Origin of the sequence: Planococcus sp. 107-1 (genome assembly GCF_021513255.1) — a bacterium.
Classification (GTDB): Bacteria; Bacillota; Bacilli; order Bacillales_A; family Planococcaceae; genus Planococcus.
Window position 1 is genome coordinate 3277108 of sequence record NZ_CP090977.1, and the last position, 56338, is coordinate 3333445.

Sequence of the window (56338 nt, forward strand, 5' to 3'; positions counted from 1 at the left end):
AATAGTTTTGTCACCAGCCTTGTCATGCTCTTTATCGGTTTCTTTTTCATCCGCTTATTGGGCCAAGGATCGATGGCGCTGATTTCAAGCTCCTTGATCCCTCAATGGTTTGTGAAAAAAAGAGGCCGAGCCATCAGCATCGCAGCAATCGGCGGTTTGGTCAGTTCGGCCGCATTTCCGCTGCTGAACGTGTGGCTGATCGGTTCTTTTGGTTGGCGCGCTTCTTGGCTGATCCTCGGCGCTATCATCATTATCTGCTTTACCCCGCTGGCCTTTTTCCTGATTCAGAACAAACCGGAAGACATGGGCTTGCTGCCTGATAATGGAGACGCCAAAAAACAAGGGAAGATACAGAACGCCGCGGAAGAAATCAGCTGGACGGTGAAAGAAGCCTCCAAAACAAAAGCGTTTTGGCTTTTGCTGTTTTGTGCAGCCATTCCGGGCATCGTTAATACCGGCCTTACTTTTCATTTAGTTTCGATTTTTCAAGAAAAAGAGTTGTCTCTTGAAACAGCTGCCAGTGTTTTGAGTATCACTGCCTTGATTGGTTTACCCGTGACTTTCTTGACGGGTATGCTGCTTGAAAAAGTGAAAGTGCAATATATGCTGGCCTTGCTGTTTTTCGGAGAAATTGTTTCTCTGCTGTTGCTTCAAAACACCAGCACTTTAGGAATGGCCATTGTGTTCGGGCTTGTCTGGGGAGTCAGCATGGGTGTTGAACGGATCGTCATGGCTGTCGTCTGGCCGAATTATTTCGGACGCAAACATATCGGCAGCATCAGCGGCATCTCAATGGCGATGATCGTGGCCGGCTCAGCACTCGGCCCATTGCCGCTCGGCATCGCGTATGACCTGTTCGGCGGCTATACGGAAATTCTTTGGGGAATCTTGCTGTTCCCGCTTCTCGGCATGTTTGCCGCCTTCCTTGCGAGCCCTCCTCGTAAACAAGGTGAACAAAACGTCGAATCGTTCAAAGAAGAACTTCTTCAAAAACAGACAGAGCCTTTACTCTATGAGTAAGGGCTCTTTGCGTATAGACATTAAATTTCTCCTTACTTCCTAGCAATCACCAGAAATCGCTTTGAATTCGTCTGGATTCCTTTGTCAGTTTGATATTGCTCGATGAATTCCTGAAGGCGAGCGAAATCTCCTTCTTGTTCCCCGAAGCCTGGAATAATGGGTGTATGCATGAGAAGAAAAAGCAAATCTTCCGGGCGCTCCAAGTATTCCGCTGCATCGTATTCACGAATTTCTATGTTCGAAAACCCGGCATCTGCCAGTTCGCTTTCGCAAGCATCCCGTAATGTGCCGTCCTGCTCTCCAAACGACTGGCCGCGTCCAAATGCGGCCTTCAGATTCGCTTTATCCGCCTCACTGACTTGTTGGGTATAGAAAGTCCCGCCTTTTTTCAATACTCGCCATACTTCTTTGGCATCAAACGGGGCATGTCGGCTCGAAAGGTGATCAAAAGAACTATCCGGTAACGGCAGTGTTTCAGAAGATGCTTCCAGAAAACGCACATGTGCATAACCGGTTTTAGCCAAATTGGCCTTAGCCGTTTCAATCATGGCTTTTGACCGGTCAATCGCTGTCACGGAGGAAAAGGAAGAGGCGATTTCCAGCATTTTTTCACCGCCGCCTGTTCCAAGATCCAGTAGCGCGGCTGACCTTTCTGCATTTTCCGCCACAATCTTATAGAAGTCCCAGAGCTCTCCTTCCGTCCGACTCCGCAGACGGCTGAAATCCCAGCCATTCACTTTCCCGACCGCTTCATAAAATTGTTCTTCGTTCATTTCTCCTCCTCACTTCTGGAAGGCTGTGAAGTAAATTCATGCATCAATTCTGCCGTTGTCACGACATGCGCGAACTCTCCGTGCAAAGTTGCGAGCGAAACCGAATGGATGGTCTCCGGATCTATCCGGTTTCCGTCCGGATCTTTTAGTTCATAGGCAGCCGTCGCATCCGAGACGACATAAGTCGAGAAGCCCAAGTTTCCGCTCATCCTCGCAGTAGTAGAAATACAGTGAGGTGTAGTCAATCCTACAATCACTACTGTCGTGATTCCGTTCATGCGCAAGATTTCTTCCAGATTGGTGCCGATGAACGCACTGTTCACTTTCTTCGTGATGACCGTTTCCTTGCCTGTCGGCTGAAGGTCCTCTTTAATTTCATGGCTTTCCTTGTGGGGATAGAACAGCGATTCCGGATTGTCAGACCGGTGCTGAACGTGGAGGACGAATCCATTGTTGTTCCTCCATGCTGCCAGGATCTCAGCCATTCTCGCTTCCGCTTCCGGGTTATTTCGCTCTCCCCACGATTCATCATCAAAAGCTTGCTGCACATCGACTATCAATAATGCCGTTTTTCCTTTATCCATCCGAATCTTCCTTTCCTGAATACCATCGTCTGTAGTTATTTCTGTTTTCGAAGCGCAAACTCCTTTGAAAATAAAAAAAGCCCGGCAAGCTGCAGCAGCTCGCCAGGCAAGAATGGTTGGTTATTTCCCCAAAACTTTTTTGATGTCTTTTTCGAACGCTTCCGGCTTTTCCTGCGGCGAATAACGCGCAATCAAATTCCCTTCAGGATCCACTAGAAACTTGGTGAAATTCCATTTGATGCTTTTCGACAAGAAGCCTTTGCTGTTGGACGTCAAGTAGTTAAAAAGCGGATGCGCTTCTTTGCCATTGACTTTAACAATCCCATGCATCGGAAAAGTGACCCCGTAGCTCATGCGGCACGCTTCCTCCGCTTCTTCTGCGCTTCCAAGCTCCTGCTTGAACTGGTCCGAAGGAAAACCGAGCACCACCAAGCCGTCGTCTTTGTAAGTTGAATACAGGTTTTCCAAGCTGTCGAATTGATCGCTCAATCCGCATTTTGTCGCCGTATTGACGATGAGCATGGCCTTGCCTTTGTATTCGCTGAGAGAATAGGCATCCCCATCTGCTTTTGGAACCGTCATATCATAAATACTCATCCCACATCACTCCCGTTCTTCGCTTCGTTTCGCTTTTATAAATCCATTCCACTGAAGAAGGCATTCAATTCTTTTAAATTCTTCATCAGCGTAATGGCATTCACATCCATGAAATTGCAGCTGATCAGCTTTTCTGCAACTGCCTGTTCAATCGGTTCATGTTCTGCTTTCGCTTTTTCGGTCAGTGAAATAATGTAGGCACGCTTATCTTCTTTTGACTGCTCCTTGTTCAGCCGGCCTTGTGCAATCATCCGGCTGATGATTGGATTCAACGTTCCGGTTCCAAGGCCGAGCCGCTCACCGATATCTTTTGTGAGCAGCCGGTCTTCTTCCCAGAGGACAAGCAAAACCAAGTACTGCGTGAATGTCAGATTGAACGGTTCGAGGACCCTCGCATACATTTTCGTAAAATTGCTTGAAGCTTTATAGACTTCAAAGCATAATTGCTGATCCAGTTGAGTCATTCTTTCCATTTTCATCACACCCATTTTATATTTCACCGGCACCTAAGAGCGGTTTACAGGACAACGATTTCCACGTCAATGGAATCTTTGATCGCTTTTGAATACGGGCAGTAGTCATGCGCTTTTGCCACATATTCTTCTTTTTTCTCTTGGTCGATGCCGGCAATGTCGACTTCTAACTTCGCAGCTAACTTCACGCCGCCTTTTTCTTTATCGCCAATCAGGTAAATTGTAGCTTTGACTTCGCTTTTCTCAACTTCCACTTTATCTTTTTCTAGTACTAATTCTAAGGCACTGTTAAAGCAAGCGCTATAGCCTGCAGCAAATAATTGTTCGGGATTCGTAGCAGTTGTCGCTTCTCCTCCAAGTGCTTTCGGTTTCGCTACATCCATGAAGAAGATATTGTCTTCCGAATATACTTCCCCTTGTCTTCCGCCAGTGTTGATGATTGTTGTTTCATAAAGTGCTTTCATCATTCATCCCTCCAACATTTTATATCTTACACGATCTATATTAAACTGCATCGCGCACGATGTAAACGAATCTGCTCATGCCGCTTTTATTTTCCACAAAAAAACTGCCTTTAAAGGGCAGCTTCATCATTCTTGTATTTAGCCGTCGATCCATTCAGGCGGCTCGTTGTTAGCCGATTGATCAGATTTTGATCCATCAGATTTTTTGTTGGCTTTGCTCGTATACGGCTTAAAGCTTTTCGCTTTGTTGGCGCCGGTTTTCCAGCGGTTCCAGCCTTTTTTTCCGGTCCCTTGGCCTACGCCGCTTTTGGCTTTCGCTTTTTTAGTCATGTTATCACTCCGTTACTTTCTGGGAATCCTCTTATCATAACAGGTTTTTGCCATTTTCACATCTTTCTTAAAAATATGGACGAGCTTCCTGTTACAATAAGGTCTTTTCCCAACCCTCCTGCATCTTCTTCAATTCTTTCAGAAGAACCGGTTTACTGAAATAGAAGCCTTGCAGGTAAGAGCCATTTTTTGCGGAAACAAAATCGCGCTGCTCTTCCGTTTCGATTCCTTCCGTCACCAATTGAATATTCAAGTCATACAAGGTGCTGTAAATTCCTTTCAGCAAAGCCGTGTCTTTTTCGCTGGCAGGCACTTGCCGAAGGAAACTGCGGTCGATTTTCACGATATCGACATCCAGTTCCAGGAGATGGTACAGCGAGGAAGTCCCGACGCCGAAATCATCCAAGGCCACTTGGATATTTCGCAGCTTCAACTCATTGATGAAAGCCACGATTTCTTCATGTTCTGCTACCGTATCACTTTCCGTGATTTCGATTTGCAGCTGATGCGCCGGAAAATCGTTTTCTTCCAGGACGTCGTCAATCAGTTCAATCAATTCGCCTTTAAATCTCAGCTGAGCTTTTGAAACGTTGATCGCCAGTGAAAGCGCCTGTCCATTTTCTTCGTTCCATTTTTGGATATCCTTTACCGCATTGCGAATGACCCAATCGCCGATGTCTTTCATCATTCCCGTTTCTTCTGCCAGCGGAATGAAACGCAAAGGCGCAATCAGTCCTTCTTTCGGGTGATTCCAGCGGATGAGCGCTTCTACAGCTTGGATGCGCTCACCTTTATTGTCCATAATCGGCTGGTACTCCAAGAAAAACTCATTATTTTCAACGGCATCCACTAAGTCGTTTTTAAGATTCAGCAAATATTTGTAGAGATGCTTGTCTGTGATGTCTTCGTAGAAAACGTAATTGTTTTTGCCATTCTTTTTTGCTGCGTACATTGCGACATCCGCGTATTGCAGCAAGTCGTCTAGAGTTCTGGCGTTCGCCGGATAAAAGCTGATTCCGATGCTTGCCGAAATGCTGGTGGTCACTTTGCCCAGATTGAACACTTTTTGGATTGCTGCCATCACTTCTGTAATTTCACCGGTCAATTTTGTCTTTTCGGCAGTATCTGAAATTAAAATGAATTCATCGCCGCCGATGCGGTACAAGCGGCTTCCTTTCCGCAAAGACTTGGCATTCAGCCGCCGGCCAATCTGTTTCAATACTTCATCGCCGCTATTATGGCCATATAAATCGTTGATCCGCTTGAAACCATCCAAGTCAAAAAACAGAACGGAAAAAGATGCCTGTTCTTTTTCGATGCGCTTTAAGAAATCTTTATACAAGCTGAATCGGTTTGGAAGGCCGGTCAATTGGTCAAAAAAGGCCAGCTTTGATACATCCGCATGGGCTTTTTCCAAACTGCTCAGCATGTTTTGAATCGAATTTTCCAGATCAGTTATTTCATCTTCGACATTTCTGGAATTTTCGACTTCCAAAGATTGTGCTTTATCGAAATCCACATCTTTTAGTTGCACGGAAAGATGCGAAATCCGTGATAAGACCAGCATGTCCATTAAATAGTAGACAAGGATGACCAAAATAATGGTAGCGATAGCCAACGCCAGGAAAAGGCCATTCATGCTGCTCAACTTCTGCTGGTAATACTTCCGCTCTTTCTTCAATTCAAGCGTCAAACCGTCACTAACCGCAAGCAAGCTGCTCAATGTCTTTTCATCCAGTTCCTGAATTTTCAGATCTCCTGCTTCTTTATTGACTACTTGCACATCCAGCGCCAATGTATTGCGCATCGTATAAAAAAAGATTCGTTCAGGAAAATACCTGAAGCCAGATGGCCTGCCGACGGGCCTTGGCCTTCGCTTTTCAGAATTTCATCCACTGCAACCATCACCGATCCAAAACTGGAATCTTCTATGATCACTAGCCCGTTTCCATTTTCAGCTTCTTCGATGATTTCCGGAACCTGCTGCAAGCTGCGAGCCAAATCCAACTCCGTGCCATCTGCTAAGTCGTAGCCATTCGCATAGATGACCTCGTCTTTTGTATTGATGAAAACCATTAAATTAATGGCACTGTTTTCAAATGTTTCTGGAATTAGATTGGAACCAATATACGCTTCGCTGCGATTTTGCATAAAGGCGTAGGAATCGTCCCATACCGCCCAATCGCGGTTAAAACGCTGCAAATCCATCTTTTCCGACTCGATGTAGCTTTCCACACGTTTCCGGTCGGTTTCCAAGGATTCCTCATCCATCAACTTGGCGTCGTTCAATATGACGGGCCGCATGAAAAGGAAGAGTAAAATGATAAATGCTGCCATTGTAATGCCGATAAGTCCCGCAGTCTTCATCTTTAGTGTCATATCGTCTCTCCCAAATCTTCATGATGTTTTGAAGCCGTTTTTACGAAAACGGCTTTTCTTTTACTATCGGCAGTTTTTTGATTTTCTTAATGGAAATTAACGGTACTTGATGAAATTCAAGAAATCCTCACGGTAAAAAGCATTTAATACACAAGGCTGTTTTTCCTTTTTTTCAAGAGCCGCCAGTTCTTCCGGGAAATCCGCTTCTACGTTAAGGCGGATAAATGGCAACTTTTGCTGAGCTTTTTGCGACCGGATGTTCACTTTCCGCGCGCCGGCAAACACATGCTCCAAGCCCAACTCTTCGAATGCGATTTTCAGGATGGCGATTTTGGAAGCCTCATTATACCCTTGCCCCCAGAACGGATGGGCAATCCAGGTGCCCATATGGCAGGACTTTTTGCTTCTGTCGATGAACATCAGATCGGTCAGCCCAATCAGGTTTCCGCTCTCGTCTAAAATAACGCGCGGCAAGCTTCTTCCTTCCTGCTCTTCTTTCTGCACTCTTCCAATAAAAGCTTTTGTGTCCTCAACCGTGCCATCGGGCAATCCTAATGCGTCTTTCACTGGAGGCGCTGATGAATAGGTATATATTTCCCCCGCATATTTCAAGTCGTGTTTCACTAATTGGATTTTTTTCATTGCCTTGACTCTCTCCATTCCTCTTCTAAGATGCTATAGACGAAGGAATCCCGCCAACCGTCCCGCAATCGAATATTTTCCCGGAGCCTTCCTTCCTTTGACATGCCCAATTTTTCAAGGACTCTATAGGAAGCCGCATTTCTAGGGTCGCAGGTCGCAAACACCCTATGAAGTTTCTGGTCGTTAAATGCGAATTGCAGAACTTGGGCAGCTGCTTCTCCCGCAATGCCCCGCCCCCAGAAATCCGGATGCAAAATATAGCCGATTTCGCCAGTCCGATTCACTTCGTCCCGGATATTCAATTCAACTGCTCCTATCATCTTTTTCGTTTCTCCGACTGTAATTGCAAAAATGAATTGCCTTCTCGGAATGGCTTTCGCTTCCATTAAAACTTCGTGCACATAGGCCTTGCTGTCTTCTTTTGAATTTGGCCCCCAGGCTTGATGGCGAGACACCATTTCCAAAGAAGCGTACGCATGGACACTTGCCCAATCTTCTTCCACAATTTCCCGCAACTGAATTCTTTTCTCTATCGGCTCAGGCATCGGCGATCTTCTCCACTTTCAATTTCCGTTTAATCAGCCGGATTTGGCCGCGGTGGCTGATTTCATCTTCCATCACATGGAACCATAAATAATATTGATTGAACGAAACACCATTCGGCCAAACGCCTTCTTCGTAAAGCCAGAGGTCTTCCTTTTCTTTAAAGAGGCGCAAGGTTTCTTTTCGTGTGTCATCAAGTAAGTGAAGATAGAAATCCAGCGGTTTTCCGTGAATCTCTTTTTGCCCTCTCTCCCCCAACTCGAGAGCCGCCGACCAATCTGCCAACTCCTTTTCTGTCAAATCGCGCTTCTCAAACGCAATCACTTGATGGACCTTTTCAATGGCAGCCATATGATACAAAAGCGCACCGATCGAATTGCTGGCGGCCTCTTCCATATAATCCAATTCAATCTCCCCGAGCCCAGCAACTTCCGCTTTGGTGAGAGAACGTGTATGGTCAAGTTGGAACAGCAATTCCCCGATTTTCCCGCTGAATCCTTGGAGCGGTTTGATGGTGTAGTTCATTCTCTGGCAGCCCCTTCTTTTTTGAAATAGCCGAGCGTCGTTTTCCCATTCAATTTTTCGGTTTTTCCTGTTTGTTCATACCCCAATTTTTCGTACAAATGGCAGTTGCCGCGCTCTTCCAGAATGGTTGCCAATTCCCACGTAGCCGCTTGTGCAAAAATTTCTTCCACTCGCTTCATCACTTCCTGGGCAATGCCGAATCCTTGATACGACGGATCGACGAATAACGGCCCGATCCAGTATTGGCGGTTGTCTCTCCAATGGACCCGGATGCCTCCAGCCAACTCTCCGTCTGCTATGATTTTATAAAAGCGTCCTGAAGGATGTTCGATTCGCAGCAACAGCCGTTCTATAGACTCATTGGCTGGGCTGGTTTCGAAATCCTGATACTTATCCAACAAAGGCTGAAAAGCCGCTTTCTGCATTATATGAAGCACCGGTGCATCTTCTGCTGTTGCCAGTTCTAAAAAGATTTTCATCCTGCCACTTCCTGTTCCCCGACTTAAGTAGTTTTTATTGTAGTATCTATTATAGGCATGAAGCCTCATTGCTGAATAGTCTGTTTTTTATGAGAAAGAAAAAAACTGCCTTTCCATAGTGCGGAAAGGCAGTTTTCTTTCTATTCTTCGTCAGATATACTGGTTTCGATCAGCATGGCGGTAAAAACGATGAAGATAATCATTAATGATAATGCGGTGATCAACATTGCGCTCAACTCCTACCAAGTTTTGAATCCTTCCGATCCAGGCGGTGCATGGTGAATCATATGGCTTAGCGGAATCGCATAGGCAGCAACAATTAGGAAGACGGCGATTCCAATCCAAATCCACCAATTTTCCAGCCATTTCGGTGTGTTTTCTTTATCGCTGTCCGCCATCGGAAATTCAACTACATCTTCAGGCTTCACAGCTTTTGGCGACAAGAACATCGTCATGACGACGATATAGATGAGAATCATGGCGGAAAGGAAGAGGATGCTTCCTCCAACAGCCATCGTTACGTGATTGGTTAAAATCCCATCAAACCATTCAAGAGCGGCGGGATGATCGTTATAGCCTGAATAGGCAGTCCGTCTCGGAGCACCGAGAAGCCCCAAGATGTGCTGGGCTGTCGACATCAGCAGCATTCCGATGGACCACGTGATGATTTGGACGAATCCGAGGATTTGCATCGATTTTGTAAATTTGCGTCCGGTCAAATACGGAATGAGCCAGAACGTCATCCCCATGAAAGTCATTGCTACCGGCGTTCCGACTGTGATATGGAAATGCCCGACGATCCATAAAGTATTGTGGACGACTTCGTTCAATTGGAAACTTGCATTGATGATTCCGCCGCGCCGCCAGGAATAAAGAATGCCATCGCAATAAAGATTGACGTGAAGCGGACATCTTTCCATGGAAGTTTTGTGAACCAGCCGAATAGCCCGGTTCCTCCTTTTTTGCGTCCTGAAATTTCAAAGTTGGCAAACATGGAGAATGCCGTCATCAAAGACGGAATAATAACCATGAATGTCAAAACTACCTGAAGGAATTTCCAGAAATTCGAAATCCCCGGTTCCGTCAACTGATGGTGGAACCCAACCGGAATAGAGAATAAGATAAATAAAACAAACGATAAGCGTGCCAAGGAATCACTGAAAACTTTGACGCCGAGTATTTTTGGTACGATCACATACCAGGCCATATAAGCAGGCAGCAGCCAGAAGTAGACAAGCGGATGTCCGAAATACCAGAACAGGGAACGGCTCAATTCAACATTGATGGTATCTGTCCAGCCGAATGCCCACGGGATGTATTGGAATAAGACCGTTGCCACAACCCCTAAACAGGCAATAATCCAAAGGATGATCGTCGTAATCGTCATAAAAGCGAATAAAGGGCTGAGTTCCCCTTTATGGTTTCTGCGCCACACCACATAATGGCCGACTAAAGCGAAACTGCTAATCCATGTTCCGACAATGACCAATGCCAAGCCGACGTAAAACCAGCCGCTGCCTTTAAGCGGTGCGTAAAATGTATAAAGGACTGAAGCTTCACCGGAAACGATCATGACTGTCGCCATCACCGTGCCAAGCAAAGTTACCCAGAAGCCGATCCATGAAAACAGACGGACTTTCGGGCCGAACGTCCCCAAACTTTTACTCATGCCGGTAATGAAAAATCCAAAGATGAAAAAGGTCGTAAATATAAGTGCGAGCAGCACACCGTGTGCCGTTAAAATTTGATAATAATCCAGCCAAGCCGGCAATTGAAGTGCATCATTCCGGATAAAAACTTGAAGCAGCCCGCATAAGGTCCCGATTAAAAAGGCCGTATACGCAACGCCGATATTCCATAAAGCTATTTTTCGATCTTGTGCAGCAATCATGTTTAATACACCTCTATTTCATTGAACATCATATGATGCCCTGTTCCGCAATATTCATTGCAGAGAATCAAGTATTTTCCGGGTTTATCGAATGTATAGGATTTTGTCGTGATGCGCCCCGGCACGACCATCATATTCACTTTTGTATCATCAATCGTAAAACTGTGGACCACATCGGTGCTGGTCACTTTGAAGATGATTTCTTTTCCGGCTGGCACCCGCAGATCCGGCGCATTATAGCCGAAAGCCATAGCGACGATTGCCACTTGGTATGTGTCGTCATCCAATTGCGTCACTCCCGGTTTATCGAAAGGCGCTGTCTCGTTCACTTTTTTCGGATCGATCGTGTCCATCCCGCCTGCTGGGGTATGGTCCTGTGAAAATGCGCTCACGCCGACGACGCCTAGAAACACTGCTAACGCAACAATTCCAAACGTCAGCCAAATTTTTTCGAATTTATGAAGATGCATATTCCTCTACTCCTTTTTCTTTGTTCATTTTTCACCTTGCTACATACATGGAATAGACGATGACCCACATGGCCACAATCACAACACCCACAAAAAATACACTGATCAAGGTGCCGCGGAGGTCTATATTCGCATGATCATTTTTTTTGCTCATTTCCCTTCACCTCTTCTGTCAATCTCTTACTCCTAAAGTAATCTTTTCTGCCTTCGAACATTGTGATATTTCTCACACATGCCCCTCTTTTTATGGCGTCTGTCGAATTTTAGACAAAAAAAGAAGCGATCTCGGATAAAAATCCAAGATCGCTTCTTTTGATTGAATTTGGTTTAACTTTCCTAGTCGATTTTGCAAAATGAAATCGGGCAATTTTCGCAATTGATCTGGGTTTTCAAATAGGAAAGATCGTGGATCAACATTTTTCCACCCACCATCGAAATCATCTTTTCCTTTTTCAAGTCGCTGAGCATCCGGTTCACCACTTCACGGGTCATTCCGCAGAAGTTGGCAAGTTCCTGATTGGTCAAGATCATATCGATCAAAATGCCTTCAGGCTGCTGGATTCCGTAGCTATTGCTCAAACGAATTAACGTAGAGTAGAGCGCTCCTTTTTTGCCGTGAAGGAGAAGATCGCGGAATTTTGTCTGTGTCTTTTGCTGATCGATGCCCATCCATTTCATGAAAGCCGCCGATAATCGAGGATTCTTCAGAAGCCCTTCTTCCAAATCTTCTATCGCGATTTTCGTACAGACAACATCTTCTATCGCTTTTGCATCCAGCATGTATTTCGCAGCTTCGGAAAACACCGTGACTTCCCCGACAATCTGTTCCGGCCCGCAAATTTTCAAGGTAAGTTCGCGGCCGTCCGGCGTCACTTTTCCGATCTGGACTTTTCCGGACTCGATGATATAGATTCCTTCCACGTCATCGCCTTCCCGAAAAAGATAACTATTCTTTTGATAAGACTTCTCTATTTTCTTAATGCCTGCATGCAGGCCCATTTCTATGGTAAATTTTTGAGTTGCTGCCGTCCGTTCCAAGTTGAACCCTCATTCCTCAGAATATTGTTCCCTGTATGTAAAGATTATCATATTTCGGAAGCAAAAAATGTAATTTCCCAATAAAAAAACTGCCAACTATGGCAGCTGTGGCATTAATAAATGAAGGGAACCAGTCTTGCTCTTTTTTTCATCCATCGAACATATTCCGGACCGAATTTTTCGATCAAAAGCTCTTCTTCGTAGCTGATGCGCTTTAGCAAAGTCCAAATGACGACGGCTCCGCCCAAAATTGCCGCAATCAGGCTTGTACAAAATAAAGCCATGCCAATACCAATCAGCAGCAAGGCCGTATACAGCGGATGCCGCAGCATCCGGTAAGGGCCGGAACTGACGATTTCATCGCCTTCTCGGACTGTGACATGCCGGGTAAATTGGCTTTTCAAATGAAGGATTCCCCAGAACCTCAAGAATACACCCATAGCAAATAGCACGAGGCCAGTCCAGCGCATAAATTGGCCAATTTCTGTGTCTGTTCCGATCTCCTGCAGCAATAATGCCGCAGCAATCGTAGCTCCGAGCGCGGCTAAAATATAATAGAAAGATTTTTTTTCGTAAGGATCGCCTTCTCCGACGCCCCGATTTCGAAAGAAAATGAATTCTCCGATCCAAACCACGCTAATTCCAATAAAAATCCATTCCGCCATCGCCATCATCTTCACCCAAATCTTCAGTTTCTCTTATAGTCAATATATAGAACATTGCTTCTCAAAACAAATCTCTTCCCTTCCCGGGTTAAACTCAACAGCTCTTCACCTTATCGACATACTTTAATGTAAGAATAATGAAATAAAAAAGGAATTTACAGCACGGATGTGGAAAGAGAACAATATAGACAGGAGGAATTCAAATGCCCTTACAATATCAAAATATCTTAGTTGCGGTGGATGGTTCGAATGAAGCAGACCTTGCCTTTAAAAAATCGATTGGGATTGCATCCCGCAATAAATCCGCCTTGTATCTTGTCCATATTATCGACAATCAATCTTTTGGTTCAGTGGAGGCTTACAGCCAAGCAATCGCAAAAGAAGCGATGGCATCTTCTGAAAAATTGATGGCGGGCTATAAGCAAACAGCCGCTTCCGCTGGAGCAGAAAATGTCCACGTCGTGATCGAGTACGGTTCGCCTAAAAAGTTGATTCCCGTCGATTTGGTCAAGAAATACAATATCGATTTGATTATTTGCGGAGCTACCGGCTTGAATGCAGCAGAACGCATCTTCCTCGGAAGCGTATCCGAACGGATCATCCGCTCTGCCCATTGTGATGTACTTGTCGTCCGAACCGAGGATCCTGAAAGCATTGAAGCGTAATCTCTAAGTAAACTTTCCTTTAGGATACACTGGCCCCTTCCTTTACATGACCTGTAAAGGAAGGGGTTTTCCTCTTTTATGAGCATTAGGTCTCTTCATACAAAATATACCGGTATAATTCTGATACAAAACTGTAATAAAAAACAGTTTTCAATCATGTTACAATAGGTTCGTTGCTGTTTTTCAGTGCAAAGCAAGGAATGAATTTATTATCCAAGTAAAATATATTATAGAGAGAACCAGTTATGCAGGAGGGAAATGAACACATGAAGCAATTATCGAAATGGACTGCGACGGCCATTGCCGCAGTGTTATCTTTGACGCTTATCATGCCATCAGCGAATGCGGATGCGTTAAGCGACCTGGAGAAAAAGCAACAGCAAGCCGAACAAAAGAAAAACGAATTGAATTCCGGAATCCAGCAAAAAGCGAGCGAGATTTCAGAAAATCAGACAAAACTTGAAAAGATCATCAGCCAAATCGAGAAATTGGATCAGCAAATCCAGGAAACCGAAGCGAAAATCGACGGGGTCCAAGCGCAAATCGATCAAACAAAAGTTGAAATCGACGAACTGAAAAAATCCATCGAAGAATTGGAACGGAAAATTGCCGAACGCGAAGAATTATTGAAAGACCGCGCACGCGCTATCCAATTGAGCGGCGGCTCTGTGGATTACATCGATGTATTGCTTGGAGCAAACAGCTTCATCGATTTTATCGACCGTTTTTCAGCAGTGAATACCTTAATCGAAGCTGACCGCCAAATCATGAAAGAACAAGCCCACGATAAAAAACTTTTGGCTGAGCAAAAAGCGGAAGTTGAAAATAAATTAGCCGAACAGGAAAAGCAAAAAGCCGAATTGGTCGGATTGAAAAACTCGCTTGATGCCAAGAAAAAAGAACAGGCAGGGCTTGAGAAAGATTTAAAAGCTGAACAAAACCGTTTGGCTAAAGAAAAATCCACTTTGGAGAAACAGCGCGATGAAGCCCTTAACTTAAGCGCAAGCTTGGAAAAGAAAATCGCGAAAGAGCAAGCACGTCTAGCTGAAATTGCACGCAAAGCTGAAGCAGAGCGCAAGAAAAAAGAAGCAGCTGCCCGTAAAGCGGCAGCAGCTAAAAGCGCAAGCTCCGGTTCTTCTTATGTCGCACCGGCAGCAGGCAGCGCCAACTTTATCCAACCGGCTCCAGGAAGATTCACATCCGGCTTCGGCGGACGCGACATCGGGGCAGGTGCGGAATCGCATCTTGGAATGGATATCGCCAATGTAACAGGCACACCGATTGTCGCTGCAGCAAGCGGCTATGTCACTTATGCCGGCTATATGAACGGCTACGGCAATGTTGTCATCATGACCCACTCCATTAACGGACGGTCTTACGCAACAGTTTACGGACACATGAGCTCGATTGGCGCTTCTGTCGGCCAATCTGTTTCCCAAGGGCAAAAAGTGGGAGAAGTCGGCAGTACAGGACGTTCAACCGGTCCTCACCTTCACTTTGAAATCCATATCGGATCTTGGAACGGTGCACGTTCAAATGCAGTAAACCCTGCTCCATACATCAGATAAACCAAACAAAAGCCCTGCTTGAACCTTCAAGCAGGGCTTTTTACTATTTTCCGGCTCCATATAATTGCTGGAGTTCTTCCTCTTTCATCGTGAAACGGTGTTCTTCAGCAGGGAATGCCCCGGATTTCACTTCTTCTACATAAGCCGTCAAGCCGTTTTTCATGATTTCTCCGCTTTCTGCATAGGAACGGACGAATTTCGGCAAATGGTGCGAGCCGTATTTCAATGTGTCGTGATAAACCAGCACTTGGCCGTCTGTTTCGGCGCCGGCGCCAATCCCGATAACTGGAATCGATACAGCCGCCGTGACTTCACGCGCCAATTGGTACGGGATGCATTCAAGTACGACCATGCAAGCACCTGCCGCTTCACAGGCTTTGGCATCTTCGATCAATTTCTGAGCTGCATCTGCCGTTTTGCCTTGTACTTTATAACCGCCGAGAACGCCGGCTGTCTGCGGCAGCAGGCCTAGATGCCCTACTACCGGAATACCGGTGCGCGTCAGTAAACGGATGACGTCGATCACTTCATCGGCCCCCTCGAGTTTCAAAGCCTCTGCCCCTGTCTCCTGAAAGATTCGGATAGCATTTTCAAGAGTGCGGTCCAAGCTGCCATGGAATGAACCGAACGGCATGTCGACGACAAGGAAAGTATCCGGTGCGCCCCGGCGTGCAGCTTTGCCGTGATGGATCATGTCTTCGACTGTCACTTTCACCGTGGAATCATAGCCAAGCACGACCATGCCGAGCGAATCTCCCACTAAAATGACATCGATGCCAGCTTCTTCCGCCAATTTCGCCGATGGGTAATCATACGCTGTCAGCATGGCGATCTTCTCATTTTGTGCTTTCATTTTGCTGAATGATGCGGTGTTCTTCATTTTTTTCTCTCCTTCCGGGAGGAAAACCGACAAAAAAGCCCGTCTAATCCAAAAATGGACAGACGGACAGAAATTTACGTTAATTGGTTTTCTCCGTCCCTGTCATATCAAGATCAAGGCAGAACTATTCATTTGTTGAAAATGGGATTGCCAGGTGCAGTTCAACAATGATACCGCCCTTACTCGTACTATAGCAGAAATGGCAATAGTCTGACAAACGGCTATTTCTGGTGAAATTTTTTATTTTTCCCCATGAACTTTTTGGCTGATGTACAGTCTAATAGTAAACTTACTTGCCTTAAAGCGCGAAATACTGTCCGTTTTCGCTGTTTTACTGTCCGCACCCAAGAAACCCATAGAAAAAGTCTGATTCATCTAAGAATCAGCCTTTTTCTCTTGTCGATCTTTCGACGATTTCAATTAACTTGGGATAAACATCCACAAAATACGCTTCCATCTTGTTCTCCAATTGCTTTCCAAGGGCTTGGTAAGCTCGATCTGCCTGCTCAACCGCTTTTAGAAAAGCGTCTTCTTTTTGTTCGTCTTGTTCCAGCTCCTTGTAGAGCTGCCAGATTCCCTTCAAGTAGCGCTGCTCGATTGCTGCGTATTCGCCCGCTCCAATTTTCTCCAAGATCGATGTGAGTTTCTCGAGATAAGCATCAATGCCCTGCTCTTCAATGGATTCACTGCCCCAATTCAGCAAAATTTCATGCCCGCCGCTTTCATTCTCGGAATAGTACTGAAAAAGGATGGAAAGTTCATCGGCGGCCGGATCTCCGGAAGGAAAGTCCACATTGCTGATGGCTAAGATTACGGCATTCCAGATGTCCTCTTTGCTTTTCAGGTCGCTTCTCTTCATTACCGGCTTCATCGTGTTCCCTCCATTGAAAACTTGATCGATTTGCAAGCGGTCGTAATCCAATATCCAGCCGTTGAAGGTTTCATACATCGGCCGGATGGCTTCGGCAGACGCGGCGATCAAGTCGCAACCTCGGTCGTCGTACACATGGAAAACGGTTTTCCGGGTTTTATTAACAATATAGACCTCTTGATAGACCGTCTTTTTAAATCCCATGTCTTCGTTGCAGCATTCCTTCAATAAACCCGGGTAATCCATCTCGCTTCGCCGGCACGGCAATACGAAACGATGGGTTTTCCAGTTTCCGCTCTTATTGTCTTCCGGAATCTCGTACGGCCATTCTTGATGCATCAAGCGGTAACGCAACGATTTCTCTTTGACATAGCGCATCATCATCAGCTTCTTGCGGTTTCGCTTTAACTGGCCAAAATCCGAGACATGCGTGACGATGTACAATTCATCCTGTTCGCCGTGCCCCGCTTCAAATAAACGAATGGCCCGGCTATAGACTTTTTCAAGGTAAGGGCTGCCTTCATAGCCTAAACCTTTGTTCCAGTGAGTGCCCAGTTCAAAACGAATGCCGATTGGCCACGAATAAAACAAGGCAGGCAACAAGGTCAAATCCGGAAAATGGCTATCCATGAAGGACGTGAATCTGTCCATTCGCACTTTATTCATAAGCATCCCTCTTCTCTTTCTCAAGAAGCCACGGCACTTCCAGTTCAAATTCCCATTGCAGGACCGGTTCCGGAAATCCTTCCGGCACTAAATCAGTTTGGTCTGAAAAATAAAATCTCAATCCATCTTCTTCGGCCACTGCCTGTTTTGGCCCTTCGATCAGTTCGCCGACCACGTGGTAAAACCCCATATAAAGAAGCATATCCTTCCCGTCATCTTCTCCTACAAAAACTTCGCCTTCTTTTTGCGGATCGATGCCGAGCCGTTCAAAATGAGTTTGCACTTGTTCCGGGAATGAGTCCACAGCCAAACTGTAATTCTCGCAGTGACGGCAGCTGCAATCTTCGATGATGCGATGGTGTTTTTTATAAAAATCGCGTGTTTTTTCCGTATCGAGTTTCACTGTCCACGGTCCGATTTTCACCGTTTCCATCTAGTCGCCTCTGGATCCAGTACAATGACACCGCCGCAATGGGAAAGCGGATAAAACTCACAATGGAAAAGATTTTCCAGACTGTTTTTTATTTCCTCGTAGACGAAATAATGCTCCGATTCATCCCAGTAGCCTTCACTGTCTTTTCGGCATTTCTCCAAGTCTGCACGGGTTTGGAACGCAATATCCCCAATATAGATTTTGCCTTCTGCCTTAAGCAGTGGCCGAAGATTCTTCAGGAAGTCCACTTTTTGTTCATCCGAAAGATGATGCAAAGCGTAAGTGCTGACAATCGCGTCGTATTTTCTGCCTGCCAGCTCGTGTGGCAAGCCTTCCGTGATGTCCCATTCCAATAAATTCGCTTCCGGCATTTTCGCTTTCGCAATGGCAATCATTTCCGATGAAAAATCGATGCCGTCGATTTGGTGGCCGTTTTCATATAACCGGCTCGCCAGTATCCCTGTTCCGAAACCGATATCCAGCACCTCTGAATTTTCCCGTTCTCTAATTTCGTTATAAATTGTATTTAAGATTTCCTTGTAACCGGCAAACGGGTACTGGTTATTTTCTTCGCTCAGTTGAACCGTCTTGTCATACTGCCCTGCCCATAAATCAAAACCTTGCTTGTTTAACATTGAATACTCCTCCTGTTAGCTGAACCAAACCGAGAGTATTCTCCACTCTTCAGTTGGTGCGCTGTTGTCCTCGTTTTGTTTGTCTTTTACTTAATTTTGCCTGTTTCATTTTAATCTCCACCTTTCATTGTTAATTAAATATTAGCATAATTTTACAGAAAAATATTCTCAAACTTTCAACGCATAAACCCATACTTCTTTTTCATTCATGACAATTTTTTTCTCGAACGCCATGCCGATCGATTCGGCTACTTTTTGCGAAGCGATATTCCCGGGCTGGATGAGGGAAATGAAGCGTTTTTTGGCAAGGTAATGGGTGCCGTAATAGCGGAGGCCGTTTGCTGCTTCTTTTGCATACCCTTGCCCCCAAAATTCCTTGGCGATCCAATAGCCGATTTCAAGTTCCGGCTGCCCTTCGACTGTTTGTCTGACAAGGCCCGCATGTCCGATGGGCTGTCCGTCGCTTTTCCGGACAAGCACGCGCAAACCGAAGTCCGGATCTTCCCGATAAGAGCGGTAAATCCAGTACAAAAATTCCATTGCGCCTTCACGAGTCCGCGTCTGGCCATTGCCGATATAGCGAACGACATCCGGGTCCGACAGCATGGAATAAAGGAATTCGAAATCCTCGTCGCGATAGAAGCGGAAATCCAATCGTTCTGTCTGTATTTTCATGGTGAAAGGTCCTTTCGCTAACTGTTTTTGTCCATCTGGTCAATCGTTAATTTCGGCCATTTTACAAGCCAGTCCTTTGTCTTCAAGCGTTTTTCGTAAATCGCTTTCAGTTCTTTATTTTCACTAAAATGCGGTGTCGGTTTCACGATGAAGTTCAATACATCGTTTAATCCGCAAGGAGCTGCTAAAACCAATTGCCCTCGCTCGTCCAATTTAACGGCAAGCGCCGTTGCCGTTTCCGGGAATTTCGAAATGGCATCGATAGAAGATGCGTATGGCGGAAGGTTATTGATGTGATGCATCCTGGCTTCATTCTTCACCGACCAAGGCAAATCCGGCATCAGCTGACGGAGCTTTTCTTCATAGCGCTTCTCTTCCGCTTCATCCACCGCTTCCGGATTAAAGTAAACCACATCAATATCTCCAAGCGGTGTCCGTTCGTTAAAGCCATGCAATTCATCCCAGATTTTGGTCCGGACAAAGCCTGCACAGATCCACCAATCCGGCAGATTCAGTCGCTCCGCTGTCTCGAGTACAGCCATCATCCAACCGTCCGCTTGGATCGCGCGTAAAATATCTTCTTCGTTTTTCATCTTTTTCTCCTCAGTCATTCCGGTTGCCCAAGTAAACGACTGGCAATTCCATTTCCTGCAAAGCCCCATCAAAAGAAACTTGGTACGCTTTTGCAGCCAGCCTTGAACTGACGATTTGGTGGAGTTCCGTTCCGATATAATGCAAAGCGGCTCCATCATCTGCAGCAATTCCGCCTTTTATCGCTCCCGATGCAATTGAATGCTGATATACCGGCCGTCGATTTTCTTCGCCGTCGTAATGCGGGCAATTGCTGCCTTCTAAAAAACCGAGGCAGTGAATCGGCTCCAACTGTTCCCCGTAAGAATCCGTGATGCCATCTTCGAACCAGCAGAGAGACCCTGCACTGATTCCCGCAAGCACCGTCCCTTGTTTCCAAGCTTTTCGGATGATGCCGTCCAATCCCCAGTCTTTCCATAAAACCAAAAGGTTTTTGTGTTGCCGCCTCCGACGTAGAGAATGTCCTGATCCATGACAAATTCCTCAAGGTCTCCGGCAGGCGGCTTGAATAAAGAAAGGTGCGAAGGCGAACATGCCTGCTTCTCAAAAAAATCATAGAAACGCTGCGTATAAGATTCCGAATCGCCACTTGCTGTCGGGATAAAACAAATCTTAGGATTTGCTTTTCCAGATTGCTGAAGAATGTATTGATCCAATAACGGGTTATCCGGCTCCATGGAAAAGCCGCCTCCACCAAGCGCGATAATTTGCTTCATGTTCTTTCCTCCCATTCCGGCTTCAACAATGAAAAAATCAATGCATCATGCGATTCGCCTTTTTGATAGAGGTAGCCGCGCAAACGTCCTTCCTCGCTGAAACCTAGTTTCTTCAAGAGCCCGCTAGATGGTTCATTTTCCGGGAAAGTCACGGCTCCGATACGGTACAACTCGTGTTCTTCAAAGCAATACCGCAAGATCTCACTGACCGCCTCTTTCGTAATCCCTTTCCCCCAAAAGTCCGGATGCAGTTCGTAGCCGACCTCCGCTTTCTTTGCACGGACATTCAAATTATTCAATCCGACCGTCCCCAGAAATTGTCCACTCTCTTTCCAGATGATTCCCCAGCGCATGCCTCGTCCGCTTTCATATCCAAACTGAAAGGCATCAATGAGACGGGCTGCTTCTTCCGGATCGGTTAAACTTTCGCTCCCGTAGTATTTTGTCACTTCATCCCGTGACATGATATCAAAAAACTCGTCTTTGTAGCGCTGTGTAATATGTACTAAATTCAATCGTTCCGTTTCAAATATAGGAAATGCCATTAGGTTGCCTCCTCAAGTTAACGAATCCATCTACCTGTTTTCGCCACGGCCGGCTGTTTCCCCTGCCTCGCTCGGAAGTTCGCAGTTTTTTCCGTCCGTAAATGGCGGCTCCTTCTTTTACTCCCAACTTTAACTGGAATACTCTCAACTTTAGTTGAAATACGCCCAACTTTAACTGAAATACTCCCAACTTCTCTATAAATACGCCCAACTCCGCCGATTGGCCGCGATTCAATAAAAAAACCTGAACTGCCGGCCGGCAGTTCAGGTTTTGTTTTAGATGAATTTTGCTACTTCTTCTAACGGCAGACGCGTTGTTCCGAAAGCTGGAGCCGCCGCTTTTCCGACAGCAATCAAGACGATCGGGAAAAGGTGTTCCGGCAGTTCGAATCTCTCAGCAAATTTCGCTTTGTCGAAACCGCCCATTGGGATTGTATCGTATCCGCGCTCTTTTGCAATCAGCATCAATTGCATGGAGACAAGCCCAGCATCGTATGCTGCGATATTCATTCGCGCTTCAACAGGTGCGTTCGGGTACATTGCATACGTATTAGCGACAGTCCGTTCTTTAATGGACTCATCCATATGTCCGGCTTCTACATTTTGCGTGTAGATTTTTTCAACGTTTTTGTATGCGTCGATATTGCCGAGTACCGCAATAACAGCTGATGATTGCTCGACTTGCGCTTGGTTATTCGCAATAGCGCGCAATTCTTTTTTAACGTCTTGATCTTGGATCACGATGAAGTTCCAAGCTTGAAGATTGCTAGAAGACGGAGCACTTGTTGCAATTGTCAGCATTTCTTCCAGTTCTTCTTTTTCGATTTTGAAGCTCGGATCGTAAATACGCACCGATTTTCTTTCTTTCATTACTTTATATAAGGGTGATTCTACGTTTACTGACATGGAAATGCCTCCTCTGTTTACACTTACTTTTAGTAAGTTGACAAGGAGTAATTTATCACGCAGCCTTTAGCCTGTCAAAGAAGTTGACCTGCACGCCTTCCGTTAATCGTTCGGATTGATGATGGCAAGCATTTGGTGGTCTTCCCAGACGCCATTGATCTGAACGTTTTTCTGGCTGATCCCTTCTTTATGGAAGCCTGCTTTCTCCAGAACCCGGATGGACGCGATATGATCCGGCTTGACCCCTGCTTCGATGCGGTGCAGCAATAATTCTTCAAATGCATAGTTGACGAGCAGCTTCACGGCTTCTGTGGCATAGCCTTTGCCGTTATGGTCCTGGTCTACGGTGTAGCCCATGATGGCACTTTGAACAGGGCCGCGAACCACTTGAACCAAGTTGATGCTGCCGATCAAAGTCCCGTCTTTTAAGATGATCCCGAAATTATACTCTTTATCTTTTTGGCGGTTTTCTTCTTGCCTTTGCAGCCTCGCTGCCTGTCCTTCTAAGGTGTAGTAATCCGCACTCCGCGTTACTGAAAATTGTTCAAATAAGTCTTTGTTCTTGATTTCCACTGCTAAAATATCCGGCAAGTCCGCTTCTGTCAATTTTCGCAAAACAATTTTTTCACTTTCCATACTTCTCCCCATTTCTGCTAGAATCATCTTGTCATTCAACTTTATCACAATTCCCTAACTTCCATGTTCCACATGAAACTTTCATTTTGATTAAATAAAAAGCCGGTCCTTTGATGGACCGGCTTGAATGGTTATTTTTACTGAAGTTCGATCGAAAATTCTTCTTTGGGTTTATTCCATTGCTTGATTTGATGGATTTCAACGGGCTTAGCGTAATAATAGCCCTGGACTTCCTGGCAGATGAGCTGACGGAGAAACGTGCTTTCCTCTTCCCGCTCAATGCCTTCGGCAAGGCAGGTCAACTCGAAACGCTCTGCCATCGAGGTGATGGTCTCTACGATGCGCTGACTGTTTTGGTTGCTGTCGACCCGGTCGATGAATTCGCGCGGCACTTTGATTTTATCGACTTTGACCTTAGCTAAGATGCCGAAAGAAGAATAGCCGGTTCCGAAATCGTCGATGGCAATGCGGATGCCATGGGACCTCAGTTCTTCGATTTTTTGAAGATCTTCCATCCGGTTTTCAAACAGCGACCGCTCCGTCAATTCAATTTCCAGATTTTCCGGCGGGAATCCCGTTTTTTTCAGGATGGCTAGCGTTTCTTCCACAAAATGCTCTTGCTGAATCTGGATAAAGGAGACATTGACCGCCAATTTCAGCGGCTCTTCGGAAACCCCCGTAAGCTCCTGTACTTGCCGGCATGCCCGCTCTAAAATCCAATTGCCCAATGGGACAATGAAGCCGTTCTTCTCCGCAATCTCGATAAAGACTCCTGGAGAGATGGTGCCGATTTCCGGATGCTGCCAGCGCACGAGCGCTTCGACTCCCACCATGCGGTTTGTCTCCAATTGAACTTGAGGCTGATAGACAACACAGAATTCCTTTTCCAAATCCGCTTGGTATAAAGCTTCAGAAATTCTTACTTGGTTCATGCTATCGCGTTTGATTTCTTCAGAACAATACACCCAGCGGTTGATGCCCGAATCTTTCGCTTTATCCAGCGCAAATTGTGCATGGCGCATCAATTCATCGCTGGTCTGGCCATCTGTTTTGGAGCAGCTCGTCCCAATGCTGAATGTCAGCATGTAATTGTGATTTTTCAATTCATAAGGTGCTGACAAGACCTGGAGAATATCTTGAAAATAGGAAACGACTTCTTCTTTTGCAAAATTATTTTCTACAGCAATCAAAAATGTGCTGCCTTCCGCTTTTGCCAAATAGGAATGGCCGGTCAGCTTATCTTCCAAGCGAACTTTGACTAAGTTCAGCAATTCATCGCTTTTTTGATGCCCCAGCACATCATAAACCGATTGAAAATGATTGATTTCAATTTTGCCGACAATGAAATGCTTTTCTTTTAGCATGTAATCTATGTATAAGTTAAAATCCATCCGGTTCGGGATTTTCAGGAAGGGATCCTGATAAGCCATCTCTTCCGCTTGATCCATATAGTGAAAAAGCATCTTTTCCCGTTTGTTCATCGATTTCAGCCCCCAATAGGCGAGCCCTGCAGCCAAAATCATTAAAGCCAAGCGGAAAAGATGATGATCTGTACCAATCACGACCATTAGCTCCTCCGGCACGAGGACGATCAAGCTCACTAATACAGCGAGTGAAACCGCCAGCACGTAGGAAACCAGCAAAAAACTTTGAAGGATCAAAGCCACCATCAAATATAAAAAGACGACGGCCCAAATCGAAACCGCCACTTCATCGATAAAATAAAACAAAATAAGCGGAATCGATACGTAATTTATGGCGTATAAATGCTCTTTAACCGTACCTTGAATCGTAGTCTTCCCAAGCCATAGCGAAAATCCGCCTAAAATAAGCATGGCGAGAGGCACCGGGTATTCGCTAAAAGTCGCGCCCTGCTCACTGGCGATTACAAACCATCCAAAAGCCAATCCGCCGATAATATTTCCCCAACCGATGACATACCCGATTAAACTGTAGAAACGGGCCTTCAACCGATCAGCCTCACTTATATAACTTCCATTCACGCGATGAATGTTCATCTATTCAAACTCCATTCAAAAAAACTTGTGCTGCTCAATTATAGCGCTTTTTTTCGATTCGCATTCCGGACTTTCATCCGCCAGAGTTCTTCTGCAGCGCCTGAACCAAAAAGCACCCCAAACATAATGACGACAAATCCTGCCAAATGTACGGCTGTAATCGTTTCCCCAAGAAAAACCGCAGAACCGAGCAAAGCGAATAATGTATTTAAATTAATGAAAACTGCCGCTTTTGGCGGCCCGACTTGGCCCAGTGAATAATTATAAAGCATATGGCCAAGTGCCGTCGCAATCACACCGGAGGCAATCACCAATAGCCAAAATGCTGCATTCATTTCAGCGAACATCCGCCATTCCCCGGGCTCTTGGATCAAACTGATTATAAACAGGCCAGCCGATCCCACAAGAAACATATAGCCTGTTTGCAGCCTTGGATCCAAGGTTTCAGAAGCTTTGCTGATGACCAAAAAGCTCAACACCTGGCCAAGAATGGCGAGTAATATGTATACATCCCCTATAGATACTCGGCTCGTTTCGCTATTTCCGGACAATACGGTCGCGGATACGCCGATAAACCCGAGCATTAGGCCAATCCACTGCAGTTTCGACGGCCGCATGCGAAGCAGTGCCAAACTGAAGATAGCCGTCAGGATAGGGCTGGTCCCGAGAATCAATCCGGCGTTTGTTCCGGAAGTTAAAGAAAGCCCAACCGAAATAAAGTAATGGTGGATGACGACATTGAGCAGCGATCCGACCGCTACGTACCGCCACTCTTTAGCTGTGAGTTTTCGGACCATGCCAAATGAAAACAGGACGCCAAAGACCATTAACGCCGCTAAAAAAATACGGAGTGAAGTCATGGTGACAGGTCCCATTTGTGCAGTTAAATATTTTACCGCTGGAAGATTAACGCCCCATATAAACATAATAGCAACCAGCAACAGATAAACTTTAAATTGGCTCATGCTCATCCCTCTTTTTATCGGCTATAATTCCCTTTTTCTTAACGTTAAGCTTTCAAAAGGGGCTGTTCGTCATGTAATGTCTTAGATTTCCCTTTTTCCGGATCTTTGTAAACACATTTTTTACTACTTCAATAGAAAAGTACAAAAAGGAGTTGTCCCAAATTAATTTTGGGACAACTCCTTTTTGTGGCGAAGCTAGCGCAAAGACAGAGATAGGAGCAATCGTATTCCCCTATGCTTCATTAGAATCAACGGGGCTTTCCAATTCCTCTAGTGTTTTCCGAAATCCATAGAAGGGACGGAATTTCTGTTTTTCATAGAATGTTTGTGAAGTCGTGCTCGCGAGCAGCTCCATCCGTGTTTTCGGATAAAGTTTATGCACATATGCCAACAACGCTTGGCCTATGCCTTTGCCGCGTTCTTTTTCATCGACTAGCAGTTCACATATATACAAACTAATCGATTCGTCAGTCAACCCTCTTACGCAGGCGATGACTTCTCCATCTCGCTCCGCTACAAAAGCGATTTGGGAATGGTTCCAGGCTGATTTCGTTTCGTCTTGTTTAGCTGCCAGATTGGTCCAGCCTTCTTTTTGATTTAATTGGTGAATGGCTGGAAAATCGGATTCTTTATATGGACGTATTGAAAAATCGCTTTGTTTTATGGTCATGCTCCTCTTCCTTTACTATTTTATTCACTCTCCATTCTTTCCTAGGCGCTTAGCAACTCTCCAAAAACCTCAGGAAACGCCGCATAAGCCAAAGTGAAAATTACGATGATCGACAATGGAAATTGAATCAAAGTGAAAAGGTAATCATTCGGATTTTCAGCATACTTTTTCTCCATGACGGCCCGGACCGTTTCCTGGATGGCACCAAAGATGACAAAGATGAATATCATGTAAATCTGAATGGAATAGAACGCAAAAATGGCAGTGATGACAACCGCAAATACTGCCACCATCCGAATGGTCCAATCGATTCTTTGATGCTTTTCATTTACATAATTATTAGAGAATCTTTTTCTTTTCTCGACGCCTAACATTTTTCTTAATAGCATATTCAAAAGGAAAATCACCACTGCACTCCCAATCAAGAAAAATGCCATGCTCCACCAGAATTCCGAAGTGAACTGAGAAGTGTATTCAGGCGGCAAGCCGCTCGGATAAGTACTCAAATCAATCTTCCCCTTTCTAGCGTTATTTTTGTTTGTTTGCTATTGCACGGCCTGCCACTCTTCCTGAAAACAGGCAGCCGCCGAGAAACGTTCCTTCAAGCGAACGATAGCCATGGACACCGCCGCCGCCAAAACCACAGACTTCCCCTGCAGCATAAAGCCCGGGAATCGGTTGGCCGGCCTCATCAAGGACACGGGCTGACAAATCGGTCTGCAAACCGCCAAGCGTTTTGCGGCTGACGATATTCAAACGGACCGCAATGAGCGGACCTTTTTTCGGATCGAGCATCTTATGCGGCGCCGCTACCCGGATCAGCCGGTCGCCCCGGTAATTTCTAGCTCCGCGCAACGCAGTAATTTGAAGGTCTTTCGTAAACGCATTGTCCATTTGCCGGTCCCGTGCAACAATTTGGCGTTCGATTTCTTTAACATCCACCAGATTTTCGCCGGTCAACCGGTTCATTCCGGCTACCAGCTCTTCTAACGAATCGGCAACAATAAAATCTTCCCCTTTGTCCATGAACGCCTGAACCGGTGCAGTCGCCCCTTTTCGCACGCGCGAAAGCACTTGCGGGATGCTTTTGCCGGTTAAATCGGGATTCTGTTCCGAACCGGACAAAGCAAATTCCTTTTCGATCATCGCCTGCGTCAAAATGAACCACGAATAATCGAAGCCGCTCTTTTGAATCGTTTCCAATGTTCCTAAAGTATCGAATCCCGGAAAGTTCGGCGCCGGAAAACGCTTGCCTGTAGCATCGAACCACATCGATGACGGCCCCGGCAAAATCCGGATGCCGTGCTTGTGCCAGACCGGATTCCAATTTTTAATGCCTTCCGTGTAATGCCACATCCGGTCCCGGTTCACAAGCCGCCCGCCTGCTTTTTCAGTGATGGCGAGCATGCGCCCGTCCACATGGGCAGGGACACCCGACAGCATATTTTCAGGAGCTGCCCCTAGCCGCTCCGGCCAATTCTTCCGAATCAATTCATGGTTCCCGCCAATTCCGCCGCTTGTCACTACGACCGCTTCTGCGTGATACAGAAAATCCCCGACCACTTTTTTGGAACTCGCTTCTCCTCTTGCTGCCTCGCTTGGTTCAAGCACCGAACCAAACACTCCTGTAACATCATGGCCTTCTTTTACCAGTCCATCCACTTGATGGCGCGGCTTATAGTCGACCAATCCTGCTTTCATGTGCGCGCGTACACGGCGTTCAAAAGGTGCCACAATCCCCGGGCCAGTACCCCACACGATATGGAAACGCGGTACGGAATTGCCGTGGCCTTCCGCTAAATAGCCGCCGCGTTCTGCCCAGCCGACGACAGGAAAAAACTTTACGCCCATACTCGCTAGCCACGCCCGCTTTTCACCCGCAGCAAAATCCACATAGGCTTCCGCCCATTTTCTTCCCCAGTAATCTTCGTCTTGTTCGCGGTCAAAACCGGCTGCCCCAAGCCAGTCCTGCCATGCAAGCTCTTTCGAATCTTTGATCCCCATGCGTTTCTGTTCAGGTGAATCCACTAAAAACAATCCGCCAAATGACCACCACGCTTGGCCGCCAAAAGATGCTTCAGGTTCTTGATCCAATAGTAAAACCCTTTTTCCTGCATCCGCAATTTCCGCTGCTGCCACCAATCCGGCTAAACCTGCCCCCACTATAATCGCATCATATCCCACGCCGACATCCCCTTTGCAGTCCCCTATTCTTTCTTCTTTTATCGTAGCAGAAACGATTGGTAAATTATAGATATTTTCTGATAATTAATCGGATCGTGTATTGAGGCGGGAATGACGATGAATTTATTTTGTTTTGGATTTGGTTTATATTAGAATATTATTTTATTGTTTTAAAAATTTTTGAGAAAAGTGGTCGAATCTACGACGAACGCGCGTAAATGATTTTGAACGCGCGCATTTCTGTCTGAACGCACGCAAACTTCAGTGAGCGCGCGCATTTTCATTTGAACGCGCGCAAATTCATAGCCATGGAGAAAATGCAGCTTTCAAATAAAATAATAGAAAATATTTCCACCCACCACTCCATATCAACAATAAAAGCCGAAACCTTTATCCGGTTTCGGCTTTTTTCCTATCCTTCTAAATGCTTTCGCTGGAATTCAGAAATGCTTTCATATTCTTCCGTCAGCAAACGCGACAAGCGAATGTAGATCGGCAATAATTCACGGTAGATTTCACTCGTTGCAGCTTCGGGATAGTGGGTATGGGTTTCTCCGATCATTTCCGAAACGATGGAGAAATCTTTTATTTCGCCGAGGGCGTACATGCCAAGCACGACAGCCCCAAGACAAGAACTTTCGAAGCTTTCCGGCACGATTACCGGTTTATCAAACACATCCGCCATCAGCTGGCGCCACATTTCAGAACGGGCAAAGCCGCCGGATGCCTGGATGCGCAATGGTTCACCCGTCAATTCTTCAACCGCAAGCAGGACCGTGTACAGATTGTAGACGATGCCTTCCAAAACCGAACGGATCATATGCTGTTTTTGGTGGTGAATGCTGAGGCCGAAAAACGATCCCCGTGCATTGGCATCCCATAACGGCGCCCGTTCACCGGTCATATACGGGTGGAACAGAAGGCCGTCCGATCCCGGATTGACAGTCGATGCAATTTTGGTCAGCACGTCGTAAGGGTCGATTCCTAAGCGTTTGGCCGTTTCGACTTCAGAGGATGCGAACTCGTCCCGCAGCCACCTCAGCACGATGCCGCCGTTATTGACGGGACCGCCGATAATCCAGTGGTCTTCCGTCAAAGCATAGCAGAACGTCCGCCCTTTTGGATCTGTTTTCGGAACAGGTGAAACGGTGCGGATGGCCCCGCTTGTGCCGATCGTGACAGCGATGACGCCCGGTTCGATGGCGTTCACGCCGAGATTCGCTAAGACGCCGTCGCTCGCACCTACCACAAACGGCAGCTGCTCAGGAATCCCCATGAACGCGGCATACTCCGGCAAGACTCCCTTCATCTGGTGGGTTGTCGGCACAGGACGCGACAACTCGTTTGGTGAAATACCTGCCAGTTCGAGTGCTCCCCGGTCCCAGTCCAACTTTTCCAGGTTAAATAAGCCGGTAGCAGAAGCGATGGAATGATCGACGACATATTCGCCGAAAAGCTTAAAGAAGACGTATTCTTTGATGCCGATAAATTTAGCCGCCCGTTCACAAACTTCCGGCTTTTCATCTTTCAGCCAAACCAATTTCGCAAGCGGCGACATTGCGTGGATCGGCGTTCCGGTGCGCAAGTAAATTTCGTGTCCATCTTGCTGTTCCTTGATTTTTTTCGCATGCCTTGAACTTCTCGTATCCGCCCACGTGATGCTTTTCGTCAGCAATTCCCCTTCACTGTCGATTGCGATCAAGCTGTGCATCGCCGAACTGAACGATACCAACTTCAACTGATCCGGACCGATGCCGCTTTTTCGAATCGTTTCTCTTATCGTCCCCAGGACAGCGCGGAAAATTTCTTCCGGATCCTGCTCTGCGATAATCGGGCTTGGTGTATCCAGCGGATAAAGAATCGTGTCGCTTGCGATAACATTTCCTTTTTTATTGAATAAAACCGATTTTGTCGACGTCGTGCCGATATCGACTCCTAAGTAATATGCTTGTTCAGGCATGGTAGCCCTCCTTTAGATACAAGAAAAAGAAAAAGGAATCTCCCCTTTTTCTTTTTCGAAGTTGTTTAAATGAAGAAACTGATGATTAAAACGACCACGAATCCGGTTAACCCGATAATAGTTTCCATAATGGTCCATGATTTAAGTGTATCCTTCACGTCAAGCCCGAAATACCGGTTTACTAGCCAGAACCCCGAGTCGTTGACATGCGACAGAACCGTCGCACCTGAAGCGATGGCAATAACGACTAAACCGAGTGCCGGCCCCGTCATATTGACCATTTCCAAAAGCGGCGTAATTAATCCGGCTGCAGTTACCATAGCGACTGTTGCCGATCCTTGCGCTACCCGGACAGCTGTGGCAATTAGGAAAGCGAGAACGATTGGCGGCAGCGGTGAACCCGCCATCATATCCCCAAGCACTTCCCCAACGCCTGAATCGATCAGAACTTGCTTGAAAACACCGCCGGCTCCAGTAACAAGGATGATGATTCCTGCTGGCTCAAGCGATTTCGTCGCGATATCCTGAACTTCCTGGCGTGTGTAGCCGCGTTTCGTTCCAAGAATATAGAAAGTCAATAATGTAGCAATTGTCAAAGCCACAAATGGATGGCCCAGGAATGTCAAAATATCCCGTACTGTATTTCCTTCTTCTAAAACAACCCCTGAAACCGTATTCATCAAAATCAAGATAAGCGGAATCAAAATAAGGAAAGTGATCAAACCAAAACTCGGCAGTTCCTTATCGTACTCTTTCTGTTCCAATTCCATGTAATCCGGAATGGCGACGTGAATTTTCTTTCCTATGTAACGGCCAAAGAGCGGCCCGGCTAAAATCATTGCGGGCACCCCTGCAATTGCGCCGAATAAAATAACCCAGCCCATATCCGCATTGACTAATTGCGCAACGGCAATCGGCCCGGGAGTCGGGGGGATAAAGCTATGCGTCACGGCAAGACCCGCGAGCAGCGGAATTCCGTAATGAAGAAGCGACTTTCCGGTTTTGCGGGCCAGACCATAGACGATCGGCACCAAAATGATAAAACCGACATCAAAGAAAACGGGAATGGCAACGATGAATCCGGTAAGCCCAAGAGCCCAAGGCGCTTTTTCCTCTCCGAATTTACTGATCAACGTACCTGCCAAGCGCTCAGCGCCACCCGATACTTCGAGCATTTTACCGAACATTGCACCAAGTCCGACGACGACTGCGACGAATCCGAGCGTACCGCCCATACCATTTTGAACCGATTCAATTACTTGGCCAAGCGGCATGCCAGCCGCAATGCCGACTAATAAACTGACAAGCAATAATGCCACAAACGCATGCAATTTCGTGCGCATAACCAAAAACAATAAAAGAAAAATACCGGCTACCGCCACCAAAATCAATGTTGAACCTGACATCTTCGTCCCTCCTCGTTGTGTAAAGCCTTATTATCTTACTTTTTTTCTACTGCATGCCCGCCGAATTCATTGCGCAGCGCAGCCACGACTTTTCCTGTGAAGGTGTCATCTTCCAACGAACGGTAGCGCATCATCAGCGATAATGTGATAACCGGAGCCGGAACATTCAAGTCCAAAGCTGTCTCAACTGTCCATTTGCCTTCACCTGATGAGTTCATGACGCCGCGGATGCCATCCAATTTTTCGTCTTTTGAAAATGCATTTTGCGTCAAGCCCATCAAGTACGAACGGATGATAGATCCGTTGTTCCAAACGCCCGCCACTTTCTCGTAGTCGAAATCGAAATTGCTTTTATTCAGAATTTCAAATCCTTCGGCAATCGATTGCATCATGCCGTACTCAATTCCGTTATGCACCATTTTCAAGAAATGCCCGCTTCCCGGTTCTCCCGTATACAAATAGCCGTCTTCTACCGAAATGTCTTTGAACAAAGGTTCGATTTCCTTGAACTTCTCAGCGTCTCCGCCGATCATCGAACAAATTCCTTTGCGCGCCCCTTCTGTTCCACCGCTTGTTCCGCAGTCAAAAAAGTAAAGGCCCTGTTCCTTTAATTGCTCAGCACGGCGCACCGTGTCTTTGTAATTGGAATTTCCGCCGTCAATAATCGAATCGCCTTTTTCCAATAGCGGCGTGAGTTCCGTAATCACCGACTCCGTAATTTCTCCTGCCGGCACCATTAGCCATACTGTGCGAGGTGTTTCCAATTTCTCCACAAGCTCTGAAATCGAAGAAGTTTTCTTGAAACCGCTTTCTTCAATTGCCGCATGGCTATCGTAGCCAATCACTTTATGTCCGTGGTCCACCAAGTTAAGGGCCAAGTTCAATCCCATTTTGCCTAAACCGATTACACCGATTTGCATAATAAAACCTCCTATGAATAAAAGAATATTTTTCCGTATTAAAAATATTATATCAAATATTTTTCCATACACAACATGTTATTCTATAATTAAAGGAAACCCACCAAAGAAATGAGGCGCGAATTTATGAAAGAACAGGCATTTGCGCTGGCTGCCATCCGGGGCAGTTACCGCCACTTCAGCGAAAAAGAAAAAAGATCGCCGACTATGTCTTGAACGATCCTAAAAATATTATCCATTTGACCATCAACCAAATTTCCGATGAACTCGGCTTAGCTGAGTCCACCATCTTCCGTTTCTGCCAGCGGATCGGCTTTAAAGGTTTTCAGGCATTCAAAATTTCATTAGCCGCTGAAGTAGTAGCGCCGCTGAAAGACATCCATGAAAAAATCGAAGAAGGCGACAGCGTCGAGCGCGTCACGGAAAAAGTTTTCCGCTCCAATATCAAGACGATAGAAGATACGCTGCAGATCGTGGACGCTTCTGCGATGGAGCAAGCGGTCGATGCAGTCATAACGGCACGAAGAATCGAGTTTTTTGGGAACGGCGGCTCGGCGGCTATTGCCATGGACGGCTACCATAAGTTCATCCGGCTCGGCCTCCAAGTGTCCATCAACCTTGATGCCCATATGCAGCTGATGGCTGCTTCCCAGCTTCAGCAAGGAGACGCGGCCATTGTCATTTCCCATTCCGGATCAACCAATGACGTCCTTGATGTTCTGCGCATCTTAAAAGAAAAAGGTGTGACCATTATTTGCATCACCAATTTCGGCAAGTCCCCGCTGTCTAAAGACGCGGATATCGCCTTATACACCTCGTCTGAAGAAACGGATTTCCGTTCTGAGGCACTTTCTTCCCGCATTGCTCAGCTCACCTTGATCGATGCCCTTTATACGAACTTGATGATTGCACGCGGAGAAGAAGGCAAAAAAGCTCTTCAAAGCATGCGCGAAGCGATGTCCCAAAAGCGGCTGTGACTTAAAAAATACTCGGTAATCCAGTCGACTGGCTACCGAGTATTTTTTTCTCTATGAAATTTATGTAGCTGTTTGATAATTGCTTGTATAAATATGAATGTCACTTTTAAATAAAAATTGTATCAATTCAGGATTTAATCTGCATAAAATTTGAAAGACCAATAACCTTAAATAAAGAGGTCACTAGCTTTTCAAGTTCTTTACTTCGTATATAAACTTCCGATAAGCCCTCATATGTTAACTAAAAATAAATATCGTGAAAATTTCATTCTCCCCTTGAACCTTACGTAGGGTAATGTTTTATAGTAAAGCTAGCTTACTTTTGCAAAAGGGGGAATCGTTGTGCAAAATGCCATTGTTAAGGCATTAATTAAAGAAGAACAGATTCGTCTATATTTTATTGATAATTCCCAGTTGCTTCGCGATATCTATGCCTTAAACCAGGAACTTCCTAAACCGCTTAAACTACTGTTAGGCAAAACGATATCAGCAATGAGCATACTCTCTGGTACGCTCAAAGGGAACCAGCGAATGAGCCTCCAGGTAACGTTGAGCAACACTCGCCATAAGATTTTTGCGGAAGCCGAAGCCAATGGAAATGTCAGAGGATACCTGAACGAGGAACTTTTGAGATCTTCTAATATAGAAGAAAAGTCGATGCAAGATTTGATTGGACCTTCTGGGATGATCCGTGTCATAAAGGGTTCTGAGATGAATCAATTCACCAGCATTACCGATATGCCAAATCAACATATCACGGATGATATCGCCAACTATTTTGTGCAGAGTGATCAGACGCCGACCTATCTTTATTCCGACATTCAGTTGGATAAGGGAGGTTCCCTTCTTTCCAGCCATGCACTATATGCACAACTGCTTCCCGGTGCACCACCACAACTGCTTTCAGAAGTGAAAATGATTGTGAAAGCCAATCCGGATATTTTCAGTAAACTAAACGCTGAAGAAGCGAGTGACAGCGAAGAAGCGTTAACCCAGTTGTTTGGGGATGCAAAAATTATTGGCCATAGCTCCAGTCAATTTTTCTGCGGATGCAGTAAAGAAATGTTCTATGGCATGCTTTATTCATTGAGTGAAGAGGAAATCAAACGGAGCATTGAACGAAAGGAAGACATTGAAGCTTTTTGCCATATTTGCGGGAAAACCTACACGTTTGAGCAAAAGGAGATGCAGCAACTCTTCTAACTTCGAATTTCTCGGTTTTAGTTGGTGAATAGAAATGTTGTTAAATGGAGGCTAAGCGAATGAAGGAACATTGGAAAGTCGGAGAAGTTGCCGAATTGGCGGGTTTAACGATTCGAACTTTACGCTATTACGATCAAATCTGTTTATTTTCACCTTCTCAGTATACGGAGTCAGGGCATCGGCTTTACACGAAAGCAGATTTGGTCCGTCTTCAGCCCATTTTGTCCTTAAAGCAGATGGGCATGTCGTTAGAAGAAATACAACTTCTGTTGTCTAATCCGGAGGAACAAACCGTTGCAGAGATTTTGCAAACCCAAATTTCCGCGTCAAAAAAGAGATAGAGGTTCAGCAAAAACTAGTAGCAGAGCTGGAAAATGCGTTATCGGCTGCGCGCAGCAATCGGACCATGTCGATTCCAGAACTTACTAAATTAATGGAGGCGCTGAAAATGAATAAGGAAAAATACTTTTCGAAGCAGCAATTGGATACCATGGAAAGCAGATATGAGAATGCTGATAAACAACTCTTAAAGCAGGCCGAGCAAGAGTTTAACGATCTTATCAAGGAAATACGTTTGGAAAAAGAAAAAGGCGCTTCTCCTTCCGATGAAAAAGTACAAGATTTAGCGAAAAAATGGAATGACATCGTGAATGCCTTTTCCGAAGACGATAGGACTTTCCGCAAGCAAGCCGAACATTTCCACGCCGAAAACCCAGGAAACGAACTGCAATATGAAATAGATGGCGAGCTATACCAATTTATCAGTCAAGTATTGAATCATAAGTGATTTTATATGAAAGGAAGAGGAAAAGCTGATAAGTTGGCTTCCCTCTTCCTTTCTTGTATTTGTTTTTAACGAACTTCCGATAAATTATTGATACGTAAACTAGATTTGTTTTGGATTTACGATTCAGATTCAACTTGTCCAGCTACTATACATGACTTTTCACCTTTCATATTTCCACATATCGGAGTAATACTGAACGTATATACATGACAGAAATCAACTATTTTACATTTGGTTATAATGTCACCCTGTTTATTGAAGCAGATTTCCCATGAGTGATCACTTGGTAAAATTCCAAGCATTTGATGACAAATTTATTTTCATTTCGCAAACCAGTACCGAGTATTATGATTGACGAACGTCTGTTACAAAGAGCCGAAAAAGTGGTACTGTTCGATCATCACCGCCGAGGTGTAGAATTTATCGACAATACGCTACTTGTCTATTTGGAGCCATATGCTTCTTCTACACCAGAACTCGTGACCGAATTGATCGAATATCAGCCGAAACACGACAAAATGACGATGCTCGAAGCAACATCGATGCTTGGTGCACGTTATAGAAGAGTAAGGAGCGAACAAGACAAGCGTCCGATGATTTCCGGTCTTCGTGAATCGGGTTCGATTGAGCAAGATGCCGATAGCGTATCCTTCTTATACCGTGAAGATTACTATGACAAAGAAACAGAAAATCAAAACATGCTTGAAATCACCATTGCCACGCAGTGTAACGGTCTAACGGATGCCGTGACCTTGGCCTTTGTGAAAGAGTTCAATAAGTTTGTCAAAATTGATTGGAGCCAGCATACGGCTCCGCCGGCCCCCTAAAAGAGTCCGGTTTTTTTGTAACTTTTTCAGTGTTTGTACGTATTTATTGGGAACGAAAGGAGTGGAATTAACATGAAATGGTTGATCGGCTGTTTAGGCTTCATTGTATTAGCTGTATTCGGATACTTTGGCTATTTCGCGTTTGCGACAGAAGAGTCTAATGAATCATCAGATCCGAGGAAGGAATTAATCAGTGTCTCTCCAAATGAAGAATGGCGAATTGAACTAGTTGAAGCGGAAATAGACGGGAAAGCGCATAAAGCCTACTATGGAAAAAATGAGGATCAATCAAGAAATAGAATGAGCAGTATCAATATTGACCCGGAAGGCAAAGAGAACACGACCATGGATATTGAATGGATTTCTGATGAATCAGCCGACATCTTGCTCCTCGAAGAAGGGGTTGAAATCAGACGAATGAACTTAACGTTAGAATAAGTGTGTTTTCTGAAAAAAAGTAGTAGTTTCAAGCTGGTATATTAAACAATTTAATCAAACACGAACATCTAATTCGCAATAAAATTAGATGTTCGTGTTAAATGGGGATTAGTTCCCTAACAGTCTACTAATAATCTCCAGAGGGAAATTTGTTAATCCATGAACAATGATGAGAACCCAAAAGTTTCGATATTTTGACCATAAAAGTCCTAAAAACAAGCCCATGAGTCCATGGTTCGCCATGGAATTTGCTAATGTCACATCAAAACTGCCTGCGCTCTGTATAGTAACGTGCCAAACAGCCCATAACAAAGCAGTTACACAAATGGCCGGCCATGTTCCTAAAAAAATCTCCAATCGAGTTTGTAACCAAACACGATAAAATAATTCTTCCAGAACACTGTTAAGCAAAAAAGAAACTAAAGCACCGGTCAATAAAATAAGAAAATTCATTTCGTATGTATTCGACTCTGAAGAACTCCATGGACTGAAAAAATACATAAACATCCATACGACAACGGGTATGAGGGCAAATTTCCACTGTTTTTTTGCAGAATGTCTGTGAAGTTTTATTTTTGGTTTCCATTTGAAAATTATAAGAGGAACAAAAAGCAGAAAAACAAGTTTGTAAATATAAAAAAAGTCAAAAACATGTTCAGCAGGCGTTATAATTAGAGCGAGAAAATAAAAAAGAGCAGCAATCAATAGATAATGCGTTTGTGATTTTAGAGTCTGTTTTTCCTCCTCTTGTAAGGAGAGGATTTTTGGGTTTTTATATGGTAACAAATATAAAATAATAAAAGGTAACCCGACTATTAACCAGTGATGCCACAGTAAAAGCGAATCATCAAAGTCTGCACTGACGATGATACGCCCGTTATTCGATAGAATAATCCATATAGAGGATACTACAAGAATGACTATGGTTATATAAATTAAGTAAGAGTTCTTCGATGTATTTATCATGTCTTTCCTCCTTTGTTTGCTTGCCGATATAAAAATTTCTTCCGACTTTTTCCTCTCAGCCTTTAGGGCTTCCGCTCGTTTCCTTTGTTCAATTCACTCCTCATTCTTAAACTCATTTGCTTCGTAAAAATCGATAATTTTATTAATATATTCAATTACGTTTTCTTCCACCAAAATTAATCCGCCTTTTTCTGGTGCTTCCTTTTGTAGCCTCCAATACTTTTCGATTAGTTCTTTATCACCGTTAAACGCCTCATCAAGAAACAAAACAAGTTTTCTAGCCAAGGTCTGAGATTTCATCGAGCTTGGATGTTCATATTTCTGTTCCCTGGCTATTCTCAATAAGTAAACTATTTCCATAGATTCCTTCTCACCCATATGAAATAGGGGATTGTTAAAAACCTCCCTCTCTTTTTCACTAAAGAATTCTTTCAAATAAGCCATTTGCTTAACTTGATCTTCTTCCGTTTGTCCTATGTAATGGAATAGGTTGGTCCAATTTATGTCTTGTTCAATAAAAGATAGTTGCTGGGTTAACCTAAGCATTTTTTCCAAATAATCAAGGTGTGCTTTTTCTTTTGCAATAATAATCAATTGCTCTTCAAAAATATCCTCCCAGTCATTTTCATTCAAAATAGATTTAACCTGTTCCAATTGAAATCCTAGTTTCTTTAAGGCAATAACTCGCTGCAGAACTAGAATATCTTCTTTTGAATAATAACGATAACCTGAATCTGCAATTCGGGAAGGTGTCAATAAATCGATTTCATCGTAATAGCGCAATGTCCGAACAGTCAGGTTAAATTCTTTTGCTACTTTTCCAATACTATACATAAGACACCTCCGATAGTTCTTTCCTTTTCAGTATAACTCTACCGTAAACGGAAGAGTCAACAGGCGCCATACACTATTCTGTGAATTTTACAAGAATATGAATCCTTGGTCTAGAAAGCGTTCGTAAAAGTACACTTTTCCGAACGCTTTAAAAAGGGCCAAAATGATCGAAAAGAGCGTTCGTAAACGTGTCAAAATACTTTACGAACGTCCGCCGATTCGGACACATGTTTACGAACGGTTTATAGGCCGATTTTTGAAGCAACAAGCCCTTCCGCTTCTATGATTTCTTCAAAGAAGTTCCTGCATTCAACTGTTGCACCCTACTGTTTGGAAAGTCCAACCGCCAAAGAACCAGTGCAATAGCTGCTATCCCGAAACAACCGATAATGACAGCCAACCGGATGGAAAAGAAATAAGACACCGAACCGAATCCCATTGTCAGGACGATAATGCCCATCGCTTCTACAAGACCATAGATGCTGGATACTCTCCCCAACACTTCTGCAGGAATCTGCTCTTGATAAAAAGTCTGAAAGCCTGTGTTGGCAAATGCGAGGGCAAATGCCAACACAAAGAAACCGGCTGCAGCACCGCAGAAAGACGATGAAAATGCATAAATCAAATATCCGCCAGCCGTACCCGCTGCACCAATTTGCATAAGAAATGATACTGCGAGCTTCTTTATAAAAATCGCTGTCGTAATGGAGCCAGCGATGATTCCGCTCCGCGATGCTGACTAAAAATCCGTATTCATCCTCTTCCAACTGCAGGATTTCAGTGGAAAAAGCCGCTTCCATTGAATCTAAAGCAGTGGCAGCTACCATCATTCCGCTGAAGATCAAATACACTCTCGCGACGTTAGGGTTAGATTTGCTGAAAGCAAAGACCATCGCAAGATCTTTTCTTAATAGAGTCCAAGAGATCGATTCGGCATTTTCTCCTCTCGCTTTCTTTCCTTCTAAATTCGGCAAAGCCATTACGAGCAGACCGGATGCCAACAAAGCGGCTGCATTTATCTCTATCGCTATTTCCGGTGTGCTTATGACGAATAATACTCCCGCAATTGCCGGACCTAGTAAAAAGGCTCCTGAATCCACCAGACTCCGAAAGGAATTGAAGCGTTTGCGCTGTTCCGGCGCCAGCAGCATGCTGACATACACCATGGATGCAGGTACGAAAATGGCGTTTAATATCCCCAATAAAAATACGAATAAATAAATCATCTCAAGTGAGTGGATAAATGGCAGCAGCCCAATCAATATTGCCCGGGAAATATCCAAGCCGATCATCAGCCGCTTCTTATTTATCCGATCCACTACGCTGCCGCTCCAGCCGTTCGTCACTAACATGGCAGCAGGAGCAATGGCATATAATGCCGCAACGGCGAAAGCGGAGCCCTCTGCCATTTCTAGCACCGTTAGATTTAAAGCGATTAAATAGATCCAGGCACCGATATTCGCAATCCCAATGCTCATCAATAAAATTACTGGATTTCTCCATCGTGTTTCAGCCATGTGCACCCACCCTTTCGATTTTCATGAAACGCAAAAAATCCCACCTCCAAGACCTGTTTGTCTTGGAGGCGGGATTCGAAAATCGCGGTGCCACTCCAGTTCCTTTAATATGTCGCCATATTAAGCTCATTAAGTACGGCAGTTCTCACTGCTTATACTCTTGCCCGATAACAGGAGCTCCTGTCGCATCATCCCCGAAAAACAGTTCCGATGCGCTGCTCAGAGTTTTGGTTCAGTGAATGGTTCTTGCCCATTTTCAGCATACAAGGCTCTCTTTGAAGAAATTCCTCACTTACTCTTCTCTTCATTGCATTTGATTTTGCTAATAATAGCATTTGACAGAATGGAAAGTAAACAAAAAAATGAAAATCGTCCTATCAGTAATGGGAGATTATGTTAAAGTTAATAGACACCTATCCGAAATGAGGTATTTTTATGAATAAAAACTACGCTGGATTTTGGATCCGCTTTTTTGCGAATCTAATTGACGGAATTATTCTTGGCATTCCAATTTTCATTGCAGATAAACTTATTTTCAAGCAAGTAACCGGCATGACCGAAGAGGAATACTATGCCATACAAGCACAGCAAAATGCGTTTAATGAACTCTATACTGCTGCCGCTCCATCGTCTTATTTATGGTACAGTTTCCTTTTCACTACCTTAGCCGGTATCCTATACTACGGAATTCTGACCTCGTCTAAAAAACAAGCGACGTTCGGCAAAATGGCGATGGGCATTAAAGTTGTAGATGCTAATGGACAGCGCATGAGCTTCCTCCGTTCAGCAGTCCGTTATTTAGGCTATATCCCTTCCGGCTTTCTGTTGTTTTTCGGCTACATTATGGTCGCTTTCAATGAAAAAAAGCGCGGCCTTCACGATTACATTGCAAATTCATATGTGGTCTATAAATAATTGAATGGCAAAAGCGGCTTGGAGAAGCTCCAGCCGCTTTTCTTTTCTTATTTTTTCAACGGGATCCAAATTTCGGAGTAATAGTCATCTCGATAAGCATCGCCAGCCGGATAAACTTCCAACTCAGGAGACGGTGCATGTTCATACTGGTTTGACGGAAACCATTCCGAGAAAATTTGCTTCCATACAATCGGCATGGCTTCCGGCATGGCGCCGTGCACTTCGAATACCGCCCATTTTGCAGCGGGTATTTTAATGGCCGTTAGATTAGCCGGTGCTTTTTCAGTCGACTCTGCACCAATCCAATAGTCCATTTTTTGGCCATCCGTATTGCCATCGCAAACCCCGAGCAGCCCTTTGATTTCTCCATTGTTCAAGCCGGCTAACAAATCACTTGTCCCGTCGGCATTGGCTCTTTCCCACATTTTCGGGATGCCTTGCATATTTTCTCCGTCTACCAGTGAAAACTCTTCCTTGATGCCCACTGCCTGAAAGCTTTCCTTTTCCACAATACGGTACTTCATCGGACTTGCCCCTTTCAGATTCACCTGGATTCCCAGGCGATTATAGGATTTCAGCTCTCCTACATGCTTTCGCGCATCGCTCGGCGTGACGCCGTGCTGTCGCCGAAAAGCTTTCGTGAAAGCCTCGGGGGTGTCATAGCCATATTTAGAGGCGATATCGATGATTTTATGGTCTGTACTCGCCAATTCATGTGCAGCTAAAGTCAAGCGCCTGCCCCGCAAATACTCGCCTACTGACATATCGGTCAAAATCGAGAATGTCCGTTGAAAGTGGAACACCGAACTATTCGCTTCGCGTGCAATATCTTCCATGCTGATCGATTCCGTTATATTCGCTTCCATGTAATCGATTGCCTGCTGCAAAGATTCTACCCACCCCATATTGCTCACCCCTTGCTTCCATCTTATCGGCATCTTTTGCGTTTTTCCTGTCCGTTTGTGCTTTCTTCAGACCATTTCAAAATTCCTCTTTTAAAATCGAATACTGCGCTAAGTCGACGAGTTGCCCTTTTATCCGAAAATGCTGCCTCGCTACGCCTTCAAATTTCATTCCCGCTTTTTCAAGGACACGCTGCGATTGGAAATTATCCGGTACAATCGGTGCTTCAATTTTATTCAGCTGCATTTCTGTAAAACCGAATTCAAGCAGTGCTTTTACAGCTTCTGCTGTAAAGCCTTTTCCCCAATACCGGTGCGATAGCGTATAGGCGATTTCCCCCCGTGAATGTTTCGGCAGCCATTTTACAAAATCGATGGTGCCAATCATTTTTCCATCCGTTTTCAATTCGATTGCCCATGTCAGTTTATTTTTTTGCTTGTACGCATTTAATACAAAGGCGATGAATTCTTTGGAGTCTTCAATGGTTCTATGGGCTTCCCAAGGCATAAAACGTGAAACTTTTGCTTCTGAAGCATAGTCAAACAAATCCTCTGCATCCCCTTCTCTTAAACTCCTCAATATCAGTCTTTCCGTTTCAATAATTGGCATTTTTCCATAAAACTTTTCAGCGTCCATTCGCTCTCCTCCTATTGATCACTCGGCATCGCAGCTGTTTCTTTCCTCTTGATGTTCCAGGATACAATTGTCGTGCTGTCTCTGACGCCATGCTTCTGTATCGTTTTCAATAATTTTTTAACGCCTTGCTCATTTGTTGCCCCTTCAAAGCTTTTGGCAATCGCTTTTGGGTCAGCAAAAGGAAGGCCAGGGCATTCAACCAAACCATCTGTGGTAAGGAATACATGATTTTCCCCTTGCCGCAATTCACGCGTGCCGCTGGAGTAGCAAGGAACGGCCTTTCCGAAAGTATTGGCTTCTCCGATCCACTCAAAAAACTGGCGTTGATTTACCGCATATTGGCCAAGCTTCATCAATTCAGGGTGGAATAAATACAGCAAGCAATCACCGACCGAAAACCACCAGAGGTATTTTTCTTTTCGAACCGCAATCAAACATGCTGTCTCTCCTTGAACGCTCCTGCAAGCATCTAAAAATCGCGCTTCTTCAAAAAGGGAGACGAAATAGTTTTCCAACTCCTTAAAATAGGCGGTATGGATGTTATGGTTCAATAGTTTATGCAAATCTGTTTCGCCCTGCTGGACCCAATTTGCAACAAGTTCTGCACTCTCCGCTGTTTTATGGGCATCCAGAAGCAGAACGAATTCCCATTGCTTGTCGCCATCTGCCCATATTAGGCAGCCGTCTTCGTTCTTATACTGCCCTGCCGACGAGTTGCCGCCAAAACGCCCAAGAACCAGATCCTTAAACTCCGTTACATCCGGCTCATTAACGAAAGAATATTCATTGCCTGTCCACTTGATACGTTCTTCAACTTTTCTCATATCTGCAGCTCCCCGTGACAATATTCTTACAATTATAAGGCACGTACCGGTTATTGGTATATGGCCTCATGCAAATAATAGATTCCTATTTATCGCTTCGTTATAATAGAAACGAATAGAAAAACGAAAACAAATCATATTAAAGGAGATCTGCCTCATGTATATCGTAACGAACCGCATTAAAATGAAACCCGGCTTTGCCGAAAGAATGGCGCCGAACTTCACTCGCCCAGGAGCTTTGCAGCAAATGAAAGGTTTTGTAAAAGTCGAAGTGACGATTACACAAAACTTGACTGAATACGATGAGCTGAATGTGAACATGTATTGGGAAGACCTTGAAAGTTTTGACGCTTGGAAAAACAGCGACGCTTTCAAAGAGTCCCATAAACGCCCAGAAGCCGATTCCAGCGAAGCTCCAAAAGAATCTCCAATGCTTGGCAGCGAACTGGTCATCACAAAAGTGGCTTCATCAATTGAAGCAGCACCAGCTGAATAAGACGAAAAAAACGATCCACCTCTTGCTTTTGTAAGAGGCGGATCGTTTTTTATTGGTCTTGTCTATTGGACAACTTTATTTTAATTTGTTATTGTTATTTAGTTACCTAAGCTAACCATTAGCCGAACTAACTAAAGGAGTGAGTCCGATCAAAACGTTTCAGGAATTTTTTCAGCAATACATGTTAATGTACCGACCATTCGAAAGCCAGCTGAACCAGGAGCTTGGCAAGCATGGTTTACATAGAGCCCAATGGACCATTCTTTATTACTTGGTCAATGAAGGCCCATCCACCCTTGTTGAACTTGCGCATTACCAACGCGTCGAGAAACCGACCATGACACGCACAGTCAGCCGTTTGGAAGAATTGGGCTATGTCGATCACATCCCCGGCAAAGACCGCAGGGAAAAACGCATGCAGCTGACAGCTGAAGGCACCAAAGTCTACAAGAAAGTACGGGTGACCATCGATAAGTTCGAACAGGAAATTCTTGAAGGAATTCCTGAAGATACTCAACAGCTAATCATCGAATCGATGAAAGCGATCCGTATGAATTTAATCAATAAGGAGTCAGCGAAATGAACGAAAACAAACCTAAATTATGGACAAAAAACTTTATCGCCGCTTCCGGAATCAATTTTTTCCTCATTCTTATCTTCTATCTATTGATGGTCACCATTGCCACTTTTGCAGTTAAAGAATATGGCGCCACTACAAGTGAAGCCGGCCTCGTAACCGGCATCTTCATCATCGGGACATTAATCGGGCGTCTTGCTATCGGACGCTATATCGATAAGATCGGGCGCAAACGGACCTTGATCATCGGGCTCATCCTATTTACAGCCACCAGTCTCTTGTACTTCGTGCATCTCGGGACTGCGTTCCTCATCGTCACCCGGTTGCTGCACGGCATGACACTCGGTTTAGCGAGCACAGCTGCCGGAACAATTGTCGCGCAAATCATTCCGATGTCGCGTAAAGGGGAAGGGATCGGTTATTTCAGTATGAGCGCCACCATGGCAACGGCCATCGGACCATTTATCGGGCTGTTCATGAGCCAGCGCACCAGCTTTGAAACCATCTTTGCGCTTTGCCTTGCTTTAGGCGTCATCAGTTTCCTGATTTCCTTATTAGTGCAAGTTCCGCCATTGGAAGAAGCGCCAAAAGGAGACGACTCTAAAGGCTTTAAGCTTTCGAACTTCCTGGAACCAAAAGCGGTTCCAATTGCCGTCATTACGTTAGCGGTCGGCCTTTGCTATTCAAGCGTCCTATCGTTCATCAATTTCTATGCCATTGAAATTGACCTGGTCGACGCCGCCAGCTTTTTCTTTGTGGTTTATGCATTAGCGGTGTTGGTTTCCCGTCCCTTTACCGGGCGTTTGATGGATATCAAAGGAGCCAATTATGTCATGTATCCAGCCTTTATCCTTTTCGCCGCCGGCTTGCTATTGCTCAGCACCGCGGGCAATAGCGTTACGTTATTGCTTTCGGGTGCATTGATCGGTCTCGGCTTCGGGAACATGCAGTCCACGACTCAAGCCGTGGCCGTTAAATTGACGCCGCCGCATCGGATGGGGCTGGCAACTTCGACCTTCTTCATCTTTATGGATGCCGGACTCGGTTTTGGGCCTTATGTTTTGGGCTTCATCATTCCGTTGATCGGCTATAGTTCCATGTACGTCATTCTAGCTTTTGCAGCACTTGGTTTTGCCGTTCTGTATTACTTCCTGCACGGCATAAAAGAACACCGAACCAACCGCACAACCATTCTTCAATAAATAAAAAAAGAGGTTCCTCATCTCGAGGAACCTCTTCTATATTAAGACATCATTTGTTTGACAAGCTCTTTATTGCGTTTCTTGAAGACGTCGTTGTGCGAGGAAACCATCGCGATGCCGTTTGCATCCGGCTCGATGTATTTCTTCGCTTTATTGACCGCATTCGCTGCATCTTGGAAAGTGCCGGCAATGAGGTTCAGTTTCCCGGGGTGCTGCAGAATATCGCCTGCTGCGTAAAGCCCTGGAACCGATGATTCGCTGTTGGCGTTGCCTGAGATGTAATAGCCGTCAGCAATTTCAATATCCAGATCGCTTTCTTCCAATAAGGTCGCATCCCGTTCATAGCCATGGTTGATGATTACTTCGTCAATCGGCAATAAGGAAACCTCGCCGTTTTCCTGGTTTGTCAGTTCCACCAACTCAATCGCATCCCGTCCGTCCGAAGCGATCAATTTTGTGATGGTGGTATTCAGGAGGCAATGGGCTGAGCTGTTCATCAATTGTTTAACTTGCGCTTCGTGGCCAGCCAACTCACCTTTTCGGTATGTGACGAAAACTTTTTCAGCAATCGGCTCCAATTCGTTTGCCCAATCCACTGCGGAATTGCCGCCGCCGGAAATTAAGACAACCTTATCTTTAAACCGTTCCAGGGATTTTACTGTATAATTCAAGTTTGAGACCTCGAAACGTTCTGCACCTTTGATCTCGAGTTTCTGAGGGTTCAAGATTCCGCCGCCGACTGCAACGATTACGGTTTTTGAGAGATGGATTTCACCTGAAGAGCCTGTTAATTCGAACAGCCCTTTTTCATTGCGTGAAATCATTTCAACTTTTTCATTCAGCACGACTTCGGGATTGAAAGTCAGTCCTTGGGCAACCAGTTGGTCAATGAGCTTCGCTCCTTGAATCGGCATTTGGCCGCCAACATCCCAAATCATTTTTTCAGGATAGACATGAATCTTTCCGCCTAATTGCGGTTGATATTCAATCAGTTTCGCTTTCATCTCTCTCAACCCGCTATAGAAAGCTGAATACAATCCAGCCGGACCCCCACCAATAATCGTTACGTCGAAAACCTCTTGTTCCCTCACGTGATCACTCCCGTTTCACATATTTTCAATTGACATTGAAAAAATTTCATCTTATAGTATGTATTGTACCGAAAATGATAATCATTATCAATTGATTTGTTAATAAATTTTTGAGAAATGGAGGGCCTTCATTATGGTTCGTCTCTTTACAGAGGATTTGAATGTAAGTTATGGTGAGCGATTAATCGTAAAAGACTTAAGCATTGAAATTCCGGATAAAAAAATCACAACAATTATCGGTTCGAATGGCTGCGGCAAATCGACGCTTCTGAAAACGATTACGCGCATTATTTCCCATCAATCAGGTTCTGTTGTATTGGATGGCGGCAATATTGCCAAGGAAGGCACCAAAGCATTGGCGAAAAAGATGGCGATTCTTCCCCAGACGCCGGAAAGCGCCAATGGATTGACCGTTGGAGAGCTGGTCTCTTACGGACGCTTCCCTTACCAAAAAGGATTCGGCCGCCTTTCGAAAAAAGACTATGAAATCATCAATTGGGCATTGGATGTCACAGGCACACAATTCTTTAAATACCACCCGGTAGATGCTTTATCAGGCGGACAGCGCCAGCGCGTTTGGATTGCGATGGCACTCGCCCAGGAAACGGAAATGATTTTCCTCGATGAACCGACCACTTATCTGGACATGGCCCATCAGCTGGAAATCCTTGAACTTCTTGAAAAGTTGAACCGCGAACAGCACCGCACTATCGTTATGGTGCTCCATGATTTAAACCAGGCTGCCCGCTTCGCCGACCATATCATTGCGATGAAAGACGGCCAAGTGGTGAAAGCAGGAAATTGCCATGAAATCATCACACAACCTGTGTTAAAAGAAGTGTTCCGAATCGACGCAGAAATCGGCCTGGATCCGCGAACGCAAAAACCGATGTGCATTACTTATAACTTAATAAAAGGGGCTTGAATCATGTTAAAGAAATTAATCCTTCCATTTTTACTGATCGTTGTCATGCTGCTGGCAGCATGCGGAAATGATGAAGCAAAAGATGAAAATGCGGCAGAGAAACCGGAAGAGGATTCTGGAACCATCACATTTGAATCTGAAAACGGACCTGTCGAAGTACCTGCAGATCCTCAACGTGTCATCGTGCTGTCTACATACGCCGGTGATGTTATGGCGCTTGACGTGCCTTTAGTTGGCGTTGATTCTTGGTCGAAGATGAACCCTCGTTTCGATAAAGATCTGGAAGGCGTAGAAGAAGTGACCGACCAGAACCTTGAGAAAATCATCGAATTGGATCCCGATTTGATTATCGGCTTGTCTACGATCAACAATATCGATAAACTAGAAGAAATCGCTCCAACCGTGACATTCACATACGGCAAACTCAGCTACCTTGATCAGCATTTAGAGATTGGCAAGCTGTTGAATAAAGAAGAAGAAGCAAAAACGTGGATTGAAGATTTCCAAAAACGCGCTCAGGAAGCTGGAGAAGAAGTCCGTGCTGAAATCGGCGAAGACGCTACAGTTTCGGTCATCGAAAATTTTGATAAGCAATTATACGTTTTCGGGGATAACTGGGGCCGCGGCACAGAAATCCTTTATCAGGAAATGAAATTGAAAATGCCTGAAAAAGTAAAAGAAATGGCATTAGCTGATGGATTCTATGCATTGTCTCAGGAAGTGCTTCCTGAATACATGGGTGATTATGTCATCTTCAGTAAAGACAGCGAGCAAGATAATTCATTTGAAGAAACCGATTTGTTCAAAAATACGCCTGCTGTTAAAAACGGCCAAGTATTTGAAGCCAATGCAAAAGAATTTTACTTTAATGACCCCATTTCATTAGAGTATCAGCTTGAGTTCTTCTTGGAGAATTTTTTAGGCAAGTAATTTTAGAATCTGGACCATACAAAAAAGAGGGATTCTGCTTATGAGAATCCCTCTTTTCACTCTATAACAGAAATGATGGTAGACTATGCCCGGGAAAATGTCTTTTTCAATCAAAATAATAATCAGCCTCGCTGTATTCATCATCATGTTCGTTGCTTCTATCGTCTTTGGTGCAGCAGATATCAGCCTGAAAGATGTTTGGCTTGCCCTCTTCTCGAATGCCTCGAATGACAGCATTGCCATTATCCAGGAAATTCGCCTGCCGCGTGAATTAGCCGCTATTGTTGTTGGTGCCGCTCTTGCGGTTTCCGGTGCCATGATGCAAGGAATGACCCGGAATCCCCTAGCGGATCCCGGACTTCTCGGACTTACAGCGGGCGCTAACGCTGCTTTGGCCTTAACGCTTGCCTTCATCCCTGCGGCAAATTATTTCTGGATTACGGTTGCCTGCTTTATCGGAGCAGCGGCTGGCGCCGGCATCGTTTTCGGCCTTGGTGCATCCAAGCGCGGCGGCTTTTCGCCTTTTCGCATTGTCCTTGCGGGAGCCGCTGTGTCGGCCTTCCTTGCCGCTATTGCGGAAGGCATCGGCCTTTACTTTAAAATTTCAAAAGACGTCTCCATGTGGACTGCAGGCGGTTTAATCGGCACTTCCTGGGGACAATTGCAGATCGTCGTGCCGTTTATCGCCGTTGGATTGATTATCGCCATGATCCTTGCCAGACAATTGACGATTTTAAGTTTAAGCGAAGAAACAGCTATCGGCCTTGGGCAAAAAACAGGCTTGATCAAAGCCGTGCTGTTTTTTGGCATCACCATTTTAGCCGGGGCCGCAGTGGCCCTTGCAGGAAATATGGCCTTTATCGGTTTGATGATCCCGCATATCGTCCGTGCGATTGTCGGAACCGATTATCGTTTCATCATCCCGATGTCTGCCATTGCCGGTGCTATTTTTATGCTGTTTGCAGATTTGCTTGGACGCACGATCAATGCGCCTTTCGAAACGCCGGTCGCTGCCATCGTTTCCATTTTCGGCTTGCCGTTCTTCTTATTCATTGTCCGTAAAGGAGGGCGAGCTTTCTCATGATGCAACCTGCCTTATTGCGAAAACAACGCATACTTATGATAATTCTCTTGGCTATGATCCTTACCACGATTGTTCTGGGACTCAGTTTAGGCTATTCTTCCATCCCGATTGACCGACTGTTGCCCGCTTTTCTTGGAAACGGAACATTCAAAGAGGATTTCATCTTATTCTCTATCCGCTTGCCGCGCATTTTGATCACTTTGCTCGCCGGCATGGCTCTTGCGTTATCTGGTGCCATCCTCCAAGGAGTGACGCGGAATGACTTAGCAGATCCCGGCATTATCGGCATCAACTCCGGTGCTGGCGTTGCCATTGCTGTGTTCTTTTTGTTCATCCCAGTTGAAGCCGGTTCTTTCGTTTACTTGATGCCGGTTGTGGCATTCTGTGGCGCCTTGCTTACAGCTGTACTGATTTATGTGTTTTCTTATAGCCGCCAGACGGGCTTGCAGCCTGTTCGCCTCGTATTGACAGGGATCGGTTTTTCCCTAGCTTTGTCAGGTGTCATGATTGTCCTGATATCCTCTACCGAGCGGGGAAAAAGTCGACTTCATCGCAAGCTGGCTTGCCGGCAATATCTGGGGGGCCGATTGGCCGTTTATCTGGGCATTACTGCCTTGGCTGCTCATTTTGATCCCTTTCACTTTATACAAAGCGAATAAGCTGAATATGCTGAGCCTTAGCGAACCTGTCGCCATCGGCCTTGGCCTTTCCATCGAGAAAGAACGGATTGTGCTGCTGCTTGCCGCTGTGGCTTTAGCAGCTTCTGCTGTATCGGTTACGGGCGGAATTGCTTTTATCGGACTGATGGCACCGCACATCGCTAAATCATTAATCGGTCCGCGCAATCAATTGGCACTGCCGCTCGCTATTTTAATCGGCGGCTGGCTGCTGCTTTTGGCAGATACGATCGGCCGGAATGTTTTAGAACCTACGGGCATTCCAGCTGGAATTGTCGCTGCTCTGATCGGTGCACCGTATTTTATGTATTTATTGCTTAAAAAATAAAGCACTTGGGAAGCGGCCGCTTCCCAAGTGCTTTTTTGATTTTATGCAAATGCGAGTTCCGTTCTCGGTTCCGCTTCCGGTTTGCCGAAATAATAGCCTTGGAATAATTCATAGCCTTTTTCTTTCAGCCAATTGAAGTCTTCCTCGGTTTCCACCCCTTCAGCCAGTGGCACAGAACCCACAGCAAGCGCTTTTTCCAGGAATGACAAGGCAACTTTTTGCTTGCCAGTTTCCTCGGCGACGCCTTGTACATATTGCATATCAAGCTTCATGTATTTCGGTTTCAGCTCAGCCAATACTTCCGCCGTACTGAACCCTTCGCCCACATCATCCAAGGCGTAATTAAAGCCTTTTTCTTTGTAGTAGGTAAGGATTTTCTTTAAATGATCCAAATCGTCGACTTGTTCCGTTTCCACGACTTCAAATACCAATTGCTTAGGATCCACGTCCAATTGATTTGCCAAAAGCGTCGTAGAACGCAGGCAAAATTCTGGAGAATAAATCGATGTCGGAATGAAATTGATGAATGCTTTTTTATCTGCAAGTTTAGCTGCATATTTCACAGCGGTCATCCTGCACACCCGGTCAAGCGCGTATAAGCGGCCGCGGCTTTTCGCAGCCGGGAAAATTTCATTCGGATAAATCATCGAACCGTCTTCGTTCTTGAAGCGCGAGAGCATTTCATAAGCGAACACGTTTCCTCTTGCATCGACAATCGGCTGATAATGGCACGTGATCAACTCTTTTTTGATGACGTTATCGATCCATTGCATATCCATGACGGTTTCAATTTGAGAAAACGGCTTCCACTCTTCTTTGTTGATACGGAATTCGACTTGCTCCGTCACCATGAAGTGCTCACAAAAATCCATGAATTCTTTCGCGCCGGATTCCGGAATAACGATGCCCTGCTCTTTTTCTTTTACTTCTATATCTCTTCTCATTAAATGGTCAATGACTTGCGGCAGAATCGACTGATTCAATTCGCCTTCGACTTTAATCTCATACTTCAATTCATTAACGGAACAATTATTGCATTCCAAATTAGGATGGCCCCCTTTTTTCGTGTATAAGTTGAGTCTACTTCAAAATACCTAATTAAAGAAAGTATTTTGTACCTAACTTGCAGGAAATATTTATTTAAAGCAAAATCTTTTACTATTGAGAAGATAAATAGGATGGAAGTCTTTTATTCCGAGTAAACGACCTGGTATAATAATAAAAAAAGGAGGGCTCTTCTTGACCATTCCAAAACCGCTTGTGCAAACCAATCAAGCTTTTATCGTTTTAACCGTAATAATAGCTCTTATTTTCCATAAAGCGATTTTGCTTCTTCCTTTTGCAGTCGGCGTCTATACTCTGGCTACAAAATCCAATCCGGTCATCCGCTTCAGCAAACGATTCTTGAAAAATCCTCCCATGTCTTATATTCAGGAAGACAGAGACCAGCAATTGTTCAACCAATGGATTGCGACAATCTGCCTTGGCTTGTCGCTGGCATTTTTCGCTTTTGGCCTTACCATAATAGGCTATGCTTTTAGCATCATGGTCGTGGTTGCAGCAGGCGTGGCCCTCCTCGGATATTGCATCGGCTGTACCATCCGCTACCGTTATATGATGTGGAAGCATCATCGCACGAAAGCGGCAAATTAAAAAGGGGCTGTCCAATAAGTCAAATAAAGACTTATTGGACAGCCCCTTCTTTTCTAATAAAGCGTGTGATTATACTATTGCTCCTGCATCGCTGCGCTAGCTTCGTCGCAAAAAAGGAGTTGTCCCAAATTACTTTTGGGACAACTCCTTTTTCATACACTTATTTTGTTTGGCCATTGCCTTTAATCAAGTATTTCGTCGATGTTAAAGCTGGCAGCCCCATAGGGCCCCGTGCATGCAATTTTTGCGTGCTGATGCCGATTTCTGCGCCGAAACCGAATTCAAAGCCATCCGTGAAACGCGTAGAAGCATTGTGATAGACTGCCGCTGCATCTACTTCCATAAAGAACTTTTCAACATTTCCAGGGGCTTCTGAGATAATGGCTTCCGAATGTTTGGTGCCGTATGAATTGATGTGCCGGATCGCTTCTTCCACTGTATCCACCACTTTCACTGAAGCTTCAAGACCGAGGTATTCGGTCCCCCAATCTTCTTCCGTTGCCGGAATCACTTGTCCCCATTGCTGCACAAAAGAATCGCCATGAATCACGACTTCTCTTTCCTGCAAGGCTTCAATCAACTTTCCAAGATGGGCAGCCGCCCAATTTTTCTCCACTAAAATCGTTTCACACGCATTGCAGACGGATGGACGCTGCGTTTTCGCATTCAGTGCAATGGCGATAGCCATCTCCACATTCGCCGTTTCATCAATATAAACATGGCAATTGCCCGCTCCTGTTTCCAGAACGGGAACGGTAGAGTTTTCCACCACTGTCTTGATCAATTTAGCACCGCCTCTTGGGATTAAGACATCCAAGTGAGAATTCAGCTTGAACATATCGGATGCGGTTTCCCTGCTGGTATCTTCGATCAATTGAACCGCCTCGACCGGCAATTCGCTTCTTTTCAGCGCCCGGTGAATGACGGCAACCAAAGCTTTATTGGAATGGATGGCAGTTGAACTGCCGCGAAGCACCACAGCATTCCCTGTCTTCAGGCAAAGGCTCGATGCATCGACCGTCACGTTAGGGCGCGCTTCATAAATCATGCCAATGACACCGAGCGGCACACGGATTTTGGTCATTTCGAGACCGTTCGGCTGCTTCCATGATTCAAGCACTTCTCCAACCGGGTCCTCTAATTTGGTCAATAAAACCAGCGCATCCGCTATATCTTTTAAACGGTTTGCATCCAATCGGAGCCGGTCAATCAGCGAATCGCTCATTCCTGCAAGCTTGCCGGCAGCGATGTCTTTTTCATTTTCAGCCAGAAGAAAATCCTGTTCTTCCAACAGTTGACTCGCCATCAGCAACAAAGCTTTATTTTTTGCGTCAGTGGACTGTTTGGCCATTTCAGCAGCCGCTTTTTTGGCAAGCGCTGCTTTTTCTAAAAGGTCATTGGTTTTCTGAAGAATTCCACTCATTCACAACTGCTCCTTTCGGGTAGCGCTGAACCACTGGTCTCGATGGATGACGACTTGCCTTTTTCCCGTCTTCGTAATGACTCGGGCTTCCTCGCTGCACAACCCTTTAATTTCCGCTAAATCTTCCGAAGAGAAATTCACTTGCCCTCTGCCGATTACTTCGCCGGCTGGATTTAAGACTTCGACAACATCATCCGCGTTAAAGCGGCCGCCAATTCTTGTAATGCCTACCGGCAGCAAACTTCTTCCTTGCGCTGAAATTGCCAGCGCTGCTCCGTCGTCCACTTCGATTTTTCCTGTCGGCATCGAATGGAGCGCGAGCCATTGTTTGGAATTCTTGACCGTCGCCTGCGGATCGTCGCCGATGTATGTGCCATCGCCATTGCCTTCAAGAATCTGCACGAGTTTATCGCTGCCAGAACCCGTACCGATGAAAATTCGCGCTCCAAGTGCCAAAGCAGTTTGTGCCGCTTCGACTTTGGATTTCATGCCGCCGGTTCCCACCAGTGAACCTTCACTGGACGTGGCTTTGATCAGCTCATCCGGAATCTCCGACAAAAACTCATATTTTCCGGCTTCCGGATTCACGCGCGTCATCCCGGTAAATTCCGTTTACATCCGTCAGAATGATGAGCATCTGTGCTTGTACCAATCCACTGACAAGCGCCGACAGCATATCGTTGTCTCCAAATGTGAGGCCGTCTACGGATACCGAATCATTCTCATTGATGATCGGCAGCACATTGCGTTTTAATAATTCGGTTAAAGTCGCTGTCGCATTCTGGTAAAGGTCTTTGGCCAGCAGGTTCTGCTTAGTCAATAACAATTGGGCTGACACGATTTCATGTTTTTTGAATTCCTGAGAATAGGCGTGCAGCAATTGCCCTTGGCCGACAGCAGCCGCCGCCTGTTTTCCGACAATGCTGACCGGACGCGTTGTATAGCCAAGATCAGTAAAACCGGCCGCGACCGCCCCAGACGAAATTAAAATTACATCATGGCCCAATTCTTTTAACCGGGCAAGCGCCTCGACGTGTTCCTGCAATTTCTCCAGGCACAGGCCCCCATTTTTGTTCGTCAGCGAGCTGCTGCCGATTTTCACTATGATTCTTTTCTTTTTCACGCACCGACACCACCTGTTTGTATTCCGAGACTTTTCCGAAAAAGAATAATAGCATTATTATGCGTTATATTGAATTTTTAGTCAACAATATACTAGAAATCATTTCGGATTATTTCTTTTATTTTCTGGCTTTTCGACAATTTCAATTTACCTGTTATGTATATTTATTCTTTTTCAATGCATAATAAAAGCCCGAGAATGACTTTCTCAGGCTTTCGTAGAAATGGAATTGTTGAATTCGCAGCAAAACACCTTCAATGATGGCGTCCCGGAACTTCCTGCTGAGTTGGAGCACCTTGCTTCAAGCTCTCCATCTCCTGTTCGGACAATTCACCAACAATGAATTGCCAGACCGGGCTGACCAGCGAACCTTCGTTGCCGGCATGGACTTCCAGGTAATACAGGCCATCTTCTTTAAATCGGATATCCATCTGGTAGACGCCATTTCCGATTTCTGCCGCTTCTTCCATTGGATAACGGATTGAATGATCCTGTTTCCAAATTTCAAAATGGACAAACCCGGCGCCTTCCACCGGTTTTCCATCTTGTTTTAATACAGCTTTGACTGTCTGTGTGGTTTCTGCCGATAGCGGTTCCGGCATATCGACTTCCACTTGGAGCGGCTTTTCTTTTTTATATAAGTCTGCCGCATCCTCGCTTGCAGAACAAGCGGAAAGAATGCACAAACTGCTAAAGAACAACAGCAGTAAACGAATTGATTTCATCTGGATCTCCCTCTTTCACTAAGCATTCAACCATCGTTTAACTGCAGGCACGCGCTGGATGATTGCCCAATCCACAAGCCAAACAATCAGGATCGACAATCCGACCAATGGGAATAGAATCCCCAATACGATCATTAGCGCCAAGAATGGTTTTGTTTTGAAGATGGCCGGTGCTTTAGGAGCGCCTGACCCCTTTTTCGGTTTGCGCTTCCACCAAAGATAAATGCCGGTGAAAACGGTGAAAATCACCCCTAGGCAGATAATTAAACTGATTAACTGGTTAACCAATCCAAACTGCGATCCCTTATGAAGTGTAATTCCCCATGCCACTATTTTTCCGATGATTCCGTAATTGTCATACCGATAATCGGCCAAAACAGCACCTGAGTATTGATCGATATGCATCGTCGCTTCATCCTGTGCTTTCGGCGGGAAGACTGATAAGGTGTAAACCCCGTCTTGCTCCTGCGGTATGAAAATCGAATATCCCGGAT

60 protein-coding genes, 6 pseudogenes and 1 other annotated feature (2 of these 67 running past the window's edge) are annotated in these 56338 nt (G+C 45.2%); of the genes and pseudogenes, 19 read left to right on the forward strand and 47 right to left on the reverse strand.

Features of this window, described 5'->3' with window-relative positions; all coding sequences use genetic code 11:
- On the forward strand, positions 1 to 1020 hold the 3' portion of the coding sequence (locus L0M13_RS17050; protein ID WP_235197613.1) for an MFS transporter. The gene continues 288 nt to the left of window position 1, outside the view; the window shows 1020 of its 1308 coding nt (coding positions 289-1308); the start codon falls outside the window, past its left edge; it ends in the stop codon at positions 1018 to 1020.
- Between the two features lie 32 nt (positions 1021 to 1052).
- Here the strand turns inward: L0M13_RS17050 and L0M13_RS17055 are convergent, their stop codons facing one another.
- From L0M13_RS17055 to L0M13_RS17135, 17 genes and pseudogenes are all read right to left on the reverse strand, one after another.
- Entirely contained in the window at positions 1053 to 1793 is a 741-nt protein-coding gene (locus L0M13_RS17055) for a class I SAM-dependent methyltransferase (protein ID WP_235197614.1), read from the reverse strand.
- The gene (locus L0M13_RS17060; RefSeq protein ID WP_235197615.1) at positions 1790 to 2377 is read right to left on the reverse strand and encodes a cysteine hydrolase family protein; all 588 of its coding nucleotides are present in this window, start codon (positions 2375 to 2377) and stop codon (positions 1790 to 1792) included. Before L0M13_RS17060 ends, L0M13_RS17055 begins: the two co-directional genes overlap by 4 nt.
- Positions 2378 to 2497: 120 nt before the next feature.
- Positions 2498 to 2974, reverse strand: coding sequence for a glutathione peroxidase (locus tag L0M13_RS17065; RefSeq protein WP_235197616.1), 477 nt, complete (start codon positions 2972 to 2974; stop codon positions 2498 to 2500).
- 35 nt (positions 2975 to 3009) lie between these two features.
- Positions 3010 to 3462, reverse strand: a complete 453-nt coding sequence (locus L0M13_RS17070; protein ID WP_235197617.1) for a MarR family winged helix-turn-helix transcriptional regulator — start codon at positions 3460 to 3462, stop codon at positions 3010 to 3012.
- Between the two features lie 29 nt (positions 3463 to 3491).
- Positions 3492 to 3914 (reverse strand): organic hydroperoxide resistance protein, encoded by a 423-nt coding sequence (locus L0M13_RS17075; RefSeq protein WP_235197618.1) that lies wholly within the window; start codon positions 3912 to 3914, stop codon positions 3492 to 3494.
- A 135-nt stretch (positions 3915 to 4049) separates the two neighbouring features.
- A complete protein-coding gene (locus L0M13_RS17080; RefSeq protein ID WP_235197619.1) occupies positions 4050 to 4241 on the reverse strand; it encodes a DUF3934 domain-containing protein in 192 nt (63 codons plus the stop codon).
- A 91-nt stretch (positions 4242 to 4332) separates the two neighbouring features.
- Entirely contained in the window at positions 4333 to 6048 is a 1716-nt protein-coding gene (locus tag L0M13_RS17085) for a putative bifunctional diguanylate cyclase/phosphodiesterase (protein ID WP_235197620.1), read from the reverse strand.
- Positions 6015 to 6620 carry a CHASE4 domain-containing protein gene (locus L0M13_RS17090; protein WP_235197621.1) on the reverse strand — a complete coding sequence of 202 codons (606 nt, stop codon included), beginning with the start codon at positions 6618 to 6620 and terminating at the stop codon, positions 6015 to 6017. Before L0M13_RS17090 ends, L0M13_RS17085 begins: the two co-directional genes overlap by 34 nt.
- A 96-nt stretch (positions 6621 to 6716) precedes the next feature.
- Entirely contained in the window at positions 6717 to 7262 is a 546-nt protein-coding gene (locus L0M13_RS17095; protein WP_235197622.1) for a GNAT family N-acetyltransferase, read from the reverse strand.
- The gene (locus L0M13_RS17100) at positions 7259 to 7807 is read right to left on the reverse strand and encodes a GNAT family N-acetyltransferase (protein ID WP_235197623.1); all 549 of its coding nucleotides are present in this window, start codon (positions 7805 to 7807) and stop codon (positions 7259 to 7261) included. The genes L0M13_RS17095 and L0M13_RS17100 overlap by 4 nt, the downstream gene beginning before the upstream one ends.
- Positions 7800 to 8330 carry a mycothiol transferase gene (locus L0M13_RS17105; protein ID WP_235197624.1) on the reverse strand — a complete coding sequence of 177 codons (531 nt, stop codon included), beginning with the start codon at positions 8328 to 8330 and terminating at the stop codon, positions 7800 to 7802. Before L0M13_RS17105 ends, L0M13_RS17100 begins: the two co-directional genes overlap by 8 nt.
- On the reverse strand, positions 8327 to 8809 hold the full coding sequence (locus tag L0M13_RS17110) for a GNAT family N-acetyltransferase (protein ID WP_235197625.1): 483 nt from the start codon (positions 8807 to 8809) through the stop codon (positions 8327 to 8329). The genes L0M13_RS17105 and L0M13_RS17110 overlap by 4 nt, the downstream gene beginning before the upstream one ends.
- Before the next feature lie 239 nt (positions 8810 to 9048).
- Positions 9049 to 10700, reverse strand: a pseudogene (locus L0M13_RS17115) (b(o/a)3-type cytochrome-c oxidase subunit 1).
- A gap of 2 nt (positions 10701 to 10702) precedes the next feature.
- Positions 10703 to 11170 (reverse strand): cytochrome c oxidase subunit II, encoded by a 468-nt coding sequence (locus tag L0M13_RS17120; RefSeq protein ID WP_235197626.1) that lies wholly within the window; start codon positions 11168 to 11170, stop codon positions 10703 to 10705.
- Positions 11171 to 11201: 31 nt separating this feature from the next.
- Complete coding sequence (locus tag L0M13_RS17125; RefSeq protein WP_235197627.1) at positions 11202 to 11324, reverse strand: cytochrome C oxidase subunit II; 123 nt, start codon at positions 11322 to 11324, stop codon at positions 11202 to 11204.
- A 182-nt stretch (positions 11325 to 11506) separates the two neighbouring features.
- Positions 11507 to 12169: a Crp/Fnr family transcriptional regulator gene (locus tag L0M13_RS17130; protein WP_235199340.1), complete on the reverse strand. Its 663-nt coding sequence runs from the start codon at positions 12167 to 12169 to the stop codon at positions 11507 to 11509.
- Positions 12170 to 12321: 152 nt separating this feature from the next.
- Entirely contained in the window at positions 12322 to 12873 is a 552-nt protein-coding gene (locus L0M13_RS17135; protein WP_235197628.1) for a methyltransferase family protein, read from the reverse strand.
- A 203-nt stretch (positions 12874 to 13076) separates the two neighbouring features.
- Here L0M13_RS17135 and L0M13_RS17140 point away from each other — a divergent pair, with 203 nt between their 5' ends.
- The gene (locus L0M13_RS17140; RefSeq protein ID WP_235197629.1) at positions 13077 to 13538 is read left to right on the forward strand and encodes a universal stress protein; all 462 of its coding nucleotides are present in this window, start codon (positions 13077 to 13079) and stop codon (positions 13536 to 13538) included.
- A 266-nt stretch (positions 13539 to 13804) separates the two neighbouring features.
- Positions 13805 to 15106, forward strand: coding sequence for a murein hydrolase activator EnvC family protein (locus tag L0M13_RS17145; RefSeq protein WP_235197630.1), 1302 nt, complete (start codon positions 13805 to 13807; stop codon positions 15104 to 15106).
- Positions 15107 to 15149: 43 nt separating this feature from the next.
- On the opposite strand, the gene panB is transcribed toward L0M13_RS17145, so the two are convergent.
- The 18 genes and pseudogenes from panB to gnd all read right to left on the reverse strand — a co-directional run bounded on the left by panB (position 15150) and on the right by gnd (position 32783).
- Positions 15150 to 15986: a 3-methyl-2-oxobutanoate hydroxymethyltransferase gene (panB, locus tag L0M13_RS17150; RefSeq protein ID WP_235197631.1), complete on the reverse strand. Its 837-nt coding sequence runs from the start codon at positions 15984 to 15986 to the stop codon at positions 15150 to 15152.
- A 382-nt stretch (positions 15987 to 16368) separates the two neighbouring features.
- Complete coding sequence (locus tag L0M13_RS17155; RefSeq protein ID WP_235197632.1) at positions 16369 to 17523, reverse strand: DUF3885 domain-containing protein; 1155 nt, start codon at positions 17521 to 17523, stop codon at positions 16369 to 16371.
- The gene (locus L0M13_RS17160; RefSeq protein ID WP_235197633.1) at positions 17516 to 17956 is read right to left on the reverse strand and encodes a hypothetical protein; all 441 of its coding nucleotides are present in this window, start codon (positions 17954 to 17956) and stop codon (positions 17516 to 17518) included. The genes L0M13_RS17155 and L0M13_RS17160 overlap by 8 nt, the downstream gene beginning before the upstream one ends.
- The gene (locus L0M13_RS17165) at positions 17944 to 18591 is read right to left on the reverse strand and encodes a class I SAM-dependent methyltransferase (protein WP_235197634.1); all 648 of its coding nucleotides are present in this window, start codon (positions 18589 to 18591) and stop codon (positions 17944 to 17946) included. Before L0M13_RS17165 ends, L0M13_RS17160 begins: the two co-directional genes overlap by 13 nt.
- 168 nt (positions 18592 to 18759) lie before the next feature.
- Complete coding sequence (locus tag L0M13_RS17170) at positions 18760 to 19266, reverse strand: GNAT family N-acetyltransferase (RefSeq protein WP_235197635.1); 507 nt, start codon at positions 19264 to 19266, stop codon at positions 18760 to 18762.
- Between the two features lie 17 nt (positions 19267 to 19283).
- Positions 19284 to 19859: a nucleotidyltransferase family protein gene (locus L0M13_RS17175; RefSeq protein ID WP_235197636.1), complete on the reverse strand. Its 576-nt coding sequence runs from the start codon at positions 19857 to 19859 to the stop codon at positions 19284 to 19286.
- A 10-nt stretch (positions 19860 to 19869) separates the two neighbouring features.
- Positions 19870 to 20588: pseudogene (locus tag L0M13_RS17180) on the reverse strand (Type 1 glutamine amidotransferase-like domain-containing protein).
- A complete protein-coding gene (locus tag L0M13_RS17185) occupies positions 20570 to 21118 on the reverse strand; it encodes a GNAT family N-acetyltransferase (RefSeq protein WP_235197637.1) in 549 nt (182 codons plus the stop codon). The pseudogene L0M13_RS17180 and the gene L0M13_RS17185 overlap by 19 nt, the downstream one beginning before the upstream one ends.
- A gap of 276 nt (positions 21119 to 21394) precedes the next feature.
- Entirely contained in the window at positions 21395 to 22024 is a 630-nt protein-coding gene (locus L0M13_RS17190; protein WP_235197638.1) for a nitroreductase family protein, read from the reverse strand.
- Between the two features lie 102 nt (positions 22025 to 22126).
- Complete coding sequence (locus tag L0M13_RS17195) at positions 22127 to 22660, reverse strand: GNAT family N-acetyltransferase (RefSeq protein WP_235197639.1); 534 nt, start codon at positions 22658 to 22660, stop codon at positions 22127 to 22129.
- Positions 22661 to 22797: 137 nt separating this feature from the next.
- Positions 22798 to 24678: an EAL domain-containing protein gene (locus tag L0M13_RS17200; protein WP_235197640.1), complete on the reverse strand. Its 1881-nt coding sequence runs from the start codon at positions 24676 to 24678 to the stop codon at positions 22798 to 22800.
- A 38-nt stretch (positions 24679 to 24716) separates the two neighbouring features.
- The gene (locus tag L0M13_RS17205) at positions 24717 to 25643 is read right to left on the reverse strand and encodes a DMT family transporter (protein ID WP_235197641.1); all 927 of its coding nucleotides are present in this window, start codon (positions 25641 to 25643) and stop codon (positions 24717 to 24719) included.
- Positions 25644 to 25875: 232 nt separating this feature from the next.
- Positions 25876 to 26313, reverse strand: coding sequence for a GNAT family N-acetyltransferase (locus L0M13_RS17210; protein WP_235197642.1), 438 nt, complete (start codon positions 26311 to 26313; stop codon positions 25876 to 25878).
- A gap of 41 nt (positions 26314 to 26354) precedes the next feature.
- Positions 26355 to 26819: a DUF4181 domain-containing protein gene (locus L0M13_RS17215; RefSeq protein WP_235197643.1), complete on the reverse strand. Its 465-nt coding sequence runs from the start codon at positions 26817 to 26819 to the stop codon at positions 26355 to 26357.
- A 22-nt stretch (positions 26820 to 26841) separates the two neighbouring features.
- A complete protein-coding gene (locus tag L0M13_RS17220; RefSeq protein WP_235197644.1) occupies positions 26842 to 28497 on the reverse strand; it encodes an FAD-binding dehydrogenase in 1656 nt (551 codons plus the stop codon).
- Between the two features lie 412 nt (positions 28498 to 28909).
- Positions 28910 to 30457 carry a gluconokinase gene (gene gntK / locus L0M13_RS17225; RefSeq protein WP_235197645.1) on the reverse strand — a complete coding sequence of 516 codons (1548 nt, stop codon included), beginning with the start codon at positions 30455 to 30457 and terminating at the stop codon, positions 28910 to 28912.
- Between the two features lie 65 nt (positions 30458 to 30522).
- Positions 30523 to 31863, reverse strand: coding sequence for a GntT/GntP/DsdX family permease (locus L0M13_RS17230; RefSeq protein WP_235197646.1), 1341 nt, complete (start codon positions 31861 to 31863; stop codon positions 30523 to 30525).
- A 35-nt stretch (positions 31864 to 31898) separates the two neighbouring features.
- Complete coding sequence (gnd, locus tag L0M13_RS17235) at positions 31899 to 32783, reverse strand: phosphogluconate dehydrogenase (NAD(+)-dependent, decarboxylating) (protein ID WP_235197647.1); 885 nt, start codon at positions 32781 to 32783, stop codon at positions 31899 to 31901.
- A gap of 212 nt (positions 32784 to 32995) precedes the next feature.
- Between gnd and L0M13_RS17240 the strand changes: the two genes are divergently transcribed.
- From L0M13_RS17240 to L0M13_RS17270, 7 genes and pseudogenes are all read left to right on the forward strand, one after another.
- Entirely contained in the window at positions 32996 to 33760 is a 765-nt protein-coding gene (locus L0M13_RS17240) for a MurR/RpiR family transcriptional regulator (protein WP_311195590.1), read from the forward strand.
- 342 nt (positions 33761 to 34102) lie between these two features.
- The gene (locus L0M13_RS17245) at positions 34103 to 34963 is read left to right on the forward strand and encodes an Hsp33 family molecular chaperone HslO (protein WP_235197648.1); all 861 of its coding nucleotides are present in this window, start codon (positions 34103 to 34105) and stop codon (positions 34961 to 34963) included.
- Positions 34964 to 35022: 59 nt separating this feature from the next.
- On the forward strand, positions 35023 to 35304 hold the full coding sequence (locus L0M13_RS17250) for a MerR family transcriptional regulator (RefSeq protein ID WP_235197649.1): 282 nt from the start codon (positions 35023 to 35025) through the stop codon (positions 35302 to 35304).
- Positions 35305 to 35411: 107 nt separating this feature from the next.
- Positions 35412 to 35750 (forward strand): TipAS antibiotic-recognition domain-containing protein, encoded by a 339-nt coding sequence (locus tag L0M13_RS17255; protein ID WP_235197650.1) that lies wholly within the window; start codon positions 35412 to 35414, stop codon positions 35748 to 35750.
- Positions 35751 to 36088: 338 nt separating this feature from the next.
- A pseudogene (locus L0M13_RS17260) lies at positions 36089 to 36298 on the forward strand (DHH family phosphoesterase); the annotation flags it as partial.
- A 12-nt stretch (positions 36299 to 36310) separates the two neighbouring features.
- Positions 36311 to 36577, forward strand: a pseudogene (locus tag L0M13_RS17265) (DnaB-like helicase C-terminal domain-containing protein); the annotation flags it as partial.
- 72 nt (positions 36578 to 36649) lie between these two features.
- On the forward strand, positions 36650 to 37015 hold the full coding sequence (locus L0M13_RS17270; protein WP_235197651.1) for a hypothetical protein: 366 nt from the start codon (positions 36650 to 36652) through the stop codon (positions 37013 to 37015).
- A 108-nt stretch (positions 37016 to 37123) separates the two neighbouring features.
- Here L0M13_RS17270 and L0M13_RS17275 read toward each other — a convergent pair whose 3' ends face one another.
- The 3 genes from L0M13_RS17275 to L0M13_RS18660 form a co-directional block, all read right to left on the reverse strand.
- Positions 37124 to 37981 carry a CPBP family intramembrane glutamic endopeptidase gene (locus L0M13_RS17275; protein WP_235197652.1) on the reverse strand — a complete coding sequence of 286 codons (858 nt, stop codon included), beginning with the start codon at positions 37979 to 37981 and terminating at the stop codon, positions 37124 to 37126.
- Positions 37982 to 38074: 93 nt separating this feature from the next.
- Entirely contained in the window at positions 38075 to 38815 is a 741-nt protein-coding gene (locus L0M13_RS17280; RefSeq protein WP_235197653.1) for a MerR family transcriptional regulator, read from the reverse strand.
- Between the two features lie 323 nt (positions 38816 to 39138).
- Positions 39139 to 40332: an MFS transporter gene (locus L0M13_RS18660; RefSeq protein WP_311195591.1), complete on the reverse strand. Its 1194-nt coding sequence runs from the start codon at positions 40330 to 40332 to the stop codon at positions 39139 to 39141.
- Positions 40333 to 40393: 61 nt separating this feature from the next.
- Positions 40394 to 40649 (reverse strand) — a binding site (T-box leader).
- 118 nt (positions 40650 to 40767) lie between these two features.
- Here L0M13_RS18660 and L0M13_RS17295 point away from each other — a divergent pair.
- Positions 40768 to 41247 carry an RDD family protein gene (locus L0M13_RS17295; RefSeq protein ID WP_235197654.1) on the forward strand — a complete coding sequence of 160 codons (480 nt, stop codon included), beginning with the start codon at positions 40768 to 40770 and terminating at the stop codon, positions 41245 to 41247.
- Between the two features lie 47 nt (positions 41248 to 41294).
- On the opposite strand, the gene L0M13_RS17300 is transcribed toward L0M13_RS17295, so the two are convergent.
- From L0M13_RS17300 to L0M13_RS17310, 3 genes are all read right to left on the reverse strand, one after another.
- Complete coding sequence (locus tag L0M13_RS17300) at positions 41295 to 42152, reverse strand: AraC family transcriptional regulator (RefSeq protein WP_235197655.1); 858 nt, start codon at positions 42150 to 42152, stop codon at positions 41295 to 41297.
- Between the two features lie 76 nt (positions 42153 to 42228).
- Positions 42229 to 42786 carry a GNAT family N-acetyltransferase gene (locus L0M13_RS17305; RefSeq protein ID WP_235197656.1) on the reverse strand — a complete coding sequence of 186 codons (558 nt, stop codon included), beginning with the start codon at positions 42784 to 42786 and terminating at the stop codon, positions 42229 to 42231.
- 11 nt (positions 42787 to 42797) lie between these two features.
- Entirely contained in the window at positions 42798 to 43610 is an 813-nt protein-coding gene (locus tag L0M13_RS17310; RefSeq protein ID WP_235197657.1) for a PP2C family serine/threonine-protein phosphatase, read from the reverse strand.
- 157 nt (positions 43611 to 43767) lie between these two features.
- Between L0M13_RS17310 and L0M13_RS17315 the strand changes: the two genes are divergently transcribed.
- From L0M13_RS17315 to L0M13_RS17325, 3 genes are all read left to right on the forward strand, one after another.
- Positions 43768 to 44106 carry a heme oxygenase gene (locus L0M13_RS17315; RefSeq protein WP_235197658.1) on the forward strand — a complete coding sequence of 113 codons (339 nt, stop codon included), beginning with the start codon at positions 43768 to 43770 and terminating at the stop codon, positions 44104 to 44106.
- Positions 44107 to 44293: 187 nt separating this feature from the next.
- Positions 44294 to 44689 (forward strand): MarR family winged helix-turn-helix transcriptional regulator, encoded by a 396-nt coding sequence (locus L0M13_RS17320; RefSeq protein ID WP_311195592.1) that lies wholly within the window; start codon positions 44294 to 44296, stop codon positions 44687 to 44689.
- Positions 44686 to 45885: an MFS transporter gene (locus L0M13_RS17325; RefSeq protein ID WP_235197660.1), complete on the forward strand. Its 1200-nt coding sequence runs from the start codon at positions 44686 to 44688 to the stop codon at positions 45883 to 45885. Before L0M13_RS17320 ends, L0M13_RS17325 begins: the two co-directional genes overlap by 4 nt.
- Positions 45886 to 45926: 41 nt before the next feature.
- On the opposite strand, the gene L0M13_RS17330 is transcribed toward L0M13_RS17325, so the two are convergent.
- Positions 45927 to 46976 carry an NAD(P)/FAD-dependent oxidoreductase gene (locus L0M13_RS17330; protein ID WP_235197661.1) on the reverse strand — a complete coding sequence of 350 codons (1050 nt, stop codon included), beginning with the start codon at positions 46974 to 46976 and terminating at the stop codon, positions 45927 to 45929.
- Positions 46977 to 47109: 133 nt separating this feature from the next.
- Between L0M13_RS17330 and L0M13_RS17335 the strand changes: the two genes are divergently transcribed.
- From L0M13_RS17335 to L0M13_RS17350, 4 genes and pseudogenes are all read left to right on the forward strand, one after another.
- Entirely contained in the window at positions 47110 to 47901 is a 792-nt protein-coding gene (locus tag L0M13_RS17335) for an ABC transporter ATP-binding protein (protein WP_052649651.1), read from the forward strand.
- 3 nt (positions 47902 to 47904) lie between these two features.
- Positions 47905 to 48831, forward strand: a complete 927-nt coding sequence (locus L0M13_RS17340) for an iron-hydroxamate ABC transporter substrate-binding protein (RefSeq protein WP_235197662.1) — start codon at positions 47905 to 47907, stop codon at positions 48829 to 48831.
- Positions 48832 to 48916: 85 nt separating this feature from the next.
- The gene (locus L0M13_RS17345) at positions 48917 to 49915 is read left to right on the forward strand and encodes a FecCD family ABC transporter permease (protein WP_235197663.1); all 999 of its coding nucleotides are present in this window, start codon (positions 48917 to 48919) and stop codon (positions 49913 to 49915) included.
- Positions 49912 to 50920: pseudogene (locus L0M13_RS17350) on the forward strand (FecCD family ABC transporter permease). The gene L0M13_RS17345 and the pseudogene L0M13_RS17350 overlap by 4 nt, the downstream one beginning before the upstream one ends.
- Positions 50921 to 50961: 41 nt before the next feature.
- Here the strand turns inward: L0M13_RS17350 and L0M13_RS17355 are convergent.
- On the reverse strand, positions 50962 to 51963 hold the full coding sequence (locus L0M13_RS17355) for an EAL domain-containing protein (protein ID WP_235197664.1): 1002 nt from the start codon (positions 51961 to 51963) through the stop codon (positions 50962 to 50964).
- Between the two features lie 196 nt (positions 51964 to 52159).
- On the opposite strand from L0M13_RS17355, the gene L0M13_RS17360 reads away from it, so the two are divergent.
- Positions 52160 to 52573 carry a DUF4395 domain-containing protein gene (locus L0M13_RS17360; protein WP_235197665.1) on the forward strand — a complete coding sequence of 138 codons (414 nt, stop codon included), beginning with the start codon at positions 52160 to 52162 and terminating at the stop codon, positions 52571 to 52573.
- 160 nt (positions 52574 to 52733) lie between these two features.
- On the opposite strand, the gene L0M13_RS17365 is transcribed toward L0M13_RS17360, so the two are convergent.
- The 4 genes and pseudogenes from L0M13_RS17365 to L0M13_RS17380 all read right to left on the reverse strand — a co-directional run.
- Entirely contained in the window at positions 52734 to 53996 is a 1263-nt protein-coding gene (locus L0M13_RS17365) for a glutamate-5-semialdehyde dehydrogenase (RefSeq protein WP_235197666.1), read from the reverse strand.
- A pseudogene (proB, locus tag L0M13_RS17370) lies at positions 53997 to 55119 on the reverse strand (glutamate 5-kinase).
- Between the two features lie 254 nt (positions 55120 to 55373).
- On the reverse strand, positions 55374 to 55844 hold the full coding sequence (locus L0M13_RS17375) for a FixH family protein (protein WP_235197667.1): 471 nt from the start codon (positions 55842 to 55844) through the stop codon (positions 55374 to 55376).
- 18 nt (positions 55845 to 55862) lie between these two features.
- A protein-coding gene (locus L0M13_RS17380) for a PepSY-associated TM helix domain-containing protein (RefSeq protein ID WP_235197668.1) crosses the window boundary here: on the reverse strand, positions 55863 to 56338 show its 3' end. It continues 904 nt past the right edge of the window; only the last 476 of its 1380 coding nucleotides appear in the window; the start codon falls outside the window, past its right edge; its stop codon occupies positions 55863 to 55865.

Excerpts from the sequence above, each read along its gene's own strand:
- L0M13_RS17055 (WP_235197614.1), bottom strand. The coding sequence starts at position 1,793 with ATGAACGAAGAACAATTTTATGAAGCGGTCGGGAAAGTGAATGGCTGG.
- L0M13_RS17060 (WP_235197615.1), bottom strand. The coding sequence starts at position 2,377 with ATGGATAAAGGAAAAACGGCATTATTGATAGTCGATGTGCAGCAAGCT.
- L0M13_RS17065 (WP_235197616.1), bottom strand. The coding sequence starts at position 2,974 with ATGAGTATTTATGATATGACGGTTCCAAAAGCAGATGGGGATGCCTAT.
- L0M13_RS17070 (WP_235197617.1), bottom strand. The coding sequence starts at position 3,462 with ATGGGTGTGATGAAAATGGAAAGAATGACTCAACTGGATCAGCAATTA.
- L0M13_RS17075 (WP_235197618.1), bottom strand. The coding sequence starts at position 3,914 with ATGATGAAAGCACTTTATGAAACAACAATCATCAACACTGGCGGAAGA.
- L0M13_RS17080 (WP_235197619.1), bottom strand. The coding sequence starts at position 4,241 with ATGACTAAAAAAGCGAAAGCCAAAAGCGGCGTAGGCCAAGGGACCGGA.
- L0M13_RS17085 (WP_235197620.1), bottom strand. The coding sequence starts at position 6,048 with ATGCGCAATACATTGGCGCTGGATGTGCAAGTAGTCAATAAAGAAGCA.
- L0M13_RS17090 (WP_235197621.1), bottom strand. The coding sequence starts at position 6,620 with ATGACACTAAAGATGAAGACTGCGGGACTTATCGGCATTACAATGGCA.
- L0M13_RS17095 (WP_235197622.1), bottom strand. The coding sequence starts at position 7,262 with ATGAAAAAAATCCAATTAGTGAAACACGACTTGAAATATGCGGGGGAA.
- L0M13_RS17100 (WP_235197623.1), bottom strand. The coding sequence starts at position 7,807 with ATGCCTGAGCCGATAGAGAAAAGAATTCAGTTGCGGGAAATTGTGGAA.
- L0M13_RS17105 (WP_235197624.1), bottom strand. The coding sequence starts at position 8,330 with ATGAACTACACCATCAAACCGCTCCAAGGATTCAGCGGGAAAATCGGG.
- L0M13_RS17110 (WP_235197625.1), bottom strand. The coding sequence starts at position 8,809 with ATGAAAATCTTTTTAGAACTGGCAACAGCAGAAGATGCACCGGTGCTT.
- L0M13_RS17120 (WP_235197626.1), bottom strand. The coding sequence starts at position 11,170 with ATGCATCTTCATAAATTCGAAAAAATTTGGCTGACGTTTGGAATTGTT.
- L0M13_RS17125 (WP_235197627.1), bottom strand. The coding sequence starts at position 11,324 with ATGAGCAAAAAAAATGATCATGCGAATATAGACCTCCGCGGCACCTTG.
- L0M13_RS17130 (WP_235199340.1), bottom strand. The coding sequence starts at position 12,169 with ATGGGCCTGCATGCAGGCATTAAGAAAATAGAGAAGTCTTATCAAAAG.
- L0M13_RS17135 (WP_235197628.1), bottom strand. The coding sequence starts at position 12,873 with ATGGCGGAATGGATTTTTATTGGAATTAGCGTGGTTTGGATCGGAGAA.
- L0M13_RS17140 (WP_235197629.1), top strand. The coding sequence starts at position 13,077 with ATGCCCTTACAATATCAAAATATCTTAGTTGCGGTGGATGGTTCGAAT.
- L0M13_RS17145 (WP_235197630.1), top strand. The coding sequence starts at position 13,805 with ATGAAGCAATTATCGAAATGGACTGCGACGGCCATTGCCGCAGTGTTA.
- panB (WP_235197631.1), bottom strand. The coding sequence starts at position 15,986 with ATGAAGAACACCGCATCATTCAGCAAAATGAAAGCACAAAATGAGAAG.
- L0M13_RS17155 (WP_235197632.1), bottom strand. The coding sequence starts at position 17,523 with ATGAATAAAGTGCGAATGGACAGATTCACGTCCTTCATGGATAGCCAT.
- L0M13_RS17160 (WP_235197633.1), bottom strand. The coding sequence starts at position 17,956 with ATGGAAACGGTGAAAATCGGACCGTGGACAGTGAAACTCGATACGGAA.
- L0M13_RS17165 (WP_235197634.1), bottom strand. The coding sequence starts at position 18,591 with ATGTTAAACAAGCAAGGTTTTGATTTATGGGCAGGGCAGTATGACAAG.
- L0M13_RS17170 (WP_235197635.1), bottom strand. The coding sequence starts at position 19,266 with ATGAAAATACAGACAGAACGATTGGATTTCCGCTTCTATCGCGACGAG.
- L0M13_RS17175 (WP_235197636.1), bottom strand. The coding sequence starts at position 19,859 with ATGAAAAACGAAGAAGATATTTTACGCGCGATCCAAGCGGACGGTTGG.
- L0M13_RS17185 (WP_235197637.1), bottom strand. The coding sequence starts at position 21,118 with ATGGCATTTCCTATATTTGAAACGGAACGATTGAATTTAGTACATATT.
- L0M13_RS17190 (WP_235197638.1), bottom strand. The coding sequence starts at position 22,024 with ATGTCAGTAAACGTAGAATCACCCTTATATAAAGTAATGAAAGAAAGA.
- L0M13_RS17195 (WP_235197639.1), bottom strand. The coding sequence starts at position 22,660 with ATGGAAAGTGAAAAAATTGTTTTGCGAAAATTGACAGAAGCGGACTTG.
- L0M13_RS17200 (WP_235197640.1), bottom strand. The coding sequence starts at position 24,678 with ATGAACATTCATCGCGTGAATGGAAGTTATATAAGTGAGGCTGATCGG.
- L0M13_RS17205 (WP_235197641.1), bottom strand. The coding sequence starts at position 25,643 with ATGAGCCAATTTAAAGTTTATCTGTTGCTGGTTGCTATTATGTTTATA.
- L0M13_RS17210 (WP_235197642.1), bottom strand. The coding sequence starts at position 26,313 with ATGACCATAAAACAAAGCGATTTTTCAATACGTCCATATAAAGAATCC.
- gntK (WP_235197645.1), bottom strand. The coding sequence starts at position 30,457 with ATGCCTGAACAAGCATATTACTTAGGAGTCGATATCGGCACGACGTCG.
- L0M13_RS17230 (WP_235197646.1), bottom strand. The coding sequence starts at position 31,863 with ATGTCAGGTTCAACATTGATTTTGGTGGCGGTAGCCGGTATTTTTCTT.
- gnd (WP_235197647.1), bottom strand. The coding sequence starts at position 32,783 with ATGCAAATCGGTGTAATCGGTTTAGGCAAAATGGGATTGAACTTGGCC.
- L0M13_RS17250 (WP_235197649.1), top strand. The coding sequence starts at position 35,023 with ATGAAGGAACATTGGAAAGTCGGAGAAGTTGCCGAATTGGCGGGTTTA.
- L0M13_RS17255 (WP_235197650.1), top strand. The coding sequence starts at position 35,412 with ATGAATAAGGAAAAATACTTTTCGAAGCAGCAATTGGATACCATGGAA.
- L0M13_RS17270 (WP_235197651.1), top strand. The coding sequence starts at position 36,650 with ATGAAATGGTTGATCGGCTGTTTAGGCTTCATTGTATTAGCTGTATTC.
- L0M13_RS17275 (WP_235197652.1), bottom strand. The coding sequence starts at position 37,981 with ATGATAAATACATCGAAGAACTCTTACTTAATTTATATAACCATAGTC.
- L0M13_RS17280 (WP_235197653.1), bottom strand. The coding sequence starts at position 38,815 with ATGTATAGTATTGGAAAAGTAGCAAAAGAATTTAACCTGACTGTTCGG.
- L0M13_RS18660 (WP_311195591.1), bottom strand. The coding sequence starts at position 40,332 with ATGGCTGAAACACGATGGAGAAATCCAGTAATTTTATTGATGAGCATT.
- L0M13_RS17295 (WP_235197654.1), top strand. The coding sequence starts at position 40,768 with ATGAATAAAAACTACGCTGGATTTTGGATCCGCTTTTTTGCGAATCTA.
- L0M13_RS17300 (WP_235197655.1), bottom strand. The coding sequence starts at position 42,152 with ATGGGGTGGGTAGAATCTTTGCAGCAGGCAATCGATTACATGGAAGCG.
- L0M13_RS17305 (WP_235197656.1), bottom strand. The coding sequence starts at position 42,786 with ATGGACGCTGAAAAGTTTTATGGAAAAATGCCAATTATTGAAACGGAA.
- L0M13_RS17310 (WP_235197657.1), bottom strand. The coding sequence starts at position 43,610 with ATGAGAAAAGTTGAAGAACGTATCAAGTGGACAGGCAATGAATATTCT.
- L0M13_RS17315 (WP_235197658.1), top strand. The coding sequence starts at position 43,768 with ATGTATATCGTAACGAACCGCATTAAAATGAAACCCGGCTTTGCCGAA.
- L0M13_RS17320 (WP_311195592.1), top strand. The coding sequence starts at position 44,294 with ATGTACCGACCATTCGAAAGCCAGCTGAACCAGGAGCTTGGCAAGCAT.
- L0M13_RS17325 (WP_235197660.1), top strand. The coding sequence starts at position 44,686 with ATGAACGAAAACAAACCTAAATTATGGACAAAAAACTTTATCGCCGCT.
- L0M13_RS17335 (WP_052649651.1), top strand. The coding sequence starts at position 47,110 with ATGGTTCGTCTCTTTACAGAGGATTTGAATGTAAGTTATGGTGAGCGA.
- L0M13_RS17340 (WP_235197662.1), top strand. The coding sequence starts at position 47,905 with ATGTTAAAGAAATTAATCCTTCCATTTTTACTGATCGTTGTCATGCTG.
- L0M13_RS17345 (WP_235197663.1), top strand. The coding sequence starts at position 48,917 with ATGCCCGGGAAAATGTCTTTTTCAATCAAAATAATAATCAGCCTCGCT.
- L0M13_RS17365 (WP_235197666.1), bottom strand. The coding sequence starts at position 53,996 with ATGAGTGGAATTCTTCAGAAAACCAATGACCTTTTAGAAAAAGCAGCG.
- L0M13_RS17375 (WP_235197667.1), bottom strand. The coding sequence starts at position 55,844 with ATGAAATCAATTCGTTTACTGCTGTTGTTCTTTAGCAGTTTGTGCATT.